This window comes from Streptomyces fungicidicus (genome assembly GCF_003665435.1).
Lineage (GTDB): Bacteria > Actinomycetota > Actinomycetes > Streptomycetales > Streptomycetaceae > Streptomyces > Streptomyces fungicidicus.
On record NZ_CP023408.1, the window covers coordinates 506,384 to 561,669 of the forward strand.

Genomic DNA, 55,286 nt, shown 5'->3' on the forward strand with positions numbered 1-55,286 from the left:
CGTTCCAGCGCCGCTTCGGACTCACCCCCCGGCCCCCGGAGGCCGAGGCACTGCGCGCCACCTGGCTGGCCCGCACCCCCGAACCCTGGACCGTCGAGGGGCACATCGCCTACGACATCACGCACTGCGTGTTCCACCTGACCGACTGGGGGGAGAACCCGGGCGGGCTGCCCCCGGACCTCGCCCGCTACCTCGGCACCTGGCTGCCGGTGTGGATCGACGACTGGCTGGACCTGCGGCGCTGGGACCTGCTCGGCGAACTCCTCGTCGTCGACGCCTGCCTGCCCCGCCCCACCCTGGACGAGCCGGCCTGGGAGGCCTTCGCCGCCGCCCAGCAGCCGGACGGCGCGATGCCCGCGGTCCGCACGATGCCCGAGGGCGACGAGGAAGCGGTGTTCGACGTCGTCTACCACTCCACGCTGGTCGCCGCCTTCGCCTCCGCCCTGGCCACGTCCCACGCCCTGACCGCGCTGGCCCGCGCCTCATGACGACGGCACGCCGCACGCCCTGGCCCGGCGTCCCGGCCGACGAGGCGGCCCCCGCCCGCGGGGCGGCGGACCCCGCCGCCGACGCGCGCCTGCGCCGGCGGCTCGACGAGGCGGTCGCCGCGGCGGACGCCCCCGACACCGTCTTCGCCGTCTCCCGCCACGGCCGCCGCACCGTACGCACCGGAGGGACCGCGCCGCCCCCGCCGCGCCCGCGCGACACCCTCCGCTACGAGATCGGCTCGGCCACCAAGACGTTCACCGGGCTGCTGCTGGCCCGGCTGGCGGACGGCGGCGCGCTGACCGGCGGGGAGTCCGCCGCCGCCCTCCTGGACGGCGGCCGGCCGCCCGGCCCGGCACCGGTCACCCTCGCCCACCTCGTCACCCACACCGGCGGGCTGCCCGCGCTCCCGGCCGGCTTCCACGCCCGGGCCCTGCCCGCCTGGCGCAGCAACCCCTACGCCCGCTGCCCCGACGACCACGTCGTCGACGCCTTCCTGCGCCACCGCCCCCGTCACCGCCCTGGCACCCGCTGGCGGTACTCCAACTTCGGGGTCGCCGTGCTCGGCCACGCCCTGGCCGCGGCGACCGGCACACCGTGGGAGGACCTGATCACCGGCCGGCTGCTCGAACCCCTGGGCCTGCGGGACACCGCCCTGCGGGCGGAGCCCGGCGGGCCCGACGCCACCGGGCACGGCAAGGACGGCAGGACGCCGCTGCCCGCCTTCGACGCGGGTGGCTTCCAGGCGGCCGGCGCCGTCCGGGCCACCCCGCACGACCTGCTCACCTTCCTGGAGGCCCATCTCGACCCCGCCGGGTCGCCCCGGCTGGCCGGCGCGCTGCGCTCCGTACAAACGCCGCTGCTCCGCCGCGGACTCGGGCACCGGCACGTCCACACCGTCGCCTGGTTCCGGCACCCCGCGGACGGCGGCCCGCTGTACTTCCACGGCGGGGCGACCATGGGCCAGCAGGCGTTCCTCGGATTCCGGCCCGACACCGGCACCGCCCTCGCGGCGGTGTGCACCCGCCGCTTCCGGGCCCGCGACCCGTTCGTGGCCGGCGCGTACGCCCTGCTCGCGGAGGAGTGACGGCCCCGGGGAAACGGCGCCGGCGGCGGCCTCCGGGCCACCGCCGGCGCCGTACCGGTCACCGCGTCACAGCCGCTGCCACAGCGCCGGAGTGCCCGCGGGCGCCCACGCGCCCTGGGCCTGGTGGGTCTGCAGGCACTGGTACCGCACCCCGTCACGGGTCACCGTGGCGCCGGCCTCGTAGACCCGGCCCGCGGTCCACGCCTTCGCGCCGTCGTCCTGCGAGTCCGGCGCGGTCTGCGCGGCGGCGGTGGTCAGGGTGAGCCCGAAGTCGCCGAGGATCGGGTTGACCGGCTGGTAGTACGTCGTGCCGCCGCTGCTGCAGTCACCGGAACCGCCGGAGGTCACGCCCTGCGCCTGGGAGCCCGCGAGGAACGGCCCGCCCGAGTCGCCCGGCTCCGCGCACACCGTGGTCCGGGTCAGCCCGTCCACCCTGCCCTCGGCGTAGCTGACGCTGGTGTCGTGCTGCTCGATGGTCCCGCAGTGCCATCCGGTGGTCGAGCCGGAACGGCACACCGACGCCCCGACGAGTGCCTGCGCCGAGCCGGTGACCTGCACCTCCTGACCCGACTGCGCCTTCACGTCCGGCGTCGGCGTCCACTGGGCGTTCGCCGCCACCCACGCCATGTCCTTGCCGGGGAACGTGGAGGCCTGGAAGGTGCCCTGCGCGGTGCGGTCGTACCCGGTCGTGGTCGCGCCCGCCCTGCCGCAGTGACCGGCGGTGGCGAAGCCGCCCTGCTGGCCCTTGGTGACGGAGAATCCGACGGAACAGCGCGCGGAGTCGTCGATGTAGAACGCGTCGCCGCCGGTGATGTCCTGCAGCAGGCGCGGCCGCACCGTCGTCATCCGGATGCCGACGTCCTCGCCCTCGAGCCCCGCGGCCTTGATGAAGGCGGCGCCGGCCTCCTGGCTGGCCGCCTGCACCATGATCCGGTTCTTCGGCACGTCGACGTACCAGACCGGCGTGTCGAGGGTCTTCGTACGCTCGGCCGCCGCGTCCAGCTTCGCCTTGGCCGCCTGCAGACCGGCCAGGGTCCGCCGCACCACCTTCGCCGTGGCGCCCTGCGCCTCGATGGCCTGCACGTCCTCCGTGCCGGTGGTCGCGACCGTGAGCTTCTCGGACGTCCTGCCGTGCACCCAGGCGCCCGCGAACCGCTCGCCGAGCGCGTTGCGCAAGCGTCCCGCGCGGGTGCCCGCCTCCGCCTCGTTGACCAGCCGCTCGGAGGCCTGGGCCTCGTCCAGTTCCAGATCCCGTTCGAGGGCGGCGAGCAGATGGGGCGACGGCCGGTCGGCGCCGAGGGTCTGGGCGGCGCCGGGCGTCGGCCCCCCGACGGGCGCGGCATCGGCCGCCGCGGCGCAGGGGAGCCCGGCGAGGACGAGGGCGCCGAGCGCCGTGAGGGCCGACCGGCGCGCGGTCCGGGCGTGTCTGAGGACCATTCGGACGTCTCCTTCGTTCGTGGTGCGAAGCTGCGGAGGAGACTTAGGCCTTGCCCGGGGCACCCGACGCGATGTCAGGACACGCCGGAATTCCCGCGATAGTGCCTGAAACCGACCCGAGTGCAGTAAGCGCGCCCGCCGCCGGCCACCCGTACGGGTCACACCGGCGTCAGCCCCGGCGAGCCCGCCTTGGTGACGAAGGAGGCGGCCGTGGAGACCGCGGCGCCCGGCGTCGTCACCACCGGGACGACCCGGTAGTCGGCCCGGGCGGTCTCCCGGCCCAGTTCGACGCGCACATAGCCGCGCCGCCCGTCGTAGAACCTCAGGTGGGGGTTGGCCCGCATGTACGTGTCCCAGTTGGCGGGCCGCGCCGACCCGTCGCGGCCGCTGGCCACGGAGGAGCAGGTCAGCTCCGTGCCCAGGGTGGCGGAGCCGGGGTCGTCGAAGTCGTCCTTGATGTCGAAGGCGTACGCGACGTGGACGTCGCCCGTAAGGACCAGCCAGTTGCCGACACCGGCCGCCTTCGCGCCGGCGACCAGGCGGCCGCGGCTCGCCCGGTACCCGTCCCAGGCGTCCATGGAGACCTTGGCCTCGGCGTTCAGGTCCATCCTGCGCTGCGAGAAGCACACCTGCTGGGGCATCACGTTCCACAGCGCCGTCGAGGCGCCCCACCCGTCGAGCAGCCAGCGCTCCTGGGCGTCGCCGGTGAGGGTGCGCGCCGGGTCGTCCGACTCGGGGCCGGGCACGTGCGAGGTGTCGCCGTAGGCCTGGTCGGAGCGGTACTGGCGGGTGTCGAGGAGGTCGAACTGGGCGAGCGTCCCCCAGTGCAGCCGGCGGAACAGCTGGGCGTCGGGGCCCTGGGGGAGCTGGTCGGCGCGCAGCGGCTGGTTCTCCCAGTAGGCGCGGTAGGCGGCGGCGCGGCGGGCCAGGAACTGCGCCGGGTCGCTGCCGTTCTCGTCGGCCGCGCCCGCGTAGTTGTTCTCGGTCTCGTGGTCGTCCCAGGTGACGACGAAGGGGTGCGCGGCGTGGACGTCCCGCAGATCGGGGTCGCTCTTGTAGAGCGAGTACCGCATCCGGTAGTCCGTCAGCGTCGTCGTCTCGCGGTTGAACACGTCCGGCAGGACGACGTCGGTGTAGCCGCGGGCGCCGCCCGCGGAGTCGACGGCGTACTCGTAGAGGTAGTCGCCGAGGTGGAACACCACGTCGACGTCCTCCTGGGCGAGATGCCGGTGCGCCGTGTAGTAGCCGTCGTGGTACGCCTGGCAGGCGACCGCCGCCAGCCGCAGGCTCGATGTGTCGTCGCCGGCCGGGGGAGCGGTCCGGGTGCGGCCGGCCGGGCTGATCCAGGCGCCCGTGCGGAACCGGTAGTGGTAGCGGCTGCCCGGCGCGAGGCCCCGCACGTCGACGCGCACGCTGTGCCCGTACTCCGGAAGGGCCAGGGCGGTGCCCCGCTGCACCACCACGGCGAAGTACTCGTCGAGCGCGACCTCCCAGGAGACCTCCACCCGCTGCTGCCCGAGCCCTCCGTCCGGGGCGAAGGGGACCGGGGCGAGCCGGGTCCACAGGAGCACCGAGTCCGGCAGCGGGTCCCCGGAGGCGACTCCGAGGGTGAACGGGTCGTCGGCGAGGCGGGCCGTGTCGAGCCGGGGCGCGGCGAAGGCGCCGCGCGCGGGCAGGTTGGTGGTGAAGGCGAGGGCGGCGGCCGCGGCGGTGACGGTCAGGAAGCGACGGCGGGCCACATGCCGTGCGGCGGCGCGCAGTTCGGCGTCGTGCGGGGTGAAGGCGGGACCGTGAGGCGGTCCGGTACGGCCCGACAGCGCCATCGGGTGTCCTCTCGTACGGGGTCGGGCGCAGGCCGGGGATGACGCGGGCAGGCGCGCGGAGCTGCATGCTAAGCAGACAAAATGCGCGAAAAGGGTGTGCCGTGCGGGGTGTTCACACGGGAGGCGGTACGCGGACCGGGGTCCGGACGGCGAGAGGCGCCGCCGGCCGGTACCGGCGGCGCCCCGTGACGAAGGGTCAGGCGGTCGGGGTCCGCGCGCCGGCGCCCGCGTGCGCGCGGACCGGCAGGTGGTAGACGTGGAAGGCGCGGCCGATGACCGGCTGCGCGACGTTGCGCACCTTCACGCCTCCCGTGGTCATGCCGTGCTCGGTGCCGGCGTGCGCGTGCCCGTGCACGGCGAGGTCGGCGCCGGCCGTGTCGATCGCCTCGGCCAGCAGATAGCTGCCCAGGAACGGGTAGATCTCCAGCGGCTCCCCGGCCAGGGTCTCCGGAACGGGGGAGTAGTGGGTGAGCGCGACCCGGACGTCGCAGCCCTCGTCGTCCAGCCCCTCCAGGGCGGTCCGCAGGCCGTCGGCGCACCGTCGGGACAGCCGGACGAACTCCTTCATCACCGGCTCGCCGAACTCCCCCGCGCTCGCCCCGACGAAACCGCCGCCGAACCCCTTGGTGCCGGCCACCCCGACCCGCGCGTCCCCGGCCCGCACGACCGTCGACTCCCCCTCCAGGACCTCGGCGCCGGCGTCCCGCAGCACGGCCGTGACCTCGTCCTGCCGGTCGTCGTGGTGGTCGTGGTTGCCGAGCACCGCGACGACCGGGACGCCCAGGCCCCGGATCTCGTCGGCCACCACCCGGGCCTCCTCCACGGTGCCGTGCCGGGTCAGGTCCCCGGCCAGCAGCAGGAGGTCCGCGCACTCGGGCAGGGTGTCGAACGCGGGGCGGAGGGAGCCCCGGGTGTCCGGCCCCATGTGGATGTCGCCGACGGCGGCGATCCGGATCATGACAGCTCCTCCGCGTGGTCGGGCGACGAGGTCTCGGTGACCACCAGGTCGCAGTGCACCTCGAGTCCGGCGAGCTCCTCCCGCACGGTGCTCAGCACGTCCTCGCGGCACCCGGCCGACGGGACGGTCCCGGTGACCAGTACGGCCCCGCCGCGCACCTCGGCCCGCACCCCGAGTTCGCCGAGCTCGCCCGAGGCGAGACGGTCCTGGAGATGGGCGACGCGGTACTCCGTGCTCCGCGCCGCGTCGTGGGTGTCCATGAGGGTTCCTTCCGTGGCCGTTCAGATGACGTTCAGGCGTTCCAGGAGGAAGAAGAAGGCGGCGGGCATGGGCTCGTCACCGCAGTCGCGGCGCACCTGCTCCCAGTCGACCTTCTCGCGCAGGGCGCGGGCGATGGGCAGCACGGCCCCGAAGTCGCAGTGGTGCTCGGAGAAGGCGGCCACCAGGCCCGACAGCAGATCGGTGGGCGCCAGGACCGGCATGCGCACGGACTCCACCGGCAGTTCCCGCGCCCGCCGGAGCATCTCGGCCGAGACCGGCCTGTGCGCCAGTTCGAAGATGAGGTCGACGTCCTGGCCGAAGCAGGTCGCCTTGAGCAGCCAGTCCTCGGGCGGGGCGTACACCGTCAGCCCGGCATCCCGCAGGGTGGCGGCCACCGGTTCCGCGTCCTCCGGGCGGACGGAGAAGTCGACGTCGTGCTGGAGGTTCCCGCTGCCGCCGTGGGCGTGGACGGCGACGCTGCCGGCCAGCGCGAAGAGGTGACCGCCCCGCTTCAGCACCGCGCCGACCTGCTTGGCCGCCTCCAGGATGGCCTGGTTGCGGTCGCGGGGGAGGCCGGGGTCGTCGCCGTCGGCCCGTGCCCCGCCCGGCGGGATGTGCGCGGCAGCCTGCCCGGGGGTGTCCGTGGCCAGACGGAGCTCCCGGGTTCCTCCCGGGGGCCGGGCGAGCGTCGCGTCCTCGCCGTCCTCCGTCATGACCACTCCCTTCGCCGGCCGGACGGTCCGCACGGCCGCCGCCCGGCTCTCCCGTCCGGGGCGGCCGCGTGTGCCTGGATCCAGTACCCCGCGCGACCCTTCCGACACGGGCGGGCGGGGGCGGCCCCAGCCACCGCCGGCGTAGCAGAGGGGCGAACCGCGCGGTAACGGTCGAATATGGGGCAAGAACAGGAAAGTCGATCGGTGCCCCCGAGAGGGACTCGCCCGTGGAGGTCGTCATGGAGCAGGACACGACTCGTCCGCCGGATCTTCCGCGGCCCTTGCGGGCCGTCGCCGCGCGGCTGCGGCATCTGCCGGGAGCGGGGTACGTGGAGAAGGCCGCCGGGGGAGCCCTGGACGCGATCGGCGCGGTCTCCCCGCGCGGGCGCCGCATCGCCGTCTACGCCGGGGCTGGGGTGCTCGGAGTGGCCGGCGTCGTCGAGTGGCCGGTGGCGGTGACCGGCGCGGCCGTCGCCTGGTTCACCCAGCCCCGCCCCGCACAGCGGCCCGGCGGCGAGCCGGGCGCCGAGTCGCCGGACGGCGTCGGCCGGCACCTTCCGGCGGCGCAGGAGGACGCCGCCGGACACCCCGGGACGCCGGCCGGGAACGGCCCGCCCGTCGGCCGGCCGGAGCCCACGGGCCCCGGCGACCGGCTCATCCCCTCCCGCCACCGCAACGGCCACGAGCAGCACGCCGTGCGGGAACAGCCCGCCAAGGTGGGCGACACCGCCACCGCCTCGGCCCTCAAACAGGTCGCCGAGGCCACCTCGCACCACGCCCCGCACGGCGGCCCCCACCCGGACCCGGACGCCGCGCCCGGGCAGCCGCGCGACGCCCGGCACACCGGCTGAGACACGATCACGGGACCCCCACAGATGCTCACACGCTTCGACGTCGCCCCCCTCGCCGGAGCCGTGGCGGGAGCCGCCGCAGGCGCCGCCCGCGGCACCGCGCAGGGCATGACGTCCGTCCACGGCACGACGCGCCGCCTGCGCCACGTCGCCCGCAACGCCCTCGGCGGCGGGCGGCACTGGCGGGCCGGACACCGCGTCCACCTGGCCCTGCGCCACCCGGACGGCCCCACGGCCCCGCTCGCCCGCAAGGTCGCCGCCGAACTGCTCGACCACCCCGACGTGCTCACGGCGTACTGGGACGAGGGACTGTCCCGGCTCGTGGTGACCGCCGTGACGGACGCCGCCGGCGACCGGGTGACCGACCACGCCGTAGAGATCGCCGGCCGCCTCGGCCTCACCGAGGACGCCGACCCCGAGGAGACGGACGACGCGGCCCACCCCGGCGACCCCCGCGAGGTGCGGATCGCCGCCGCCGCGCTGCTGCTGGACGCCGCCGGCACGGCCGGCGCCCTGGCGGGCCGGTCGCTGCGCCTGCCGCGCACGCCCAAGGCCGTCACCGCCGCCGTCACCCTGCTGCGCGAGAACCCCCGCTTCCGCGCCCTGCTGCGGGAGCGGTTCGGCCGGACCGGCATGGAACTCCTCCTCGCCGCGGCCAACGCCGCCGCGCACGGCGCCGGGCAGTCCCCGGTCTCCCTGGTGCTCGACGGACTGCTGCGCACCGGCCAGCTGGCCGAGGCGACGGCACGGGCCGCCGCCTTCGAGGCCCTGCACGACGACATCTGCCACGAACGGCGCACCAGCATCCCCTGCCCCACCGGCGCCCGCCCGCACCTTCGCGTGACACCCGCCCAGGCGTACGCCGGCCACGCCGGCACCGGCAGCGTCGCGGGCGCCGCCGCCACCCTCCTGGTCACCCATGACACCGAGGAAGCGGCCGAGGCCGTCCTCGCCGGGTCCCCCAAGGCGGCGCGCTACGGCCCCGCCGCCTTCGACGTGGTCCTCGGCACCCGTCTCGCCCGCTCGGGCGTCCTGGTGCGCAGCGCCGAACGGCTGCGCCAGCTGGAGTTCGCCGACTCCCTCGTCCTGCACGCCGACGCCCTGCGCGGCCACGCACCGCCCGCCGACGGGGCGCCCCCGCTGTTCGAGGACCCCATCGACCCCCATGCCGAGGCCGTCCTCGACGCGGCCCGCCGGGCCGGGCTGCACGTGGTGGTCACCGGCGGCTCCGACCTCAAGGACATCACCCGCCTCGCCGACGAGGTCGCCCCCGCCGACCTGCCGTTCGGCGACGTCGTACGGGCCCTGCAGATCGACGGGCACATCGTGATCGGCGTCGCCCGCGTGGCCGCGCACGGCGACGCGCAGGTGGCGGACGGACTGCCCGCCGGCGACGTGGCGATCGCCGTCACGGACGGCGACGCGGCGATCCCCTGGGGCGCCGACGCCCTCGCCCCGAACGGACTCGCCGACGTGTGGCGGCTGCTCACGGCCATCCCCCCGGCCCGCCGGGTCGGCCGCCGCTCCCAGACCCTGGCCCGCGCGGGCGCCGCCCTGTCCGGCCTCATGGTGGCCCGCGGCGGCACCCCCGGCGGCCGTCTCTGGCGGCGGCTCACCCGGCACGCCCCGGTGAACATCGCCGCGGCCGGCGCCCTGCTCGCCGGCTGGACCGAGGCCGTACGCGTGGCCAGGGCCACCCCGCCCGAACCCCGGCTGCACGTGCCCTGGCACGCCCTGGAACCGCACGAGGCGCACCGGCTGCTGCACGGCACCCGCGCCGACTCCGTCCCGCACGGACTGGCCCTCCTCGCCGCCCGCGCCCGGCAGCGGGCGGTCCGGCTCGCGCACACGCCCCCGGCCGCCCCCGCCCGCTGGACCTGGCAGGCCGCCGGAGCCGTGCGCCGCGAACTCGACGACCCCCTCACCCCCGTCCTGGCCACCGGAGCGGTCGCCTCCGCACTGCTCGGCTCGGTCGTCGACGCGTTGCTCGTCGTCGGAGCCATGGACCTCAACGCGGTGACCGGAGGCCTCCAGCGGCTGCGCGCCGAACGGGCGCTCGCCCGGCTCGCCGCCCGCCAGCAGCCCAAGGCCCGCCGCCGGGTCGGCCCCGGCCGGACGGTCACCGTCGACGCCGCCCGGCTGCGGCCCGGCGACCGGATCAGCCTCGGCGCCGGCGACGTCGTACCGGCGGACGGGCGGCTTCTGCGGGTGGACGGGCTGGAGGTCGACGAGTCGTCGCTCACCGGCGAGTCGCTGCCCGTCACCAAGACCGTGGACCCCACCCCGGGCGCCCCGGTCGCCCGGCGGACCTGCATGGTCTTCGAGGGGACCACCGTCGTGGCCGGCCGGGCCGACGCGCTCGTGGTCGACACCGGCGACCGCACCGAGGCCGGCCGGGCCGTCGCCCTGGCCGCCCGCGTCCCGCCGCCCGCCGGCGTCCAGGCCCGCCTGCAGGAACTCACCCGCAAGACCCTCCCGGTGACCCTCACCGGCGGTGCGCTGGTGGCCGGGCTGTCCCTGCTGCGCGGCAGCGCGGTACGGCGTGCCGTCAGCGGCGGTGTCGCCGTGGCCGTCGCCGCCGTGCCGGAAGGACTGCCGCTCGTCGCCACCGTCGCCCAGATGGCCGCCGCCCGCCGGCTCTCCCGGCGCGGCGTCCTGGTCCGCACCCCGCGCACCCTGGAGGCGCTCGGCCGGGTCGACACCGTCTGCTTCGACAAGACCGGCACCCTCACCGAGAACCGGCTCCGCCTGGTCCGGGCGGCCACCGCCGACGGCACCGTCCTCGCCCCTGGCGCCCCGGACGCCGTGGAGGTCGTACGGCTCGCCGCGCGGGCCTGTCCGCGGGAGGAGACCGGCGAGGGACGCCGGGTCGCGCACGCCACCGACGAGGCCGTCCTCGACGCCGCCCCGCCCGACCACGGCTGGACCGCCGAGGGCGAGCTGGCCTTCGAGGCCAGCCGCGGCTACGCGGCCGCCGTCGGCCGGGAGACCGGCGCGGACGCCGGACTCCTCGTCGTCAAGGGCGCCCCCGAGACGGTGCTCCCCGCCTGCCGGGACCTCCCCGACGAGGCGGCCGCCACCGCCCACACCCTGGCCGGACAGGGACTGCGCGTCCTCGCCGTCGCCCGGCGCCCGTGCCGGGGCGGCGACGCGGAGGCCGAACTCGACGCCGGTCTCGCCGGCCTGGAGTTCGCCGGGCTGGTCGCGCTCGCGGACGTGCCCCGCGAGACCTCGCAGGAACTGCTCACGGAACTGCGCAGGTCCGGCATCCTGCCCGTGATGCTCACCGGCGACCATCCGGAGACCGCCCGTGCCATCGCCCTCCAACTGGGCTGGCCCGAGGAGACGGAGGTGGTCACCGGGGACGAACTGGTCGCCATGGGCCGGTCCGACCGGGTGCGCGCGCTGCACGGCGCCGGGGTCGTCGCCCGGGTCGCCCCCGAGCAGAAGCTCCACGTCGTGGAGGCCCTGCAGCAGGCCGGCCGGGTGGTCGCGATGGCCGGCGACGGAGCCAACGACGCCGCCGCCATCCGCGCCGCCGACGTGGGCGTCGGCATCGAGTCGCGCGGCTCCGCGGCCGCCCGCAACGCCGCCGACCTGGTCCTCACCACCGGCGACCTGTCGGTCCTGGTGGACGCCGTCGTCGAGGGCCGCGCGCTGTGGCGCAGCGTCGCCGACGCGGTGAGCATCCTCATCGGCGGCAACGCGGGCGAGGTCGGCTTCAGCGTGCTGGGCACCCTGTTCGCCGGGTCCTCACCGCTGTCCACCCGGCAGCTGCTCCTGGTCAACCTGCTCACCGACATGTTCCCGGCCATGGCGGTGGCGGTCACCCCGAGCGGCGACCCCGCGACGGCCGCGCACGCCGCCACCGGCCCGATGGGCCTCGACGTCCTCGGCGCGCCCCTGCTGCGCTCCATCCGCCGCCGGGGCGTGACCACCTGCCTCGGCGCGGTCACGGCGTATCTGATCGGCCGCCTCACTCCCGGCACCGAACGCCGGTCCACCACCATGGCGCTGTGCGGGGTGGTCGGCGCCCAGCTGGTGCAGACCCTGTCCGGGCGCCGCCACAGCCCTCTGGTGTGGGTGACGGCTTTGGGCTCCGCCGCGGTGCTCGCCGCGCTGGTCCAGACACCGGGCGTCAGCCACTTCTTCGGCTGCGTCCCGCTCGGCCCCGTCGCCTGGGCGGGCGTCGCCCTGGCGATCACGCTCTCGGCCTTCGCCCCCCGCCTGGAGCGCCTCACTCCGGTACGGCTCCTCTACGACCTCGCCTCCCGCCTCGCCCTCCACCTCGCCGCGCTCGCCCGCCGGACCCGGCACCTGCCGCTCACCGGCGCCGCCCGCCCGGTGACCTGACGGCGCCCCCGCGGGACCTGCGGTCCCCAGCGGATTCCCGTCCGTGCGCTCAGACTGGAAGAGCAGGGGTGGTCCCGGTACCCGTCCGGGGCCGCCGACGCAGGCGGGTGCGGGCGCGCCCGGCGCGGCAGCCCGCCGCCGAGCGAGAAGGGTGTGGATCGGCATGAAGGGATACGTCTTCCACGGTCCCGGGCAGTCCGCCTGGGAGGAGGTGCCCGACCCGGCCGTCAAGGAACCCGGCGACGTCATCGTGCGGGTGGACGCCGTCACCATCTGCGGGACGGATCTGCACATCCTCAAGGGCGACGTGCCCGAGGTCCGTCCCGGCACCGTCCTCGGCCACGAGGCGGTCGGCGAGATCGTCGAGATCGGCGGCGACGTCCGCACCGTCCGCCCCGGTGACCGCGTCCTGGTCTCCTGCATCTCCGCGTGCGGCCGCTGCGGCTACTGCCGCGAGGGCATGTACGGCCAGTGCAGGGGCGGCGGGGGCTGGATACTCGGCCACCGCATCGACGGCACCCAGGCCGAGTACGTCCGCGTCCCGTACGCCGACCTCTCGGTGCACCCGCTGCCCGGCGCCGTCGACAACCAGGACGCCGTGCTGCTGGCCGACATCTTCCCCACCGGCTACGAGGTGGGCGTGCTCAACGGGCGGGTGCGTCCCGGTGACACGGTCGTCGTGGTCGGCGCCGGGCCCGTCGGGCTCGCCGCGATCGCCACCGCCCGGCTGTTCGCGCCGGAGCGCGTCGTCGCCGTCGACCTGGCCGCCTCCCGGCTGGGGGCCGCGAAGGAGTTCGGCGCCGATGCCGTGGCCGACGCGAACGAGGCTCCCGAGCAGCTGATCGACGACCTCACCGGCGGGCTCGGCGCGGACGTGGTCATGGAGGCGGTGGGCGTCCCGGAGACCTTCGAGCTGTGCGCCCGCGTGGTGCGGCCCGGCGGGCACCTGGCCAACATCGGCGTGCACGGCAGTCCCGCCATGCTGCACCTCGAGGACCTGTGGATCAGGAACGTCACCATCACCACGGGACTCGTCGACACCCACTCCACCCCCACCCTGCTGCGGATGGCGGCCGCCGGCCGGCTGCCCACCCGCCGGATGGTCAGCCACACCTTCCCGCTCGACCACATGCAGGAGGCGTACGAGATCTTCGGCAACGCCGCCGAGACCGGGGCGCTGAAGATCGTCCTCGGTGTTCCGCAGCACGAGGTGGTCCCCGTCCCGCCGGCCGTCTGACGCGTCCGGCGCGGCGGGGCCCTTCGGCCCATGCGGGACCGGCGCGGCCGGGTCACCCTGGAGGAGGGACGCCGTCCGGTACCCGCGCGAGGAGGTGACCTCCCATGGCGAGGACGCGTGGTGCGAGGCCCCGCAGGGTGAGGCTGTGGAGGTGGCGGAGGAACCCGCTGCGCCGCCGCAGTGATCTGGCCGAGGCATGGCTGCTGCTCGGCGCGCTCGTGCTCGCCCTGCTGCTGGGGGTGCTGTCCGGCCTCGCGGCGGCGGGCGCCGTGGACGGGTCGCTCGCCGAGCGGCGGGAGCGGAGCAGTCCCGTCGCCGCCGTGCTGACCGAGGACGCCGCCGGCGCGGCCGCCTCGGTGACCGAGAACGGGGACGGCGGAGTCTGGGCGAAGGTGCGCTGGACCGCCCCCGACGGCACCCTCCACACGGGCCGGGCGGAGGTCTCCCCCCGGAGCCCTGCGGGCACCGAGGTCACCGTGTGGACGGACCCGGCGGGCCGGCTGGTCGCCGCACCGCCCGAGGGCGCGGAGGCACGGTTCCAGACCGTCATGGCCGGTGTCACGGTCGCCGTGGCCACCGGGGGACTGGTGCTGCTCGGCGGGCGGCTCGGCCGCCGCCGGCTGGAACTGCGTCGCCTGGGCGCGTGGGAGGCCGAGTGGAGGCGGGTCGAGCCGTCCTGGCGGCGGCGGATGACGGGCTGAACGGACGGGAGCGCCCTGGTGCGGAGCGCGCCTCGTGCCGGGAGGTTTCCGCTTTCGCCATGACTAGCTGGTGACATGCTGAATTGCAAAAGTTCGCAATTGGCTACATGATGACCTCGTCGTCCAGTCGCGAGCGAAGTCGAGGGGGCCGTGTCCGTACCGCAGCCGCAGGCCGGAGCCCGGTCCCGGATCGCCGCCCTGCTGCCCACCCGCGCCGATGTGGAGGAAGCGCGGCACCATCCCCGCCGGGACCTGCTCGCCGGGCTGACCGTCGCGGTCGTGGCGCTGCCGCTCGCGCTCGGGTTCGGCGTCTCCTCCGGGCTCGGCGCCGCGGCGGGGCTGGCCACCGCCGTGGTCGCCGGGGCACTGGCAGCCGTGTTCGGCGGCTCCAATCTGCAGGTGTCGGGGCCGACCGGGGCCATGACGGTGGTGCTTGTGCCGATCGTCGCCGACCACGGCGCGGCGGGCGTGCTCACCGTCGGTCTGATGGCGGGCGTGATCCTGGTCGTGCTGGCGCTGCTGCGGGCCGGGGGTGCCATGCGGTACGTGCCCGCGCCGGTGGTGGAGGGTTTCACCCTCGGCATCGCGTTCGTGATCGGACTGCAGCAGATTCCGAACGCGCTGGGGGTGCCCGTGCCGGAAGGCGAGCGGGTTCTGGTGACGGCCTGGCGGGCGGGCCAGGAGTTCGTCCGCGACCCCGGCTGGACCGCGCCGGCGCTGGCACTGGCGGTGGCGGCCGCGATGCTGCTCGGGGCGCGCTGGAAGCCCACCGTTCCCTTCTCCGTCCTCGCGGTGATCGCGGCCACGGTCGTGGCGCAGGTCGCCGGCCTGGACGGGGCGCGGCCGATCGGGGACCTGCCCCCCGGTCTGCCCGCCCCCTCGCTCTCCTTCGTCGACACCGCCGCCCTGGGCAGCCTGCTGGCGCCGGCCCTGGCCGTGGCGGCGCTCGCCGCCCTGGAGTCGCTGCTGTCCGCCTCCGTCGCCGACGGCATGACCGTGGGACAGCGCCACGACCCGGACCGCGAACTGTTCGGCCAGGGCATCGCCAACATCGCCGCCCCGCTGTTCGGGGGCGTCCCCGCGACCGGCGCCATCGCCCGCACGGCCGTCAACGTCCGCACCGGCGCGTCCTCCCGGCTGGCCGCGCTCGTCCACGCCGCCGTCCTCGCCGTGATCGTCTTCGCGGCCGCCCCGCTGGTCTCGCGGATCCCGCTCGCCGCCCTCGCCGGCGTGCTGCTGGCGACCGCGGTCCGCATGGTCGAGGTCGGCTCGCTGCGCGCGATGGCCCGCGCCACCCGCTCCGACGCGCTGATCCTCGGCCTGACCGCCGTGGCCACGCTCGTCCTCGACCTCGTCCAGGCGGTGATCATCGGTCTGGCCGTCGCCGGGGTGCTCGCGCTGGGCGCGGTCGCCCGCCAGGCCCGGCTGGCCCCGCTGCCGCTGGACCGGGGCGACCACACGGACGAGGAGCACGAACTGCTGTCCGACCACATCGTCGCCTACCGCGTCGACGGCCCCCTGTTCTTCGCCGCCGCCCACCGTTTCCTGCTGGAACTCACCGAACTGGCGGACGTGCGCGTGGTCATCCTGCGGATGTCCCACGTGAGCGTCGTCGACGCCACCGGCGCCCTGGTCCTCAAGGACGCGGTGACGAGACTGAGGCGGCGCGGCATCGTCGTCCTGGCGTCCGGTGTCCGCCCGGCGCACCACCGGGCCCTCGCCTCCGTGGGCGTCCTGGAGCTGCTGCGCCCCGAGGGCCGGGAGTACGCCACGACCCCCGAGGCGATCCGCGCGGCCCGCGACCACCTGGAACGCGACGGTGTCCTGCGGGCGGCGAGACGATCCGTCGCCGTGCCTCCACCCGCCCGGGAGGCACCGTGACCGCCCTGGGCGCGCTGCCGCACCGCCATGTGCTCACCCTGCCCACCGGGCCGGGCGCCGTGCGGCTGGCCCGGGAAACGGCCGAGCGGGCCCTGGCCGAGTGGGGCGTCGACGCCCGTCACCCGGCGGTGGGCCCGGCCTTGCTGATCCTGAGCGAGCTGGTGGCCAACAGCGTCCGGCACGCGGCCGGGGTCTCCCCGCAGACGACGGTGGTCTACGCGGCGGGTCCCGACTGCCTGGTGCTGGCCGTGCACGACCGGCATCCCCACCGGCCGAGGCTGTTCGGGCCGGACGGCGCCCGACCCCCCGGCGGACTGGCCACCGTCGTCGAACTGACCCACGGTCTCGGGGGCACCGCCGTGGTCCGGGGCGACGCCGACGGCCCGGGGAAGAGCGTCTGGATCACGCTCCCCCTGTGAGTCCCCCGGGGCACGCCCGCCGGGTCACGGGGATGTGCTGACTTGCTAATGTCAGAAAGCGTCGAGGCGGACGCCGACGAGACAGAACGAGGCGATGGACCGCGGGCCGGCCGCCCGGGCCGTACCGCCGCGCCGGAAGGGACGGCACGATGACCACGCCGCTGTACCAGATGAAGGCCGAGTTCTTCAAAACGCTGGGCCACCCCGCCCGCATCCGCGTGCTGGAACTGCTCAGCGAGCGCGAGCACGCGGTCGGGGAGATGCTTCCCGAGGTGGGCATCGAGCCGGCGCACCTCTCACAGCAGCTGGCGGTGCTGCGGCGGGCCAACCTGGTGGTCGGCCGCAAGGAGGGCTCCACCGTGTACTACTCGCTGACCAGCCCGCACGTGGCCGAGCTGCTGCGGGTGGCGCGCACCATCCTGTCCGGCGTGCTCGCCGGACAGGCCGAACTGCTGGCCGACCTCCGGGCCGCGCAGGGCGGGCCGGAAGCGCCGCCGTAGACGACGACGGCCCCGGCCCGAAGGCCGGGACCGCGGAGGCGGCCGTTGCCGGGGCGGGGCCGGTGCCCCGCCCCGGCCCACGGTCAGACCTCGCCGCGCCAGGCGCCCGTCTCCAGGCCCCGCCGCTCGATGAACTCCTTGAACCGCTTCAGGTCACCGCTGACCTGCCGCTTGACGACGCCGAGCCGGTCGCCCGCCTGCTCGGTCATTCCCTGCGGTTCGAAGTCCATCTGCAGCATCACCTTGGTGGTGGTGTCCCGCACGCGGTGGAAGGTGACGACGCCGGCCTGCCGCGCCTCGCCGTCGACCGTGGTCCAGGCGACGCGCTCGTCCGGGATCTGCTCGGTGATCTCGGCGTCGAACTCCCGCTTCACGCCCCCGACCTTGGTCACCCAGTGGGTCAGCGCGTCGCCGCGCTGCTCGATGCGTTCGACGCCGGCCATGAACTCCGGGAAGCTCTCGAACTGGGTCCACTGGTTGTAGGCGGTGCGGACGGGGACGTCGACCTCGATCGATTCCTCTACCTGCGACATGCGTCGGCTACCTCGCTTTCCGATGGGGAACGCAAGGCGGGTACCTGATTCCGCGCCGGTCAGTCGTGGTGATTCCGGCGGACCGGTCCGGCGAGGGGTCAGGCCTCCTCGCGGCGGCAGAGCAGGAACAGCTGCGGCTCCGGCCGGGCGTCGGGGTGGGTCGGGGTGAACATCACGCTGTCCTGCGACTCCACCGTCAGGCCCGCCTCCCGTACGACGGCGACGACGCCCTCGGCCGCGAAACTGGTGACGCGCACCTCCTGCCCCATGAACACCCCGTCGAACTCCTCGACGTCCAGCGGCACGGTGGCCAGCGCCAGCAGGCCGCCCGGCCGCAGCGCCCGCGCCAGCCGGCGCAGCACGTCCGACTGTTCCGCCCGGGTCATCTGCAGCAGCGCGAAGTACAGGCAGACCGCGTCGAACGAACCGTCCTCCAGCGGTATCCGGCGGATGTCGGCGCACCGGAACTCGGCCCCGGGCACCTGCCGGGAGGCGATCTCCACCATCACCGGGGACACGTCGACGCCCAGTACCCGGTGGCCGGCGGCGCTGAGCGCGGCGGCCGTGGGGCGGCCCGTGCCGCTGCCCACGTCCAGCACCCTGCTGCCGGGCGCCAACCGTCCGAGCAGCCGGGCCAGCGACGCCCGGTGTGGCTGCGAGGAGGCGAACGCCTTCTCGTACTCGCTGCCCAGCGCGTCGAACACCGCCGCCGCCGGTGACCCGTCATCCCTGCCGACCAAGACACACCCCGTCTCCGCGTACCGATGCGGGGCATGGTGTCATCCCCGCCCCGCCGTCACAACGGGACGGCGCCCCGGCTTGCGGTCGCGTGGACCGGCACGGCAGGGTCGGGGGCGTGCCGACTCTGCTGATCGTCCATCACACGCCCTCGCCGCACTGCCAGGCGATGTTCGAGGCCGTCCTCGAAGGCGCCACCGACCCGGAGATCGAGGGGGTCCGGGTGGTGCGGCGGGCGGCGCTGTCCGCGACCGCCGCCGACGTCCTGGACGCCGACGGCTATCTGCTCGGCACCCCGGCGAACCTCGGTTACATGTCGGGGGCGCTCAAGCACTTCTTCGACCAGGTGTACTACCCGTGCCTGGACAGCACCCGGGGCCGGCCCTTCGGCTACTACGTGCACGGCGGCAACGACGTCACGGGCGCCGTGCGGGCGCTCGAGACGGTCACGACGGGCCTCGGCTGGCGGCGCGCCGCGGAGCCGGTGACCGTGACCGGTGAGCCCGGCAGGGGCGCCGTCGAGCAGTGCCGGGAGCTGGGCGCGACGGTCGCGGCGGGGCTGATGGAGTGAGGCCGGCGGCCCGCCCGGTCAGGTCTCGTCCATCCGCCGCCGGTCCTGCTCGTCCCAGGCGCGGGTGTCCCGCGGCTCCGTGTACGGCTCCGCCTCCGGCGGATGGCCTCCGGCGATGGCCCGCTGCCGGGCGATCTCCGCGTCGAACTCCAGCCCCAGCAGAATGGCCAGATTGGTGATCCACAGCCAGATCAGGAACACGATGACACCGGCCATCGTGCCGTAGGTCTTGTTGTACGAGCCGAAGTTGGCGACGTAGAAGGCGAACCCCGCGGACGCGACGAGCCAGATCGCCAGCGCCAGGAAGCTGCCCGGGGTGATCCACCGGAACCCCCGGACCTTGGCGTTCGGGGCCGCCCAGTACAGCAGCGCGATCATGACGACGACCAGCAGCACCAGCACCGGCCACTTGGCGATCGACCACACGGTCAGCGCGGTGTCGCCCAGGCCGAGCGCGTCGCCCGCGCGCCGGGCCAGCCCGCCGGTGAAGACCACGATCAGCGCGCTGAGCACGGCCAGCACCAGGAGCGCGACGGTCACCCCGAACCGCACCGGCAGCACCTTCCAGACCGGGCGTCCCTCGGGCACGTCGTAGACCGCGTTCGCCGAACGGATGAACGCCGCCACGTAGCCCGAGGCGGACCAGACCGCCAGCAGGAGGCCGACGACGGCCATGAGCGAGCCGACGCCCGCGTTGTCCTGCAACTGGCGTACCGCCTGGGTGATGATGTCCCGGGCCGAGCCGGGGGCGAGATCCTGCAGGTTCTCCAGCACCTTGTCCGTGGTGGACCTGCCGGTGAGGCCGAGCACCGACACCAGGGCCAGCAGCGCCGGGAAGAGCGACAGCACGCCGTAGTACGTCAGGGCGGCGGCCCGGTCGGTGAGCTCGTCGTCCTTGAACTCGCGCAGGCTGCCCTTCAGCGCCGCCCGCCACGCGCCCTTCGGGAGCCGGGCCAGGGTGTCCGGCGCCGCCCGCTCCACCTCCTCGCCGGGTCCCGGCTTGTCGGCCGCCGCGTCGCTCCCGTGTCCCGTCCCGTGCCCGGAGGGGGTCTCGTCCGGGCCGCTCTCGTGGGCCTGCCCGCTGTTCCGTCCCGGATTATGCAGCCTCATGGCCCGACGGGTATCCCCGGACCGTCGTACCAACCCACCGCCCGGTGCCGCCGCCGCCGGCAAGAGGGTTGTGGGAGCGCTCCCAAGCGATGCAGGATGCCGGACATGACCGAGTCCCCCAGGATCCGCCCGTACCGCCGCGAGGACCGGCCGGCCCTCGACGACATCTGCGTCCGCACCGCGCACAACGGCGAGGACAGCCGCCCCCACTACACCGACCCCGGCGTCTTCCCGGACACCTTCGCCGCCCCCTACGTCCATCTGGAGCCGGAGCTGGCCTTCGTGCTGGACGACGGCCGGGGCCGGGCGGTCGGCTACATCGTCGGCACCGCCGACACCGTCCGCTTCGCCAAGGACTTCCGGGCCGCGTGGCTGCCCCTGGTCGGCGACCGGCACCCCGATCCGTCCGGCCCCCCGGCCACCCCCGACGAGACGATCGCCCGGCTCCTGCACCACCCCGAGCGGATGATCGTCCCGGAGCTGGCCCCCTGGCCCGCCCATCTGCACATCGACCTGCTGCCCGGCTGGCAGGGCCGCGGATACGGCCGGCGGCTCATGCTGACCTTCCTCGAGGCGCTGCGGGACGCCGGGGTGCCGGCCGTCCATCTCGTCATGGCGAAGGCCAACAAGCCCGCCCGCGGCTTCTACGACCGCATGGGCTTCGAGGAGATCGAGGTGCCGATGGACGACTCGGTGGTCTGCCTCGGCCGTACGACGCACGACCTCGACGGCGTCTGAGGAGCCGGCGCCCGCGCCGTCGAACGTGTCGAACGCGCCACGACCGGGGCGGGAGTGGCGCGAATGCGCGTGGCCGCTCCGCTCCGGCGGGCGCAGCCTGGGCACTGGGAGCGCTGCCACCCGTTTCCTGTGCAGTGACGTGAACTTCGGCTGACGTCCGCGCACTTCGCCGCTCCCGTCCCCATGTCCCCGCCGGACCGCGAGGCCCGGCGGGGACCGGCGGGTGCGGAGGCCGCGGTTTCTGAGATTCCGCGAAGAAATCGCGAGTCGCTTGAACACGCTGTGCGCCGCCTGCGTATGGGGCGTGGGAATCCTCTGCCCACCCCCCGCAACAGAAGCGTAGGAGTACCGCCTTGGCACGCAACACACGCAGACGCCCCAAACAGCGCGCGACCCTTGCCGCGTTCGCCCTGATCCTCGGCGGAGGCGGCATGATGGCGGCCAACGTCTACGCGTCCGCGACCGAGGACGCGGGGGCGGGCGACGGCCGGGCACGGGTCCTCGCGGGCGCGACGATCGACTGTCCGGACGTGGCCACCGAGCTGACCGACGTGCCCGGGGAGGCGCGGGCGGAGGTCGACAGGGAACTCGCCGGGCTGGACGCGCAGATCGCCGACGCCTACAAGCGGCTGGGGGAGTCGGCCGACGCACTCCGCCAGGACCCCGGGTTCGCGGAGAACACGATAGCCAAGCCGCTCCGGGAGAAGCGTTCCGCGGCCCTCGCCCGCATCGCGACCGCCATCGACCGGGTGGGCGACCGGCCCGAGGGCCTGGAGGAACTCGCCGCCTGCGCCGTGCGCGAGTCCGGCAACGCCCCCGCGCAGCCGGACGCCGGCCAGGGGAGCGACGGCGGTGAGGACGCCGGCGACGCGGGCGAGCAGACGGGCGCCGGGGGCGACGGCCAGGACCAGCAGGAACAGCAGGAACAGGGCCAGGAGCAGGGCGGCAACGGCGGCCAGGCCGGCAACGGACCCGTCGCCGGCGACTACGTCGACATCAAGAGCGTCCAGCCCGACGTCGCCGAGCCGGAGCAGTCGAAGGACGCCTCCCGAGGCACCTTCACCAGCGAGTGCGGCGGCAACGAGAACGGTCTGTTCAACTCGGACAACGTGATCGCCGCCCCGGGCGTCGGCAACGGCGCCCACCACTTCCACGACTACATCGGCAACCAGTCCACCAACGCCTTCTCCAGCGACGAGGAACTGGCGCGGGCGGAGACCAGCTGCGCGGACCAGGGTGACAAGTCGTCGTACTACTGGCCGGTGCTGCGGCTGCAGAACGGCACCCAGGAACGGGACGCCGACTCCCCGGGCGGCGGCATCGAGGGCAACGCCGGTGAGATCGTCACGCCCAAGGCGGTCACGCTGACCTTCGCCGGCAACCCGCGGGGCGAGGTCACGGCCATGCCCCGGCTGCTGCGCATCATCACCGGTGACGCCAAGTCGTTCGTCAACGGCCCCGCCAACGCCAACGCGTCCTGGAGCTGCACCGGCTTCGAGGACCGGCAGCTCGAGGACAAGTACCCGCTGTGCCCGCAGGGCAGTGACGTGGTGCGCACGTTCGACTTCCAGAGCTGCTGGGACGGCCGCAACACCGACAGCGCCAACCACCGTACGCACATGGCGTTCACGGACGCGGCGGGCAACTGCCCGTCTGGCTTCCGGCCCGTGCCGCAGCTGGTCCAGCGCATCGTCTACGACGTCGACGCGCCCAGCCTGGACGACGGCGGGAAGACCACCCCGCTGTTCGCGGTGGACTCCTTCCCCGAGCAGCTGCACAAGCCGATCACGGACCACGGCGACTTCATCAACATCTTCGACGAGGACCTGATGAACGAGATGGTCGACTGCATCAACGAGGGCCGCACCTGCGGCGCCGGTGACGGCGGCGACGGCAACGGCAACGGTGACGGCGGCAACGGCGGCGAACCGGGCGAGGAGCCCCAGCAGCCGGAGGAGCCGCAGCAGCCGGAGGAGCCCACGGCCACGCCCGACGACCCGGGCCGTGGCGACGGCGGCGGGAAGGGCGACGGCGGACAGGAGCAGCCGTCGGAGGCCCCGGCCACCGAGGCCCCGGCCACCGAGGAGCCCGCGGACGACGGCGCCACCCCGTCCGGGAAGCCCGACGTCAAGATCTCCTCCCCGGCCGGTGACGGCAAGGACGCCGGCGCCGGAGACGGGGGCGGCGACGAGGGCGGCAAGGACGGCGGCGGCCAGGCGGCTCAGGCCGCCGATGTGCCCGGCAGCCTCCCCGAACTCGAGGCGGAGGAGCAGACCCAGGCGCAGGGAGGGTCCGGCAGTCTGGCCGAGACCGGGGCGCAGCTCTGGCCGGCCGCGCTGGGCGGAGTGCTGGTGATCTTCGGGTTCTTCGTGCTGCGGAGCGTGCGGCGGGGCGCCTGACCCCTGTGCGGCAGGGCGGCCCCCGCGTGAGGTGAACGGCGGCAGGACCCCTCAGGGGGCCTGCCGCCTCGCGTTCCCCCAGCCCTCGGCGTCGCTCTGCGGCAGGATCCTGTCCAGCCGTCGCGGCGTCCACCAGGCCCGCGCCCCGAGCAGCGTCATCACGGCGGGCACCGGCAGCAGCCGCACGACGGTGGCGTCTGCCCGGCCGGGCGCTTCCCGGCTCTTCCTCCCCATCAGAGAGGCAGGAGATCATCCCGGCATCCCGGTCCGGGCGGCGGCTCCGGCAGCGCGCGGCGCCGGCGCGGTCGTAGGGCCGTCCCCAGAGCCCCGGAGCCCAGGGCGACCCCGGCCCCGACCAGGACGCTGCCCACGGCCTGCGCCGCGCCGTAGGAGCCGGTGCCGACGAGCGGCGCGGTGCACGCGGCCGCCACCGGGATCAGACCGGAGAACAGGGTGGCCCGCTCGGCGCCGATCCGCTGCATGCCCATGTACCAGCACACGAACCCGACGACGGTGACCACGACCGCCTGCCACAGCAGCGCCGTCGCCTCCACGCCGTCCGGGCGGCGCAGCCACGCCGTCCCGTCGGCCAGCAGCCCGGCCGCCGCCGACTGCGCCGCGGCGACCGCGCACACCGTGGCGGAGAGCAGCCGGGGGCCCAGGGGCCGCAGCACGGGCACGGCCAGTACGGCGAAACCGACCTCCCCGACCAGCGCGCACAGCGAGAAGGCGAGCCCCGCCCCGTCCGTACGCCCCCAGCCCTGCACGGTGAAGGCGCCGACGGCCACCGCCGACGCCCCGTACAGGACCTGCCGTCTCGGCCGGCGGCCGTCCAGCAGGGGGACGAGGACGGCGACGACGACCGGTGCGCAGCCCACGAGGACGCCAGGCACCGCCGGTTCCGCGGTCCGTTCCGCGGCCAGCACGGCCAGGTTGAACCCGACCATGCCGACCGCGGCGAGCAGCGCCAGCCGGCCCCACAGACGGGGCGGGAGCGCCCGCAGGGCGGCGGCCGCGCCCCTGCCCGCGAGGGGGAACAGCAGCAGACAGGCCAGCCCGTACCGCAGGAACTGACCGCCCGCGTACGGGTAGTCGCCGAGGAGGCTGTTGGCGGTGAAGGACCCTCCGACGAGGACACAGGCGAGCGCGGCGAGCAGGGCCCCGCGCGTGGTGGCGGCGTTCATGGCACCGACGCTAGAAGCCCCGGCGGTCCGCCAAGGGGTCCACTTCAGCCCCGTCATCGGGGACCAATCCTGGCGGTAGGACCGTGTGCGCGGCCGCGGGTCAGCGGCCGCGCCGCCAGTCGTACGCCGCGAGGAGCAGCGCCACGTCGTCCGGGCGGTCCTCGGTGCGGCGTGCCGTTCTGACCAGCTGGTCGGCGAGTTCCTCGACCGAGTCGGTGCGGCTGCGGGCCAGAGTGCGGCGTACCACCTCGATGCCCGTCCCGATGTCGCCGCCGGGCGTCTCCACCAGCCCGTCCGTGTACAGCGCGAGGAGGCTGCCGGGCGCCAGGGTCAGCGTCGTCACCGGGTAGACGGCGTCCGGCTGCACCCCGAGCAGCACGCCGCCGGGCAGGTCCAGGCTCTCCGTGTGCCCGTCCGGGTGGCGCAGCAGCGGCGGGGGATGGCCGGCCCGTACCGCCCGCGCGCGGCCGGTGGCCGCTTCGAGGTCGATGTAGCAGCAGGTGGCGAAGAGGTCCGTCTCCAGCTCGGCCAGCAGCCGGTTGGTGTGGGTGATGACCTCCTGCGGCGGCCGGCCGCTGGCGGCGAAGGCGTGCACCGCGCTGCGCAGCTGCCCCATCACCGCCGCGGCGCCGACGCTGTGCCCCTCGACGTCGCCGATGACCAGCGCCGCCCCGTTCTCCGTCCTGATCACGTCGTACCAGTCGCCGCCGATCTGCATGCCCTGGGTGCCGGGCAGGTAGCGGCCGGTGGTGACCATCCTGTCGAGGGCGGGCAGCCGGTGCGGCAGCAGGCCCTCCTGCAGGCCGCGCGCCACGGCGGACTCCGCGTCGTAGAGCCGGGCCCGCTCCATCGCCTGCGCGGTCAGACCGCCCAGCGCGGTCAGCGCGGTGCGCTCCTCGGAGGTGAACCGGTGCGGCTCCGTCCAGCCGAGGATGCAGGAGCCGACCGGATGGCCGGAGGCGATCAGCGGCAGGAACGCCCAGGCGTTCATCGGGTCCAGGAGGAGATTGGGATAGGCGTTGACCAGAGCCTCCGGCGACTCGAAGAAGAGCGGGAGCCGGGTGGTCAGGGCGTGCACGCCGGGCAGGTTGGCGTTGAGCGGGACCCCCTCGAAGCTGTCGAGGAAGTGCTCCGGATAGCCGGACTCCCACAGCAGGTACATCCGGTTGTCGCGGACCGTGTACAGGGCGATCTCCCGCGCGCCGAAGGCGGGCAGCAGCTGCTCGGCGACGGCATGGCAGACGTCCCTGACGGTCACGGCCTCGGTCAGCACGCTGGCCATCTGCACGACGTGGTAGAGGGCTCCCGCGCGGGCCGGGGCGACCGGCTCGGCGGACGCGGCCCCGCCCGCCGGCGTCTGGCCGGGGCCCTGCTCGGTCCCGGCGGGAGCGCCGGTGCGGAAGACGCGGCCGGTCAGCCCGTGCACCCCGGGATAGAGCACGAACCCCAGCCAGCCTCCCCCCGGGGTGTGCACCAGGTACGACACCGGCTCCTGCGACAGCATCGCCGCCCGGTAGCGGTCCTCGTACGCCGGATCGCGCAGCCAGGCGAGCGCGTCCCACGGGTAGTGGCCCAGCATCCGTTCCAGGTCGCAGTCGAGCAGTTGCTGGCAGCGCCGGTTGGCGTAGACGACCCGGCCGTCCTGGTCCAGCGAGAACACGCCGTCGGGCAGCCGCTCGGCGGCCTCGGCGGCGACGATTCCGACGGCCGCGTCGACGAGGGCGCCCACCAGGAGCCGGGTCGCGCCCTCCGTCCGTACGACGTGCCCCCACAGTTCGACCGGCCGGTAGCGGATGTGCCCGTCGGTGCCGGGCTCGTCCAGCACCCTGAAGTGCCGGGACCTGACCTGCCCGGTCTCCGCCGCGTCCCGCCGGCTCGCCCGCAGCTCGTACAGGTCGTCGGGGCTCACCCGGTGCTCGACCTCCGCCATGGTGCCGCCGAACTCCGTCCGGGTGACGCCCAGGAGGGACAGCGCGTCGTCGTCCCCGGACCACCGGTCGGTGTCCAGGTCCCACTCGATCATGCCGACCGACACGGACCGGGAGGGCGGCGTGGGAAGCCGCACACTGACCGGCTGGTCGTCGTAGTCGATGCCGTACGCGACGGCGTCCGGGCCCTCCCTGCCGGGCACCCGACGGGCGAACTCGGTGAGCCGCTCCTCCATGTCCCGCCCGGCGTCGCGCAGCGCCGCCCGCACCTCCCGCTCGCCGATCGGCTCCCGGGCGGCCGACCGCAGCACGGAGATGACGCCCACGGGTTCGCCGCCGACGTGCACCGGGTGGAAGGCGGAGCTGAACGAGTACGGCAGCGCCGCGGTGAACTGCGGGAAGCGCAGCATCGTGGCCCGCTCGTCCGGCAGCCACAGGCTCTCGCTCCTGCGATACGCCTCGGACATCGGCAGCGTGCCGCCCACCGGCACCCGCCACCAGGACATCAGCAGCGACCGGGGGACTCCGGCCACCACGCACAGCACCAGCGAGCGGCGGTCCCGCGAGCGCAGGTACACCAGCCCGCCGTACCCGCCGATGCCCTGGACCGCCGCGACCACCGGCCCCGCCAGCGCGTCCTCGATCCGGGCGGCCGGGTGCACGGTCCGCAGTTCCTCGCCGCTCCGCCCGTCGCCGCGGCCGGGCGCGCCGCCGGGCCGCTCCCCGCGCGGTCCGGCGGCGGCAGTGTCGTCCATGTCGCGCCCTCCCGGTGCGGACGCACGTGACTTCCGTCCGTTCCCACCAGGATGTGCCATGCCGGAAGGTCCGGCGCGGCGGGGCCGCAACCTTCCGGTCATCCCGGTCGTCTCACCCGATACCAGAAGGATGCGAGCCCAGGGGGCCGAAAATGCTTCAAAGAGGAACGATTCGCACGCGCGCCGTCTGCGCGACCCTCGCACTCGTCGGCGCCACGCTGGCGACGGCGACCGTCCCGGCCGTCGCCGCCCCCGCGGCGGCGCCCCGGGCCACGGCGTGCCCGACCGGCTGGGGCAGTCTGCCCGAGGCCGACTCCACCGACAGCACGGCCACGCCGGTGCGGAACGTCAGGACCGGGCGGCACGCCTGCTACGACCGGATGGTCGTCGACGTGCCCGGCGCCCCGGGCGCCGACCTCGGCTACTCCGTCCGGTACGTCGACCGGCTCCTCCAGGACGGATCGGGCCGGCACATCCCCGTCGCCGGCGGAGCCGTCCTGGAGGTGCGGGTGGCCGCGCCCGCCTACGACCCCGAGACCGGCGAGCCCACCTACCCGGCCCGTGCCGGAAGCCTTCTGCCGGGCGTGAACCTCACCGGGTACCGCACGTTCCGGGACGCGCGCTACGCCGGCAGCTTCGAGGGCGAGACCCAGATCGGGCTCGGCGTGCGGTCGCGGCTCCCGTTCCGGGTGCTGCGGCTCGAGGGACACCTCGTGATCGACGTCGCCCACAACTGGACCGGCAGCCGCTGAGTGCGGCCCCGGGCGTCGGTCACTGCTCCACCGTGCCCGTCTCGACGACCCGGCGCGCCACGTCACGCAGCTTGGTGTTGGTGCGCTGGGACCGGGTGCGCAGGATGTCGAAGGCATGATCCTCCGTCACCTGGTGCCGGCCCATCAGGATGCCCATCGCCTCGCCGATCAGATGCCGCGTGGCGATGGCCTCCTGCAGCTGGGCGTCCGTCTTGGCGGTGGAGAAGGCGACCGCGGCGTGGGAGGCCAGCAGCCAGCCCGCGGTCTCGCTGTCCTCGGTGAACATCCCCGGCTTGCGGGAGTACATGTTGAGGGCCCCCAGCTCCTCCTCCCGCGTGTACAGCAGGAAGCCCATCATGCTGCCCACCCCGAGTTCCCGGCAGCGGGGCACGAAGGACGTCCAGCGGCCGGGGTCCTCCGTGAAGTCGGGGATGCGGAAGACCCGTTCGGCGCGGTCGGGCCGCGCGGCGTCGAAGCAGGGGCCCTCCTTCAGCTGCTCCTGGAGGCGGTCGCTGTCGGTCACCAGCTGCTCGGTGGGCGCCAGCGAACTCACCCGGTCCCCGCGCAGCACCAGGATCCCGGAGGCGTCGCAGCCGTCGACCAGTTCCACCGCGGAACTCGAGATCTGCCGCAGCGTCGAGTCGAGGGTGTGCTCGGCCAGGAGATCCCGGGCCATCGAAGCCATGTGCTGCGCGAAGACCCGCCAGTCCACCTGCCGCCTCCCTGGTTGCCGCCGTCGGCCCTGCGCCCATCGTGGCACGCCTGCCCCGGCGGCACTCCTCCATGCCGCGGCCGGGACCGATTGTCAGTGGGGGATGTCACGCTGCCCGGTATGGACGAACTGGAGTTCATGCGCGGCAGGGTCTACGGCGCGGACCACGACGACCCCGGCCCGCGCGACGGGCGGACGTACGTGGAGCTGGCCGGCGGGCCGCTGGACGGTCTGCTGCTGGACGTCACCGACCACGGCGAGACGGAACTGAGGCACGGCGTCGGCCTGCCCACCGAGATAGGCCGCTACGGCGCCGGCGGGCGCGCGCTCTACATGCCCCGCGGCCCCGGCGGCCGGGTGTACGACTGGAGGGGCGACGTCCCTTAGGGCTTCGGTGCCGTCCGGGGATACGGGGCGGGGGAGCGGGGCACGCGTAGCAGGGGAAGCCGACCGGTCGTCGCGGGCGTGAGGAGGCGGAGCGAACCATGGGACTGCTGACCGAAGGCGGCTCGGCGCTGCGCGACCGGATCGGCCACGCGATCTTCTCCCGGGTGGCGGGACCGGACGGCCCGGACAACCGGGCACGCATCCACGGCACGCCCGGCCCGCGCTGGTTCGGCCCCGAGCGGCCGGTCAGGACGGTGCACGGGGACGCCTCGATGTTCATCGGCGGGCTGTCCGCGCTGCTCCTCCAGTCGCTCCACCCGCTGGCCATGGCCGCGGTCGCCGGGCACTCCGGGTTCCGCGGCGACCCCTGGGGACGCCTCCAGCGGACCAGCACCTTCCTCGCCGTCACCACCTACGGCACCGCCGACAGCGCCCAGCGGGCCGTCGACCGGGTGCGGGCCGTCCACGAGACGGTGCGCGGCACCACCCCCGACGGCGAGGAGTACCGGGCGGCCGACCCCCGGCTGCTGTGCTGGGTGCACGTCGCCGAGGTCGACTGCTTCCTGCGCGCCCACCAGCGCTACGGCGCCCACCCCCTGGACGCGGCGGGCTGCGACGGGTACGTCGCCGACATGGCGCGCATCGCCACCGCCCTCGGCGTCCCCGACCCGCCGGTCGACCGCGCAGGGCTCGCCGAACGGCTGGAGGCCTACCGGGGCGAGCTGCGCGCCACCCCCGAGGCACGCGGCACCGCACGCTTCCTGCTGCTCAACCCGCCCGTCCCGCTGCTCGCCCGGGTGCCGTACGGCGTGCTCGCCGCCAACGCCGTGTCCCTGCTGCCCGTGTGGGCCTCCCGTGCCCTGTGGCTGCCCCGCATCCCCCCGGCCGAGGGCGTCTGCGTCCGCCCCCTGGGCACCGCAGTCACCGCGGGCATCCGCTGGGCCCTCACCCCGACCCGCCCCGCCCCCTGACCCCGCTTGCGTTCCCGCGGGCAGTCGTGTCTCCCCCAGTGCCCGAAGGGCCTGGGTGGTACCCCCCGGGGCGGCACGGGTGGGCGCGACGGCACCCCGCGAACCGGTACGGCACCGCCGTGTCGGTTGACGCGCCGCAGAGAGGGCACTCAGTGCTGACTGGCGTCACCCTCGGACACGGGAGGTCGAAGTGGCGGTTCGCCATCGTCTGATCCGTACGAGCCCACGGTCCGTATGGGCCGTCCTCGCGGACGGCACCCGTTACGCCGAATGGGTCGTAGGAACCGCGTCGTCGCGACCGGTGCGCGGCCACTGGCCCGAGCTGGGCTCCGCGATCGGCTTCGAGGTGCGCCTCGGCCCCGTGAGCCTGTCCAACGAGACCGTCGTCCGACGCTGCGAACCAGGCGAGGCGCTGGAGCTGGAGGCCAAGGCCGGCCCGCTCGGCACCGCCCGCATCTCCATCGAGCTGCGCCCCTGGGGCGACCAGTGCCTGGTCCTCGTCGACGAGCACCCCTTGCGGGGAGCGGGCGGCACGTTGCACAACGTGGCCGTGGAGGCACTGATCCAGATCCGCCACCGCACCATGCTCGCCCGGCTGGCGAAGATCTGTGAGACCGAGGCGGCCGAGGCGGAACAGCGCCGCCCCCTCGGCCAGGTGGTGTCACCGCATCCCGACGAGGGAGGCCCCCGTGCCTGACGCCGTGGTGATCGGGGCCGGCCCCAACGGACTGGTCGCGGCGAACCTGCTGGCCGACGCCGGCTGGAGCGTCGAGGTGCTGGAGGAGCAGCCGGAGCCCGGCGGGGCGGTACGCCACGACCGGGGTGTCGAGCCGGACTTCGTCAGCGACCTCTGCAGCTCCTTCTACCCGCTCGCCGCCGCCTCCCCGGTGCTCGCCGGCCTCCGCCTGGAGCAGCACGGGCTGCGCTGGAGCCACGCCCCGCAGGTCCTCGCCCACCCGCTGACCGACGGCAGGTGCGCGGTGCTCGACCGCAGTGTCGACGCCACCGCCGACTCCCTGGACGCCTTCGCGCCCGGCGACGGAGCCGCCTGGCGGCGGCTGCACGAGGTGTGGGAGAACCTCCGCCCGGCACTCCTCGACGCGCTGTTCACCCCCTTCCCGCCGGTACGGCCCGCGGCCCGGCTGGCCGTCCGGCTGCGCGGCGCCGGCGGACTGCGCATGGCACGCACCCTGGTCCTGCCGGTGCGCCGGCTGGGGGAGGAGGAGTTCCGCGGCGAAGGGGGAGGGCTGCTGCTGGCGGGGAACGCGCTCCACGCCGACCTGGCGCCGGAGGCCGCGGGCAGCGGCGGCTTCGGCTGGCTGATGTCGATGCTCGCGCAGACCTACGGCTTCCCCGTGCCGGCCGGCGGCGCGGGGGAACTCGTCCGGGCGCTGGTGAGCCGCCTGGAGTCGCTCGGCGGGACGGTCTCCTGCGGCAGGCACGTCGACCGCGTCGTCGTGCGCGACGGCCGGGCGACGGGGGTCCGCACGGCCGACGGCGAGACGGTCGCGGCGGGCCGCGCCGTCCTCGCGGACGTGGCCGTGCCCGCCCTGTACGGCGAACTCCTCGCACCCGAGGACCTACCCGCCCAGGTGCTGTCCGACCTGCGGCGCTTCCAGTGGGACTTCGCCACCTTCAAGGTCGACTGGGCGCTGGACGGCCCCGTGCCCTGGGCGTGCCGGCAGGCCGCGGGCGCCGGGACAGTCCACCTCGCGGACGGCCTCGACGAGCTCACCCGCTTCGCCGCCCAGCTGGCCGCCGGCAGCATCCCGGACCGCCCCTTCTGCCTGTTCGGCCAGATGACGACGTCCGACCCGTCCCGCTCCCCCCGCGGCACCGAGTCCGCGTGGGCCTACACCCATGTGCCCCACGACGTCGCCGGCGACGCGGGCGCCGAGTCGCTCACCGGCGCCTGGGACGCCGGGGAGCAGGAGCGCATGGCCGACCGCGTCGAACGCCAGGTGGAACGCTTCGCGCCCGGCTTCCGCGGCCGGATCAGGGCCCGGCGCGTCCTCGCCCCGCCCACCCTCCAGTCCCTCGACCGGAACCTGTACGGGGGCGCCATCAACGGCGGTACCGCGGCCATGCACCAGCAGCTGTTCTTCCGCCCGGTCCCCGGCACCGGGCGGCCCGAGACCCCCGTGAGGGGGCTGTACCTGGCGTCCGCCGGCGCCCATCCGGGCGGCGGGGTGCACGGGGCGCCGGGCGCCAACGCCGCCCGTGCCGCGCTGCGCCGGCCCCTCGCGCCGGGCCTGGCCGGCGCCCAGCGGCTGCTGGCCCGCCGCGACCGCGCCGGCCGCAGCCGGCCGGCCTCGGGCGGCGGGTGACGGACGACCGGTGAGCAGGAGCAATCGACCACGGGCGAAGGACGAGCACAGGTGAGGGAAGAGACGATGACCGGACAGGACGACGGCCCCGACCCCGCCCACCGGCGACCCGAGGGCGTCAGCGACGAGACCGTGGAGGCGCTCGGGTCGCTGTCGAAGGCGCTGGAGACGACCGAGCGCGCCCGCGGCCACCTCTACAGCTTCCACCAGCTCACCGGCACCGCAGACCTCGAACTCGACCGGGCGGTCGAACTGCTGCGCGAGGCCGGGCATCCGGAGTGGGCCGAGACGGTGCGGACCCAGGTGCTCGGCCGCAACGTGATCCCCGGGCACTGGACGTTCCAGATCGTCGAGGCCTACGACGCCACGTACTACCAGCCGTTCCGGGAGACCGAGCGGGCCGCCGTGGAGGAACTGGCGGAGGGCCGCGACCACCTCCACGAGGCCGAGATGAAGGAGGCCCGCCGCACCGCGGGCCACCCCGACCACACGGCCCGCCCCGGCACCGGCCCGTCGCCCGGCGCGGAATCCGCCCGATGAGGGGATCCCGGCCGTGCGCCCCGTCCGGTCACCCGGCCGGGGCGCTGAGATGCTCCGGCACGCCGGTCCGGCGCGGCCGCCGGTCGAGGACACCGGGCCGGTCGTACAGCCGCAGCGGGACCCGTGCCGCACCGGTGTGACGGTGGGTCATCCGCAGCGCGGATGGGACCAGTGGGCGGGCACCGCTCACGCGGCGGTGCCGGGGACGAGGGGGCCGGACAGGCCGGCGAGGTGTGCCGCGCCGTCACGGACCATGCGCAGACCGCGGGGGAAGTCGCGCACCTGTCCGGCCAGGATGTCCAGGCCGGCGACCAGCGAGTGCGCCGGGACACCGCGGGCCGACAGAACCCCGGCCGTCCAGTCCAGGAAGTCGGTGAAGACGGCCGCGTCGTCCATGTACAGGGCCGTGGCCAGGAAGTCGACCAAGTGGGCCAGGTCCTCCGCAGTGCGCTCCCGCCGCGCTTCGTCGCCACCGCACGTGGCCGGGAAACGGCCCTCCAGCTCCGTCAGCGTCTGCCCGATCAGGCGCCGCCGCGACTGGACCACCATGGTGTACTCCTGGTCGACCAGATGCGGCAGGTCGTCGACCGCCTGCCGGATCACCGTCGGCCTCGGCAGGCCCGCCTCCAGCACGGCGGCGGCGCCGCGGGCGTCCGCCGCCCACGCGTCGGCGCCGAGGGCCCGCGCGTACCTGCCGTCCCGGCCGAACGCCCGGCCCCCGGCCAGGACCGGCACCCCGACGGACCGGCAGGCGGTGATGGCCGCGTGCGCCGTCGGAAGCTGGGTGGGGAGGGACCCGGAGAGCAGGACGGCGTCGGAGTCGGTCCGGTGCTGATGGGCGACCAGGTACGGCGTGGGCGTCTGGGCGCCCAGATAGTCGACCTGCCACCCCCGCAGCCGCAGGACCTCGGCGACGAGGCGGGCCGGGAACGCGTGCCACTCGCCGTCGACGCAGCTGACCGTCACCCGTCCGCGGCGCGGCTCGGACGGTCCACGCGTGTCGGGACGGGGCACCAGGGCGGTGATGACCCGCTCGTTGATCGCCGTGGCGGCGTGCTCCTGGGCGACGGTGATCCGGTCGGCGGCCCACTCGGCACCGATCCGTGCCTGCACCGCCGCGACCGCGTCGAGCAGCAGGCTCTCCTCGTCCCAGCCCGCGCCGAGAGCGGAACGGACCAGGTCGACGGCGTGGTGTTCGTCCCCGTCGAGCACCGCCCGCCACAGCGCGTCGCACAGGCCGTCGTCCGGCGCACGGGTCTCGCTCACGCGTTACCTCCCCGGCCGGCCCGCGACGGCGTTCCGCCCGCCCGTGCCGCCCGGCGCGCCCCTTCGCGGCGCGCCGATGGCGACGGCGGCCATGTCGTCGTGGCGGCCGGACCCCAGCCACTGCGCGGCCAGCATCTGCACCCGCTCGACGATCGCCTCGCCCGGCATCCCCGCGCACTCCGCCAGCGCCTTCCGCAGACGGTGTTCCCCGAACAGTTCGTCGCCCAGCGGCCCGCCGCGGGCCTCGGTGATGCCGTCGGTGTAGAGCAGACAGGTCTCCCCGGGAGCGAGTTCGGTCTCGGCCGTCCGCCCCGGCGTGGTGGGCAGCGCTCCTACGAGGGTGCCCCGCGTGTCCACCTCCTCCACCGTGCCGTCCGCGCGGACCACGAGCGGCGGCAGGTGCCCGGCGCTGGTCAGACGCAGCCGCACGGTGTCGCCGTGCCGCTTCACCGAGGCCAGCACCAGGGTGGCGAACCGCGCGTGGTGCGAGTTGAGCAGGGCCCCGTTGAGCAGGCTGAGGACCTGCTGGTGGTCGGAGGCCAGCGGCAGCAGGGCCTGCAGCGTGTTGCGGATCTTGCCGGTCAGCACCGCGGCGTCCAGGCCCTTGCCGGCCACGTCGCCCAGTACGACGAACGTCTCCTCGGAGGCGTCGGCGCCGGGGTGGACGTCGTAGAAGTCCCCGCCGACCCGTTCGTGGTCGGCGGCGGCGCGGTAGCGGCCCGCGTACTCCACCCCGTGCACGCTGTGCAGGGCGGGGGGCAGCAGGTCCCGCATCAGGGTGGCGGTGATCGCGGTCTGCTCGCTGTACAGGCGCGCCGCCGACAGCGCGGTGCCCGCGCGCGCCGCGAAGAGCCGGGCGAACCTCTCCTCGTCGGGGGTGAACGCCTGCTCGGTGCCGGACCGCAGCAGGATCAGCGCGCCCGCGGGCACTCCGTGACCCGGCAGCGGGGTGACGATCACGGAACCGACCGGCCCGGCGAAGCCGTCCGGGACGACCCAGCCGGGGATGTCGTCGGGATTGATCCAGCGGGCCGGCACCGGAGGGAAGCCGCGGAGGGCCTCGGCCAGCCCCGGGACGCCGTGCGGATCGACCTGGCGGGTCTCCTGGACCACCGGCTCGCCGCGCCGGGCGTGGGTCACGGCGTACCCGCGGCCGACGGGCGGGGTGACGAGCACGGCGGCGTCGGCGAGATGGTCCGCGGCCATCCGGGCCGCTATCTCGGCGCAGCGCGGCACGTTCAGCGACGACAGCAGGGTGCTGAAGAGCAGGGAGGCGGTGTCCGTCCGGTCCTGGGCGCGCAGCAGGGCCGCCTCGGCCAGGCGGCGGTCCGTGTCGTCGACCAGCCACCAGGCGACGCCGTCGGCCGTGGGGGTGGGACGGGCCTCGAAGACGCGGTCACCGATCGTTCCGGACGGCGTGCCCTCCGCGGTGCCGCCGGTGTGCCGCCGGTGCGCGTCCGACAGCCAGCCGGGCGGCTCCCACGACGAACCGTCGTCGGAGGGCAGGCCCGGCACCAGCAGGCGGGCGGCCCGGTTCCGGCCGACGACACGGCCGTGCGCGTCGAGCACCAGAACGGGGCAGGGGGCGTCGTCCCAGGTCGGAACGGAACCGACCCGCGCGTCGCCCGGGTGGGTGGGGGAGCCGGGGGAAGGAATCACGAGCTGAGGCACGCGTCGTGCGCACCCCACCCCCTCTCTGTCGCAGAAACCAGGTCCGACGGCCACGGTCCCCCATTCGTGCCGACGAAGCAACCTGCCCCGGACCGGCGTGGCCCGCCGGCCGACGCCATGGCCGGGCGGCCGTGTACCCTCGGCGGATCCCTCCATGCCGCGCGGCTGGTGACGCCCGGTGTCAGGGTGCGGTCACGGCCTCGCGCACGGCGTGGTGTACGGCGCGTGCCAGCCGAGCTCCCCACAGGGAACGGGGGCCGGCGAAGGCGTGCGCCCGCTGGTCAGGGCCCGGTGCGAGGGCGGCGACGCACACCGCGTCCGTGGGCGTTCCCGAGCAGTCCAGACCGGCCTCCACGAGCGCCTGCACCTTCGCCTCCGTGGCCGTGGTCACCGCGTTGACCAGGGCGGCGTCGCTCAGCGGCGCGGGCACGGCGACGACGATGTTGATCGTTCCCGGCTCCCGGTGCCCGTCGGTGCCCCCGCCGGGCCGTGCGGCCCAGCCGCGCACGTCGACGCCCGCCGTGACATAGGCCTCCACGCCCGCGTCCTGCGCGCGGGTGTACGCCGCGACGTCCGCCGCCGTCATCAGCCCCACCCCCGGCCCCCGCGCACCCGCCCCGGCGGCGAGAGCGGCGAGGTGCCGGTCGGGGTCGGTGCGCCGGTAGCCGTGCGCGACCTGGGCGTTGAGGACCCAGGCACGCTCGCCGATGCCCCCGCCCAGCACCGCGCTGCTGATCATCCGCCGGCCGGGTCCCGCGGTCCACAGCAGCGACGTCAGCCGTTCGCCGTCCTCCACACGGGTCAGCAGGCGCGGGGGCACCAGGGCGGGGGCGGTGCTGGTCAGGGGAAGGACGGCGGTCACCGTACGGAAACTCCTCGCGGGGTCGGGGCGACCGATCCTAGGCCGGACCGGCGGCGCTCCCCGCAGGAGGGGGTGGGTCAGCTCCCCGCGCCCGCCGGCAGCCGGAAGCAGGCCGTGACGGTCTTGCCGTGCGGGCAGGGCCTGGCCTCCCAGGTGTCGGCGAGGGCGTCGACCAGCAGCATGCCCCGGCCGCCGAGGCCCTCGGTGCTCGGCACGCGCGGCGCCGGCAGGTCGGCGGACCTGTCGTGCACCGAGACGTGCAGACAACTGCCGTCCCACGACATGACCAGCTGCGCGGAACTGCCCGCGTGGACGTGCGCGTTGGTGACCAGTTCCGAAACGGTCAGCAGCACGTCGTCCGCCGTGTCGGGAGCGGTGCTGTCCCAGCCCAGTGAGACGAGGTGCTCCCGGGCCCAGTCGCGGGCCTCCTTCACCCCGCGGTCCATCGGCAGTGAGCGTGCCCAGCCCACCGTCCGGACCGACTGTTCCTTCATGGGTCCTCTCCGGTCGGGGGGAAGCGGTCCGGCCAGGTGCCCGCCGGACCGCACGGAAGCGGACGAGGAGGGGCTCAACGGTGACCGCCGCGGAACCGGCCGAGCAGCCGCTGCGCCTGGGCCCGGCGCCGGGGGTCGGCCGCCGCCCGCCGCACCTGCTCGGCCGTACGCCGGCCCTGAGGGCTCCTGGCGAACTGTTTGATGCGTTCCATCATGCTCGGCATGGTGGTTCCTTCCCGCGATGTCCGCTGTGTCCTTGCCGTCACTCCGCCTACCCCCGGCGGGCGAACTCAGCCCCGCGGGCGCCCGGACGGGTTCAGGTCTCCTTCAACGGCTCGTACCCCTCCGCCCCCAGACCGAACGTCCACGCCACTCCCTCACGGGCCGTCCGGGTGGCCGGCGGCACGCGCAGCCAGTACGTGCGGTGGGTGCCGTCCGGTTCGGGCGTGGAGTTGAGCACCTCGACCATGACGACCGGTTCGTCGCCGGCCAGGTCGATGCGCCAGAGCGTGCCCGTGCCGTCCCGGTGCAGCGGCCGCGCCCCGGAGTCGGCCAGGTAGCGGTCGTAGCCGTAGTACTCGAGCATCACCCGCCGCAGTTCGGCGTTCTCCTCCTCCCGTATCCGCTCCGGCGTCAGGGTGCGCAGCTCCGCCAGGAAGGCGCGCGTCACCGGCATGCCGCGCCAGGCGCACAGGGCGAAGCCGTCGGGGAACTCCAGGGCGGGCCCGTCGCCGTGGTCGAGCCGGCCGGCCTCGTCCCGGTGCAGCGCCACGGGGCGTTCGCACACCACGGCCACCTTCTCGAACGGCCACCACCAGCCGGCGCTCCGGCACACCTGGGCCGGCCCGGCCAGCGCGGAGCCCTCGGTGCGCAGGGCGGCCAGCCACGGCGCGTCGTGCTGCCCGAGCAGCGCGTCCAGCAGCACCAGCCGTATCTCCCCGCGGACGGCGGCGTCGTCGCCGGCCAGGTCGTCGAGGACCCCGGCGCGGATCCGGTCGACCAGCGCCTGCGTGGTGTCCCACAGGGCGCCGCCGGTCGCCGACCAGTGCCGTGACCAGCCCACCGCACCCAACTCCGCGTACATCCGGCCGCGTTCCGCCGCCCACGGCGCGGTGCGCAGCGCCTCCCGCACGCTCGCCCCGAAGTCCGTCCCGCGCCGGACCAGCGTCACGCCCTCGCGCGGCGATCCGGCCCAGATCACCCGCTCCGGCCCGGCCAGACCGGCGCTCCGGTAGGCCAGCCGGACGCCCTCCTCCGCCGCGGCCCGGTCCGCGGGCACGGCGGCGGCGGCCCACGCACGCCAGCGTGCCGTCCCGTCCACCCCGCCCCCGGCGCCGTCCGGCGCGACGGCCGTCCCGCTCTCCTGCTGCTGCGCGCTCGTCATCGTCGGCGTCCCCTGTCCCTTGTTCCCTGTTCCCGCCGTGTCCCTGTGTCCCATGCCGCCGCCGTGCCCGTCAGTCGGCCACCAGCCGCACCGAGCCGGGGACGTACTCCCGCTGCCGGATCACACGGAACCACCCCTGGGGCAGCGTGATCGCGGCATGCTCCTCGTGGACCACCCGGCCGCCGTCGGGCAGGTGCAGCAGGAACGGCCCGTACGGGCCGGGCTCGCGGACGAGTTCGCCCCGGCCGACCACCGCGTGCGCGTGTCCGGTGACCTCCCCCAGAGCCAGCACCAGCCGGCCCCTGCCGTCACGCGGCTCCCTGGGCGCGTCCGGTACGTGGGACGGCACCGCCCCGTCCGCGACGGGCACGATCAGCACGTCTCCCTGCCGGTACATGGCTCTCCCCTCCGCTCCGGCGCACGGCGCTCCGGAGTCCATGCGCAGACCGTACGAGCCGGCACTGACAACGGACCGTCACCAGCCCCGCCGCCGGACGCTGTCAGTCCCTGTTGGTAGAACTGCTGCACGCACCGCCGGCCGGCTCGCACCCCGCGCGCCCCCACGGCGCTGCCCAGGCACCGCCTTCCTTCCCGTGTCGCACGACAGGAGCAGCCCGTATGACCATCGGTGGCCACCTCGAGGAGCTGTACGGCCTTCCCGCCTTCACCTTTCCGGGGCCGGGCGAGACACCGCGGGAGCTGCCCGAACCCGACGCCGTGGCCTGGCGGATCACCGCCGACAGCTACGACGCCGAGGAACAGTGGACCGAAGCCTTCGCCCGCTTCTGCTCCGCCGTCGACACCACCCGGGTCCGCGCCCTGGCCGTCGGCGCCTGGGAGGACGCGTACGACAGGGGTCCCGGCGACATCATCGAGGCGCTGGTGACGGCGCGTGACCGGCTGCCCGGACTGCGGTCGCTGTTCCTCGGGGACATGCACTCCGAGGAGTGCGAGATCTCCTGGATCAACCAGACCGACGTCACCCCCCTGCTGTCGGCCTACCCGGCCCTCGAGGAGTTCGGTGTGCGCGGGGGACAGGGGCTGCGGTTCCCCGCCCTGCGCCACGACGCGCTGCGCACGCTGATCGTGGAGACCGGCGGCCTCCCGGTGGAGGTCGTCCGCGGGATCGGGGCCAGCGAACTGCCCGCGCTGGAGAACCTCGACCTGTGGCTCGGCACCTCGTGGTACGGCGCCGACAGCGAGGCCGCCGACCTGGAGCCGGTCCTGTCCGGCGCCCGGCTGCCCCGGCTGCGGTACCTGGCCCTGCGCAACAGCGAGATACAGGACGAGATCGCCGCCGCCGTCGCGTCGGCGCCGGTGGTCGCCCGGCTCGAGGTGCTCGACCTGTCGATGGGCACCCTGGGCGACGACGGGGCCGCGGCCCTCCTCGGCGGCCAGCCGCTGACGCACCTCAGGAAGCTGGACCTGCACCACAACTACCTGAGCGAGCCGCTCCTGCGGCGCCTGCGGGAGACCCTCGGGTCCGCGGGCGTCGAACTGGACCTCGACCGGGACGACGCGGACTGGGACGAGGACGACGACGGCACCGTCCACCGCTACGTCGCCGTCGGGGAGTGAGCGCGCCGTGGCCTACTACCCCTCGCACCTGACCCACTTCCACGGCCTGCCCGTGCACCACTTCGACGGCGGCGGGCAGCAGGAGGACCCCGGCCCGGACCTCCCGCCCCCCGCCTCCGTCGCGTGGCGGCTGGCGGCCGACTGGGAGGTGCCGTTCGAGGACCGCTGGAGCTCCTTCCTGGACCGGGTGACCACCGAAGAGGTCGTGGCCCTCGTCGTCGGCGCCTGGTGGCAGGAGTGGGACGAGCACGGCATCAATCCCGCGCTCGACCTGCTCACGGCCGAGGCGCACCGGTTCCCGAGGCTGCGGGCGGTCTTCCTCGGGGACGTCGAGTCCGAGGAGTCGGAGATCTCCTGGATCAAGCAGGGCGAGGTCAGCCGGGTGCTGCGCGCCTGGCCCGGCCTGCGCGAACTCGGCCTGCGCGGAGCCGGCGAACTGGTGATCGAACCGATGCGGCACGACGGGCTGCGCAGGCTGCGCATCGAGTCCGGCGGCCTGCCCCCCGAACCGGTCCGCGGCCTCGCCGCCTGCGACCTCCCGGCCCTGCATCACCTGGAACTGTGGCTGGGCACCAGCTGGTACGGGGGCGACTGCACCCCGGCCGACGTCCGGGCGCTCCTCGCCATGCTGGAGCGCAGCCCCGAACTCGCCCATCTGGGGCTGTGCAACAGCGACATCCAGGACCATGTCGCCGCCGCGGTGGCCGCCGCGCCCGTCGTCGCGGGGCTGGACTCCCTCGACCTGAGCATGGGCGAACTCGGCGACGACGGAGCCACCGCGCTGCTCTCCGGGCAGCCGCTGACCCATCTGCGGGCGCTCGACCTCGGGCACCACTTCATGAGCGAGGAGATGACCCGCCGCGTCCGCGAGGTCCTCGGACCGCACATCCCGGACCTCGCGCTCGGTCCCGCGCGCCGCAGCGCCCACCGCCCGGAGACCCGTTATGTCGCGGTCGGGGAGTGACCCGGTGCCGGCCGGACCGGCCCGGCGCTTCGCCGTCGTCGGCAACCCGGAGAACCGCAGGGTGACCCTGTTCGCCGACGCCGTCCGCGCGGCCGGACTGCCCGCACCGCGCACGGTGCCCTGGACGGAGGTGCTGCGCTCGGGCGGAGCCGACTTCGCCCCGGACGAGATCGTCAGGCTCGACTCCCCCGGGGAGAACCCCGAGGTCGACCGGCTGCTGCGGGACGTACGGGACCCCACCGCGGTCGAGGGCTCGGCACGCTGGTACACGCGGTTCATCGGGGCGTCGCGCGCGCTGCGGGGCGGCGTCCGGCTCGACGACGCCGGTGAACTGGCCGTCCTGTTCGACAAACGGCGCTGCCATGCCGTCCTCGACGCGGCCGGCGTGCCCGTGCCGTGGTCACCCACCTCGGGCCCGGACGCCGTACCGGTGACCGGCTGGGACGACGTGCGCGCCGCCATGCGCGAGCACCGCATGCCGAGACTCTTCGTCAAGCTCGCCCACGGCTCCTCGGCCTCCGGGGTGCTCGCCGTCGAGGCGTCGGGCGGCGGCCGCGTCCGGGCCACCACCTCCGTCGAACTCACCCCGGAGGGCGCGCTGTTCAACTCCCTGAAGGTGCGCCGCTACGAACAGGAGCGGGACATCGCCGCCGTCGTGGACGCCCTCGCCCCCGACGGCCTGCACCTGGAGCGCTGGCTGCCCAAGGCCTCCCAGCGGGGCCGCGCCGCCGATCTGCGGGTCGTGGTGGTGGCCGGCCGCGCCACCCACGCCGTCGTGCGCACCAGCACCACACCGCTGACCAACCTCCACCTCGGCGGCAGCCGCGGCGACCTCGACGCCGTCCGCGAGGCCGTCGCGGCGGCCGGCGGACGCTGGGCGGACGTGCTCGCCGTGTGCGAGCGCGCGGCGGCCTGCTTCCCGCGCACCCTCTGCGTCGGCGTCGACCTGCTCCCGGCCGTCGGCTGGCGCCGGTTCGCCGTCGGCGAGGTCAACGCCTTCGGCGACCTGCTGCCCCGCCTCACCGGACTGCCCGGCAGCGGAGCGGAGGGCCTCGACACCTACGCGGCCCAGGTCGCGGCGGCCCTGCGCCACGCCGCCGGCCCGGCCCGCCCGCACCACCGGCACCACTCGCACAGAACGGGAACCGTCCATGTCAGCGCCTGAACCGACACCCGCGCCCCCGGCGCGCACCCCGCGGGGAGCCGCCCCTGAGGGCGACCCGGACATGAACGAGATCGTCGGCAGCCACGACATCCTGCTCGTCACCCTCGACACACTGCGCTTCGACGTCGCCGCCGAACTCGCCGCCGCCGGGCGCATCCCGAACCTGGCCCGTCATCTGCCCGGCGGCCGCTGGGAGCGGCGGCACGCCCCCGGCAGCTTCACCTACGCCTCCCACCAGGCGATCTTCGCCGGATTCCTGCCGACGCCCGCCGCCCCCGGCCCGCATCCGAGGCTGTTCGCGGCCCGCTTCGCCGGCAGCGAGACCACGGCAGGGCGCACCTTCGTGTACGACACCCCGGACCTGGTGTCCGGGCTCGCCGGGGAGGGCTACCGCACGGTGTGCGTCGGCGGGGTCGGCTTCTTCAACAAACAGGGCCCGCTTGGCTCGGTGCTGCCCGGCATGTTCCAGGAGTCCCACTGGGAGCCGGAGTTCGGCGTCGCCTCGCCCACCTCGTTCGAGGCGCAGGTCACCCGCGCCGAACACGTCGTACGCGAACTGCCCCGCGAGCAGCGTCTGTTCCTCTTCCTCAACGTCGCCGCGCTGCACCAGCCCAACTGGTTCCACCGGCCGGGCGCGACCCGCGACGACGGCGACACCCGTGCCACCCACGCCGCCGCCCTGGAGTACGTGGACCGGCACATCGGCCGGCTGTTCGCCGCCGCGAGCAGCCGGCGCCGCTGCTTCGCCGTCGTCTGCTCCGACCACGGAACCGCCTACGGCGACGACGGCTACACCGGACACCGCATCGGCCACGAGTCCGTGTGGACCGTGCCCTACGCCCACTTCTTCCTTGACCACACAGCCGAGGCCGCCCGATGACCACCGCCCCCGCCGCCACGGACGCCCCGGAGAGCCCGTACCGGAGCTACGTCTACGCCTACCCGCACAAGACCGCCTACCGCCGGCTCGCCGACCGCCCCCGCCTGGACGCCCTCTGGGCCGGCGAAGCCAAGGACGCCCTCTCCCTCTATCTGCACATCCCGTTCTGCGAGGTCCGCTGCGGGTTCTGCAACCTGTTCACCCGCATCGGCGCCCCCGACGGCCTGACCGGCGCCTATCTCGACGCCCTCGACCGGCAGGCGACGGCGGTGCGGGAGGCGCTGGGGGAGCGGACACCGGTGCGGTTCGCGACCGCGGCCTTCGGCGGCGGCACCCCCACCTTCCTCACCGCCGCCGAACTGGAACGGCTGTGCGACATTGCGGAGCGCCGGATGGGCGCCGACCTGCGCGCGGTCCCGCTGTCCGTGGAGGCCTCACCGGCCACGGCCACCGCCGACCGCCTCGGCGTCCTGGCCGAGCGGGGCACCACCCGCCTGAGCCTGGGCGTGCAGAGCTTCGACGACACCGAGGCCCGGGCCGCCGTACGGCCGCAGCGCCGCGCCGACGTCGAGGCGGCCCTCGGCCGGGTCCGCGACGCCCGGATCCCCGTCCTCAACATCGACCTGATCTACGGCATCGACGGGCAGACCGAGCACACCTGGCTGCGCTCCCTGGACGCGGCCCTCGCCTGGCGCCCCGAGGAGCTCTACCTCTACCCCCTCTACATCCGCCCCCTCACCGGCCTCGGCCGCCGCGCGGGCGACCCCGACCCGGCCTGGGACGCACAGCGGCTGCGCCTGTACCGCGCGGGCCGCGACCACCTCCTCGCCCACGGCTACGAGCAGCGGTCCATGCGCATGTTCCGCCGCGCGGACGCCCCGCCGCAGGGCGCGGACGACTACGCCTGCCAGACCGACGGCATGATCGGGCTGGGCTGCGGCGCCCGCTCGTACACCGCGGAGCTGCACTACTCCTTCGACTACGCCGTAGACATGCACGAGATCCGCGGCATCGTCGACGACTACGTCGCCCGCCCGGCCGCCGACTTCGCCCACGCCGAGTACGGCCGCCGCGTCGACGCCGGCGAGGCCCGCCGCCGGCACCTGCTGCAGTCCCTGCTCCAGGCGGACGGCCTCGAAGTCGCCGACTACCGCGCCCGGTTCGACGGCCGCACCCCCCTGGAGGACTTCCCGGCCGAACTGGCCCGCTTCGCCGGCCGCGGCTGGCTGCACGACGCTGGCCCGGACGCCGCGCTGCTGCGGCTGACCCCCGAGGGCCTGGCCCACTCCGACGCCATCGGCCCGGAGCTGTTCTCCCCGGCGGTGCGGGCCGCCATGGCCGCCTACGAGCGCAAGTGAGACCACCGCCGATGGACCTGACCCTCCTGTACCGGGGCCCGCTGGCCTCCTGCGACTACGACTGCCCCTACTGCCCGTTCGCCAAGCGCCGTGACAGCGGCGCTCAGCTGCGCGCGGACCGCGCCTGCCTGGAGCGGTTCGCGGACTGGGCCTGCGCGGGGACCGCCGACCGGCTCTCCCTCCTCTTCACCCCGTGGGGCGAGGGCCTCGTCCGCTCCTGGTATCGCGACACCCTGACGCGGCTGTCCCACCAGCCGCACATCCGCCGCGTCGCCGTCCAGACCAACCTCAGCTGCCGCACCGGCTGGCTCGCCGACGCCGACCCGGACACCCTCGCCCTGTGGTGCACGTACCACCCGGGCCAGACCCCCTACGACCGCTTCCTCGCCAAGTGCCGCGAACTGGACCACCTCGGCGTCCGGTTCAGCGTGGGCGTCGTCGGACTGCCCGCGCACCTCGAGGCGGCCCGGCGGCTGCGCGCCGACCTGCCCGAGAAGGTGTACCTGTGGGTCAACGCGGCGGAGGGCCACACCTACGACGACGCCGAGGCCGGTGTGTGGACCGCGCTGGACCCGCTCTTCCCCTACAGCCGCCACCCCCACGCCAGCGCGGGCCTGCCCTGCCGCACGGGGGAGTCCGTGATCTCCGTCGACGGCGAGGGGACGGTCCGCCGCTGCCACTTCGTCCGCGCCGAACTCGGCAACCTCTACGACGGCAGCTACCGGCGGGCGCTGCGGCCCCGCCCCTGCCCCCTCACCACCTGCGACTGCCACATCGGCTACGTCCACCTCGAGACGCTGCCGCTGTACGACGTGTTCGCGGGCGGCGTGCTGGAACGGATACCGGCACCGGCGGGGTAGCGGCCCGCGCCACACGATGTGTTTGCCGCCGGAGCAAGCGGCAAGTCGGTGTCCATGAGTGAACAGAGCAAGAACACCAATCAGAAGACCGCCTCCGCCCGCAACGCCGCGTCCAAGGCCCAGGAGACCACCGGCAAGGCGACCGCCCCCGCCGCGCGGGCGGCGGGCACCGCGGCGGACAAGACGGGTGACGCGGCGTCAGCGGCCGCGTCCGGCGCCGGACGTGCGGCGCAGGCCGCGAGCGGCGCGGCGCAGTCCGCGGCCAAGGGCGTCGAGGCGGGCCGCCGCGCGGTCGTCGCCACTTCGGGTCAGGTCGCCGCGGGCGCCAAGACCGCCTGGACCGTCATCGCCAACCGCAGGCTGGTCGCCGCCGGGGCGGCAGCCGGTATCACCGCGCTCACCGCCGCCTCCTACGCGGTGGGCCGGCGCGCGGAACGCCATGCGCACGGGCCCCTCACCCGGATGACCGGCGGCCGGATCTGACACCGGGCGACCGGGCGGAGCCGGGCCCCACTCGCGCGGTGCGGCCCCGAAGAGGAAAGATGTCTCCGCAGGCGAAGAACCAACCCATGCGGAGGAGCGGGCTCATGCAGCACGAGCGAGCGGGCGGTCCGGCCGGTCCCGAGGATCTCGTCGACGTCGCCCGGCTGGTCACGGCGTACTACGCGCTGCGCCCCGACCCCGAGGACCCGGGGCAGCGCGTCGCCTTCGGGACGTCCGGACACCGCGGCTCGTCCCTGGCGGCCGCGTTCAACGAGGACCACATCGCCGCGACCAGCCAGGCCATCTGCGAGTACCGGGCCCGGCAGGGCACCGACGGCCCACTCTTCCTCGGCGCCGACACCCACGCGCTGTCCGAGCCCGCCCGGGTCACCGCCCTGGAGGTGTTCGCCGCCAACGGGGTGGCCGTGCTCATCGACAGCGCCGACGGCTACACGCCGACGCCCGCCGTCTCGCACGCCGTCCTCACCCACAACCGGGGCCGCGCCACGGGCCTCGCCGACGGCGTGGTCGTCACCCCGTCGCATAACCCGCCCGCCGACGGCGGGTTCAAGTACAACCCGCCGAGCGGCGGCCCCGCGGGTTCCGAGGCGACCGGCTGGATCCAGGACCGCGCCAACGACATCATCCGGGGCTGCCTTGAGGACGTCCGCCGCATCCCGTACGCCCGTGCCCTCGCCGCGCCCGGCACCGGCCGCCACGACTTCCTCGGCAGCTATGTCGCGGACCTGCCGAACGTGCTGGACCTGGACGCGATCCGCGCGGCGGGCGTACGGATCGGCGCCGACCCGCTGGGCGGGGCGTCCGTCGCGTACTGGGGCAGGATCGCCGAACAGCACCGACTGGACCTCACCGTGGTCAACCCGCTCACCGACCCCACCTGGCGGTTCATGACGCTGGACTGGGACGGGAAGATCCGCATGGACTGCTCCTCGCCGCACGCCATGGCGTCCCTCATCCGGCAGCGCGACCGCTTCGACATCGCCACCGGCAACGACGCGGACGCCGACCGGCACGGCATCGTCACCCCGGACGCCGGGCTGATGAACCCCAACCACTACCTCGCCACGGCGATCGGCTACCTCTACGCCCACCGCGACCGGTGGCCGGCCGGGGCCGGTGTCGGCAAGACCCTGGTGTCCTCCGCGATGATCGACCGGGTCGCCGCCGACCTGAAGCGCGAACTCGTCGAGGTGCCCGTCGGTTTCAAGTGGTTCGTGGATGGTCTGGCGGGCGGCACCCTCGGCTTCGGCGGTGAGGAGTCGGCCGGCGCCTCCTTCCTGCGCCGGGACGGCTCGGTGTGGACCACCGACAAGGACGGCATCATCCTGGCGCTGCTCGCCTCCGAGATCACCGCCGTCACCGGGAAGACGCCCTCCGCGCACTACGCCGCGCTCACCTCCCGCTTCGGCGAGCCCGCCTACGAGCGGATCGACGCGCCGGCGACCCGGGAGGAGAAGGCGCGCCTCGCGAAGCTGTCCCCCGCCCAGGTCACCGCGGACACCCTCGCCGGGGAGGCGGTCACCGCGGTGCTCACCGAGGCGCCGGGCAACGGCGCGTCCATCGGCGGCATCAAGGTCACCACGGACAGCGCCTGGTTCGCCGCCCGTCCCTCCGGCACCGAGGACGTGTACAAGATCTACGCCGAGTCGTTCCAGGGACCCGACCACCTGCGCCGGGTGCAGGAGGAGGCGAAGGGCGTGGTCCTCGCGGCCCTCGGCGGCTGAACCGCTACCCCCATGCGGGGGCCCCGGTCACCCGCGCGGTGACCGGGGTGCGTCAGCCCGCCCGCACGGCGGGGTCGGACGGGGACGGGGAGACGAGCTCCGCCGGGACGGACGTCGCCGTGGGCACATCCGCGGGCACGTCCTCAGACTGCTGCAGCACGGTGTCGGCCGGCCCCTCCTCCGAGGTGCCCGCACCGGTGGACAGCTGCGCCCACGCCCCCAGCGCGAGGGCGATCGCGGCGGCCGTGCCCGCCACCCGGCCGACGCGGCGCAGCCGCGCGCGGCCGTCCAGCTCCCGCCAGGACGGGCCCTCCCACGGGTCGTCCGGATGCCACAGATCACCGACCGGCTCGACGGCGGCGGCGTCCTCCCGCCGCGTGCCGCCGGCGCGCGTCCGCGTCCGCTGCAGCGCGGAGGGTTCCCGGGGGGCGGTGGCCCGGATGGCCTGCTCGTTGTCGGTGAGGAACCGCTGCCAGACGTCCTCGGGCAGCGACGGCGCACCGTCCCGCTCTCCCGGCGTTCCGCCGTCGTCCGGCCCCTGCGCGGTCACGTCTGTTCGATCCTTTCGACAATCCCGCCAGGATCATTGCACAGCGGGCGCGGCCCGTGACACGGCACCGCCCAAATGTGCATGCTAGGTTCGCATTTGAAGGCGACGGCGGACGGCCCGCCGTCCGCACATCAGGGACGGTGACCTCTCATGACGTCGGACGACGGCGACTTCCCGGGCGGTGACGCCCCGCTCCCGCGGATCCTGTGCGACACGTCCGCCCTGGCCGCCCTCGACGACGGATCCACCGGCGCCCTGTGGCGGCTCGCCGAGTCCGGCAGGCAACTCGACGCCAACGTCGTGCGGGTCCCGCCGGGACACCGGGTCGGCACCCACCGCGAACCCGAACTCGACGTCCTCCTGCTGGTCCTGGCCGGTGACGGCACCCTCACCGCCCCCGACGGCCCGCACCCCCTCGCCGCCGGCGCCCTCACCTGGCTCCCGCACGGCTCCACCCGCAGCCTCGACGCCGGTCCCGACGGCCTGACCTACCTCACGGTCCACCGCCGGCGGCCCGGCATGCGCATCGGGCGCGGAAGTCCGGAAGGACAACAACAGTGATCATCGCGGCCACGAACCGGTAACAACGGACAACGCCCGAACGCCCTTTGCGGTCTAGACCGCTATGAAGATCTCATTTCTGATCCACAACGCCTACGGGATCGGAGGCACGATCACCACCACGTTCAACCTGGCGGCCGCACTGGCCGAACGGCACGAGGTGGAGATCGTCTCGGTGTTACGGCACCGCGAGCACCCCAATCTCACTCCGCACCCACGCGTGCGGCTGCGGGCGCTGGTGGACCTGCGGCACGAGAAGGACCACCCCCTGTTCGGCAGACCGGCCAAGGTGTTCCCCTCCGCCGAGTACCGCCACCACCAGTACAGCGAGCTGACGGACCGGCGGATCGCCGAGTGCCTCGCGGACATCGACGCCGACGCCGTCATCGGCACCCGGCCGGGACTCAACGTGCACCTCGCCCTCCAGGCCCCGGAGCACGTCGCACGCATCGGCCAGGAACACCTCACCCTGGACAACCACCCGCCCGCGCTGCGCACCGCGCTGCGCCGCGCCTACCGCCGGCTCGACGTGCTCACCACCGTCACGGACGCCGACGCCGCCTCCTACCGGCGCAAGATGCGCCTGCCCGGAGTCCGGGTGGAGGCACTCCCGAACAGTGTCCCCGACCCCGTGCTGCCCGCCGCCGACAGCACCGCCAGGGTCGTGGTCGCGGCGGGCCGCCTGGTCCCGGTGAAGCGGTTCGACCTGATCATCGAGGCGTTCGCGCGGGTCGCCGCGGAGTTCCCCGACTGGCAGCTGCGCATCTACGGCAAGGGCGAGGAACAGGAGCGGCTGCGCGCGCAGATCGAGACGCTCGGCCTCTGGAACAACGTCTTCCTGATGGGCGCCGCGACCCCCATGGAAGCGGAGTGGGTCAAGGGCTCGATCGGCGCGGCCGCGTCCAACTTCGAGCCGTTCGGCATGACCCTGGTCGAGGCCATGCGCTGCGGACTGCCCGTGGTGAGCACCGACTGCCCCTACGGCCCCGGCGAGATCATCGAGGACGGCGAGGACGGCCGGCTGGTGCCGGTCGGGGACGGCGCGGCCTTCGGCGCGGCCCTCCTCGACCTGGTACGCGACGACGAGCTCCGCCGCCGCATGGGCCGGGCGGCCGTGGCCAACGCCGAACGGTTCGCCCCCGGACCGGTCGTGGCCCGGGCCGAACGCCTGCTCCAGGACGCGGTCGGGGCCAGGAGCGGCGGACGGCGCGGCGCACCGGCGGACGCCGGCGGCATGCACCACACCCTCGTCAGCCAGGGCCACGCCGCCCGTGACCTCGCCCGCGCCGCCGCCTCCAGCGCGCTGCGCACCGTACGGAAGGGACGCCGATGAGCACGGTCCGCACCCACTGTTCCATCGACGCCGACGGCCGGATCACCTTCCGCCTCCGGCCGCCGGCGGCCACGGAGCCCCGGCTGGTGCTGGCGCTCAGACCCCGGAAGGGCCGGCCCGAGGAGACCACGCACACCCTCGGTCTCGCACCCCACGGCGACGACGGCGAGTTCCGCGCCGTGCTGGAACCGGAGCCCCGGCTCGCGGAGGGCCGCTGGGACGTGTACCTGCTGGCGGGTCCCGACGACGCCGGACGGGAGCGGCTGCGCCCCGGGCTGCGGGACGTGGGCGCGCTCGTCGACGGCGGCCGGCGCGACCGGCCGTCACCGGTGGCCGTCAGGGTGCCGTACGCCACCAAGGACGGCTTCCTCGCGATACGGGCCTGGCTGCGCACCGCCCACGCGGAGGCGGGCCCCGTCACGGTCGCCGACGGGGGGACGACGGTCCGGGCCCGCCTGCACGGCGCCCCGCTCTCCGACGGGGCCGAGGCGGTGCTGCGGCTGCGGGGCGGCAAGGACACGCTGCTCGGCGTCCCGGTGCGGCCCGCGGAGGACGGCTGCTTCTCCTTCACCGTCGCCCACGAGGACCTCGTCGGTGACGGCGGCCGGGTCTGGGACGTGTTCCTCCGGCCCGCCGCGGGCGCCCCGCTGACCAGGGTCGGCCGCCTCCTCGACGACGTGGCGGACCGCAAGGACGTGTTCGTGTACCCGCGGGTCACCGAGGGCGGGTCCGCGGTGCGCCCCTACTACACGGTCGACAACGACCTCGCCGTCGAGGTGACCGCCCTCGGCTGAACGGCCCGCGAAGCAGGGCGCCGGGCGGGTGCGCGACGGATCGTTCCGCGGTCTTCGACGATCGTTATGATGGCCCATATCGTTCAAACGAACATCCGGTGCGGGGAGGGGCTTCATGCGGGAGCCGGTCGAACTCAGGAGACAGCGGATCCTGGCCGCCGTCGAGTCGCGGGGTTCGGCCCGGGTGAGCGACCTGGCCGCCGAACTCGAGGTGTCCGTGGTGACGGTCCGGCGGGACGTGGAGGAACTCGCCCGCGAGGGCCGGCTGCGGCGCGGCCACGGCCTGGTCCGCTCCGCCCTGGCCGCCCGGGACCTGCCGGCCGCGCCGCCGGTGCCCGACGGTGAGTCGGTGGCCGTCGTGGTCCCGGAGCGGCACAGCTATCTGTACGAGTCGCTGCACGGCGCCCGCTCGGTGCTCGAGGCGGCCGGCAAGCGGATCGCGCTGCACATCGCGCCGCAGGTGGGCGGCGCCGAGCGGCCGCTGGTGGAACGTGCCCTCGCGGACGGCGCGGCGGGCCTGCTGCTGGCCCCGCGCTGGCGCACCCGGGCCGACGAGGAGGACGACTACGGCTGGCTGGCGGCGCTGGACGTGCCCGCGGTGCTGATGGAGCGGCGGCCCCGGCCGGGCAGCGCGCTGCACGCGATGGACTCGGTCTGCTCCGACCACGCCCACGGCATCCATCTCGCCGTGCAGCACCTGGTGGGGCTCGGACACCGGCGGATCGTGTTCGCCACCCGCCACGACAGCCCCACCGCGCGCACCCTGCGCTCCGCGTGCGCGCGGATCGCCGGCGAGCACCCGCTGGTAGAGGACTGGGCGTGGACGCTGAGCGCCCCGGAGGCGGGCCCCGACGGGCCGTACCCGGCGGAGGCGACGGCGGAGCTGTCCGCGCTGCTGCGCAAGGTGGGGGCCACCGCGGCGGTGCTGCACGGCGACGTGGACGCGCTGATGCTCGTCCAGCAGCTGGCGGACAACGGCGTACGGGTGCCGGAGGACTGCTCGGTCGTGGCGTACGACGACGTGGTGGCCGGGCTCGGGACCACGCCGCTGACGGCCGTCGCCCCGCCCAAGGCGGACGTCGGACGGGCCGCGGCGGAGCTGCTGCTCCGTCGGCTCGACGCACCCCGGGGCGCCGGGGGGCCGGTGCGGCGGACCGAGCTGCTGCCGTCGCTGATCGTGCGTGGATCCACGCGCGCACGGGCCGGCTGCACGGACCCATCGGAGTGAGCGTTTGAACGTTTCATTTTCTTCTGATCGATCTATTGACCGTTTGCGGGTCGAGCGCTGAGTATTCCCGTGTCCCGAACAGTCGTGTCCCCCCGACACGCAGGAGCCGCGGGAGGCGCCATGCCCGGACGACCCAGCCGTCGCTCCGTGCTCGCCGCGATGGCCGCCGTACCCCTGACAGGTGCCGTGAGCGCCTGCAGCGGGGGAGACGGAGCCTCGTCGGCGCGCACGGGCGGCACCACGCGCATCACCTTCTGGTCCGCGCTGCGCGGCAGCCAGGAAGTGGTCGACGCGTTCAACCGCACCCACCGCACCGTCCAGGTGGAGTTCCAGCAGATCCCCTCCGGCGGACAGGGCGGCTACGCCAAGCTCAGCAACGCCGCCCGGGCCGGCAACGCGCCCGACGTCGCCACCATCGAATACCCGCAGGTCCCCGGCTACGCCATCGACGGCGTCGCCCGCGACATCACCGACCTCGTCAGTGACGGCCTGCGCCGCAAGCTGCTGCCCCGGGCGCTCGGGCTGACCACCTTCGAGGACCGGGTGTTCAGCGTGCCGCTGGACGTCGAGCCGATGGTGATGCACTACCGCGCCGACCTGTTCGACCGCCACGGCCTGACGCCCGCCCGTACCTGGGACGAGTTCGCGGAGCAGGCCGCGACCGTACGCCGAGCGGCCCCCGGCCGGCGGCTGGTGCTCTTCCCCACCGACGGCATGACCCAGTTCGCCGCCTACGCCTGGCAGGCCGGCGCCCGCTGGTTCGACACCTCGCGCGGCGCCTGGAACGTCTCCCTCGCGGACGCGCCGTCCCGGCGGGTCGCGGAGTACTGGCAGGGACTCATCGACCGCGACGACGTCTTCGTGAACGCCGTCGAGAGCCGGCAGTCCGACGCGCAGATCGGCGACGGCCTGGTCCTCACCCGGCTCAGCGGCGCCTGGGACGCCGGCGCGCAGATGAACGCGCGCCCCGGGCAGAAGGGCCAGTGGCGGATCGCGCCGCTGCCGCAGTGGGACACCGGCAGCCCCTCCGTCGGCACCCACGGCGGCTCCACCTTCGCGGTCACCAGGGACAGCAGGCATCCCGAGGCCGCCATGGAGTTCATCGAGTGGCAGGTCTCCCACCCCGACGCCCTGCGCGCCCGCCTCTCCAGCGGCACCAGCAGCCAGTACCCGGCCGCCCCCGGCCTGGTCCCGGTGGGCCGGGAGGCGTTCGACCGCTCGTACTACGGCGGACAGGACATCTACACCCTGTTCGAGCAGGAGGCCGGCAAGATCGGCGCGGACTGGCTCTGGGGACCGCGGATGAGCGCGACGCAGAAGGTCATGCAGGACTCCTTCGCCCGCGTCGGCGGCGGCCAGGGCACCCTCGCCGAGTCCCTGCGCACCGCCCAGGAGGGCACCATGCCCGACCTCAAGGCCCTGGGCCTGTCCACCACCCAGCACAGCACCTGAGCCGACGAAAGGCAGGTGACACCCCATGACCACGACCACCCCGCCGCGGGTGCCGGCCGGCGCCCCCGGCACCACCGCACCGGCGCCCGCGAACCCGCGCGCCCGCAGGGCCGCCCGGCGCCGCCGGCTGACCGCCTGCGGCGTCCTCATGACCCCCTTCTTCGCCCTGCTGGTCACCGTCTTCCTGATCCCCGTCGGCACCGCCGTCCGCCTCAGCTTCTACAGCGACGACCAGCCCGGACTCGGCTTCGGGCCCGAGCGCACCGTCTTCGTCGGACTGCGCTCCTACGCCGCCGTGCTGACCGACCCCACCTTCCTCGGCGGACTCGGCACCGTCGCCCTGTACTGCCTGGTCTACATCCCCCTGCTGGTGCTCGGCGCGCTCGCACTCGCCCTGCTGCTGGACTCCGGCGCGGTCCGGCTGCGCGCCTTCGCCCAGCTCGGCCTGTTCCTGCCGCACGCGGTGCCCGGCATCATCGCGGCCCTGATCTGGCTGTACCTCTACACGCCCGGGATCAGCCCGGTGATCGAACTGTTCGCCAAGGCCGACCTCACCATCGACTTCCTCGGCATCCACACCGTGATCCCGTCCATCGTGAACATCGCCCTGTGGAGCAACCTCGGCTACAACACGGTGGTCTTCTACGCCGCCCTGCGGGCCGTTCCCCGCGAGGTGATCGAGGCGTCCGTCGTCGACGGCGCGGGCCCGGTGCGCACGGCGCTCCAGGTCAAGACGCCCCTGGTGCGCGCCTCGATCGTCATGGTCGCGATCTTCACCCTGATCTGGGCGCTCCAGCTCTTCACCGAGCCGATGCTGCTCAGCCAGTCCTCACCCATGATCAGCTCCCGGTTCTCGCCGAGCATGTACATCTACGACGCGGCCTTCACCCGCAACAACTACAGCCTCGCGGCGGCCGCCTCGGTCGTCCTGCTCGTCTGCACCATCGCCCTGTCCTACGGCGTCACCCGCTTCACCAGCCGCGCCGGCAACGCCGAGGAGGCCCGATGAGCGTCACCGACAGCTCCCTGTCCCGCCCCGGGCTGCTGGGCCGCACGACGGTCAACGCGGTCGTCGCGATCTCCGTCCTCTACACCCTGCTGCCCGTGCTGTGGCTGGTGCTCGCCGCCTCGAAGGGCCGGGACTCCCTGTTCGGCAGCGACCTGCTGTCGCTCGGCGACTTCTCGTTCCTGCAGAACCTGGGGGACCTGTTCGCCATGGACGGCGGCCTGTACGGCCGCTGGTACGTCAACAGCCTGCTGTACGCCGTGGCCGGCGCCGCGATCGGCTCCCTGGTCAGCGTCGCCTGCGGCTACGCCTTCGACAAATACCGCTTCCGGCACAAGGAGAAGCTGTTCGGCCTGGTGCTGGCGGCGGTCATGGTGCCGCAGACGGTGCTCGCGCTGCCGCTGTACCTGATGGCCTCCGGGGCCGGCCTGGTCAACACCTTCTGGGCGGTCTTCGTCCCCGTGCTCTTCAACCCGTTCGGGGTCTACCTCGGCCGCGTCTTCAGCCAGGGCTACGTGCCCGACGAGGTGCTGGAGGCCGCGCGCATCGACGGCGCGGGGGAGCTGACCACCTACGTCAGGGTGGCGCTGCGGATGCTCGGCCCCGGCCTGGTCACCGTCTTCCTGTTCCAGCTCACCGCCATCTGGAACAACTTCTTCCTGCCGATGGTGATGCTGTCCGACCAGGACCTCTATCCCGTCAGCCTCGGCCTGTACCAGTGGAACAGCTCCGCCTCGGTCTCCCCGGAGTACTACCCCGTCGTCATCATGGGCTCGCTCCTCGCCGTGCTGCCGCTCATCCTCGCCTTCACCCTGCTCCAGCGTTTCTGGCGCAGCGGTCTGACCGCCGGCGCCGTCAAGTGACCCCGTCCGCACAAGGAGTTCCCCCACCGCCATGACCGAGCCCACGCCCGGCCACCGCCCCCGCGCCGCACTGGCCATGTCCCCGGACGCCGCCGCGGCCGTCCTCGACGCCGAGTCGCTCACCGACCTCGCGGCGCTCTGCGACCTCGCGCCGCTCCCGGTGCTGGACGACCTGACCACGTCCCGCGCCCGCACCGTGCTCGCCGACGTCGACCTGCTGGTCACCGGCTGGGGCTGTCCGCCGCTGGACGCGGACGTGCTGCGGGCGGCGCCGCGGCTGCGGGCCGTCGTGCACACCGCGGGCAGCGTGCGCGGCCATGTCACCGACGCCTGCTGGGAACGCGGCATCGAGGTGTCCTCCGCCGCCGCGGCCAACGCCGTCCCGGTCGCCGAGTACACCCTCGCCATGATCCTGCTCACCGGGAAGCGGGTGCTGG

General features: G+C 74.8%; 55 protein-coding genes (2 of these 55 running past the window's edge). 34 read left to right on the forward strand and 21 right to left on the reverse strand.

Translation table 11 applies throughout. The features are described from left to right. Together CNQ36_RS32565 and CNQ36_RS32570 are read left to right on the forward strand one after the other, a co-directional pair. A protein-coding gene (locus CNQ36_RS32565; RefSeq protein WP_121549263.1) for a DUF6895 family protein crosses the window boundary here: on the forward strand, positions 1-488 show its 3' portion. Its footprint begins 430 nt before the window's first position; the window shows 488 of its 918 coding nt (coding positions 431-918); the start codon falls outside the window, past its left edge; the stop codon is at positions 486-488. Further along, a complete protein-coding gene (locus CNQ36_RS32570) occupies positions 485-1,573 on the forward strand; it encodes a serine hydrolase domain-containing protein (protein ID WP_121549265.1) in 1,089 nt (362 codons plus the stop codon). The genes CNQ36_RS32565 and CNQ36_RS32570 overlap by 4 nt, the downstream gene beginning before the upstream one ends. 66 nt (positions 1,574-1,639) lie before the next feature. Here the strand turns inward: CNQ36_RS32570 and CNQ36_RS32575 are convergent, their stop codons facing one another. The 5 genes from CNQ36_RS32575 to CNQ36_RS32595 all read right to left on the reverse strand — a co-directional run bounded on the left by CNQ36_RS32575 (position 1,640) and on the right by CNQ36_RS32595 (position 6,765). Next, complete coding sequence (locus CNQ36_RS32575) at positions 1,640-3,010, reverse strand: alpha-lytic protease prodomain-containing protein (protein WP_121549267.1); 1,371 nt, start codon at positions 3,008-3,010, stop codon at positions 1,640-1,642. A 158-nt stretch (positions 3,011-3,168) separates the two neighbouring features. Beyond that, entirely contained in the window at positions 3,169-4,833 is a 1,665-nt protein-coding gene (locus CNQ36_RS32580) for an alkaline phosphatase D family protein (protein ID WP_121549269.1), read from the reverse strand. Between the two features lie 196 nt (positions 4,834-5,029). Continuing rightward, positions 5,030-5,791: a metallophosphoesterase family protein gene (locus CNQ36_RS32585; protein WP_004921731.1), complete on the reverse strand. Its 762-nt coding sequence runs from the start codon at positions 5,789-5,791 to the stop codon at positions 5,030-5,032. Further along, the gene (locus CNQ36_RS32590) at positions 5,788-6,051 is read right to left on the reverse strand and encodes a BON domain-containing protein (RefSeq protein WP_040905373.1); all 264 of its coding nucleotides are present in this window, start codon (positions 6,049-6,051) and stop codon (positions 5,788-5,790) included. Before CNQ36_RS32590 ends, CNQ36_RS32585 begins: the two co-directional genes overlap by 4 nt. Positions 6,052-6,072: 21 nt before the next feature. After that, the gene (locus CNQ36_RS32595) at positions 6,073-6,765 is read right to left on the reverse strand and encodes a nucleotidyltransferase family protein (protein WP_121549271.1); all 693 of its coding nucleotides are present in this window, start codon (positions 6,763-6,765) and stop codon (positions 6,073-6,075) included. A gap of 239 nt (positions 6,766-7,004) precedes the next feature. On the opposite strand from CNQ36_RS32595, the gene CNQ36_RS34885 reads away from it, so the two are divergent. The 7 genes from CNQ36_RS34885 to CNQ36_RS32630 all read left to right on the forward strand — a co-directional run bounded on the left by CNQ36_RS34885 (position 7,005) and on the right by CNQ36_RS32630 (position 16,707). Continuing rightward, positions 7,005-7,616, forward strand: a complete 612-nt coding sequence (locus CNQ36_RS34885) for a hypothetical protein (RefSeq protein WP_163013458.1) — start codon at positions 7,005-7,007, stop codon at positions 7,614-7,616. A 24-nt stretch (positions 7,617-7,640) separates the two neighbouring features. After that, complete coding sequence (locus CNQ36_RS32605; protein ID WP_121549275.1) at positions 7,641-11,969, forward strand: cation-translocating P-type ATPase; 4,329 nt, start codon at positions 7,641-7,643, stop codon at positions 11,967-11,969. 163 nt (positions 11,970-12,132) lie between these two features. Beyond that, positions 12,133-13,206 (forward strand): alcohol dehydrogenase catalytic domain-containing protein, encoded by a 1,074-nt coding sequence (locus CNQ36_RS32610; protein WP_004921726.1) that lies wholly within the window; start codon positions 12,133-12,135, stop codon positions 13,204-13,206. A gap of 104 nt (positions 13,207-13,310) precedes the next feature. Beyond that, positions 13,311-13,907 (forward strand): Rv1733c family protein, encoded by a 597-nt coding sequence (locus tag CNQ36_RS32615; RefSeq protein WP_121549276.1) that lies wholly within the window; start codon positions 13,311-13,313, stop codon positions 13,905-13,907. Between the two features lie 150 nt (positions 13,908-14,057). Continuing rightward, positions 14,058-15,788 (forward strand): SulP family inorganic anion transporter, encoded by a 1,731-nt coding sequence (locus CNQ36_RS32620; protein WP_121549278.1) that lies wholly within the window; start codon positions 14,058-14,060, stop codon positions 15,786-15,788. Next, positions 15,785-16,207, forward strand: coding sequence for an ATP-binding protein (locus CNQ36_RS32625; RefSeq protein ID WP_121549280.1), 423 nt, complete (start codon positions 15,785-15,787; stop codon positions 16,205-16,207). The genes CNQ36_RS32620 and CNQ36_RS32625 overlap by 4 nt, the downstream gene beginning before the upstream one ends. 149 nt (positions 16,208-16,356) lie before the next feature. Next, positions 16,357-16,707, forward strand: coding sequence for an ArsR/SmtB family transcription factor (locus tag CNQ36_RS32630; RefSeq protein ID WP_121549282.1), 351 nt, complete (start codon positions 16,357-16,359; stop codon positions 16,705-16,707). Between the two features lie 83 nt (positions 16,708-16,790). Here the strand turns inward: CNQ36_RS32630 and CNQ36_RS32635 are convergent, their stop codons facing one another. Next, positions 16,791-17,240, reverse strand: coding sequence for an SRPBCC family protein (locus CNQ36_RS32635; RefSeq protein WP_004921718.1), 450 nt, complete (start codon positions 17,238-17,240; stop codon positions 16,791-16,793). A 98-nt stretch (positions 17,241-17,338) separates the two neighbouring features. Beyond that, positions 17,339-17,980: a class I SAM-dependent methyltransferase gene (locus CNQ36_RS32640; protein WP_121549284.1), complete on the reverse strand. Its 642-nt coding sequence runs from the start codon at positions 17,978-17,980 to the stop codon at positions 17,339-17,341. Positions 17,981-18,096: 116 nt separating this feature from the next. Between CNQ36_RS32640 and CNQ36_RS32645 the strand changes: the two genes are divergently transcribed. Next, positions 18,097-18,549 carry a flavodoxin family protein gene (locus tag CNQ36_RS32645; RefSeq protein WP_040908300.1) on the forward strand — a complete coding sequence of 151 codons (453 nt, stop codon included), beginning with the start codon at positions 18,097-18,099 and terminating at the stop codon, positions 18,547-18,549. An 18-nt stretch (positions 18,550-18,567) separates the two neighbouring features. Here CNQ36_RS32645 and CNQ36_RS32650 read toward each other — a convergent pair whose 3' ends face one another. Continuing rightward, entirely contained in the window at positions 18,568-19,659 is a 1,092-nt protein-coding gene (locus CNQ36_RS32650; protein ID WP_240659500.1) for a YihY/virulence factor BrkB family protein, read from the reverse strand. Positions 19,660-19,764: 105 nt separating this feature from the next. Between CNQ36_RS32650 and CNQ36_RS32655 the strand changes: the two genes are divergently transcribed. Both CNQ36_RS32655 and CNQ36_RS32660 read left to right on the forward strand, forming a co-directional pair. After that, positions 19,765-20,397 (forward strand): GNAT family N-acetyltransferase, encoded by a 633-nt coding sequence (locus tag CNQ36_RS32655; RefSeq protein WP_121549286.1) that lies wholly within the window; start codon positions 19,765-19,767, stop codon positions 20,395-20,397. A 431-nt stretch (positions 20,398-20,828) separates the two neighbouring features. Further along, positions 20,829-22,796, forward strand: coding sequence for a DUF1996 domain-containing protein (locus tag CNQ36_RS32660; RefSeq protein ID WP_121549288.1), 1,968 nt, complete (start codon positions 20,829-20,831; stop codon positions 22,794-22,796). Between the two features lie 51 nt (positions 22,797-22,847). Here CNQ36_RS32660 and CNQ36_RS32665 read toward each other — a convergent pair whose 3' ends face one another. The 3 genes from CNQ36_RS32665 to CNQ36_RS32675 form a co-directional block, all read right to left on the reverse strand. Continuing rightward, complete coding sequence (locus tag CNQ36_RS32665; RefSeq protein ID WP_121549290.1) at positions 22,848-23,030, reverse strand: hypothetical protein; 183 nt, start codon at positions 23,028-23,030, stop codon at positions 22,848-22,850. Further along, positions 23,030-23,980: an EamA family transporter gene (locus tag CNQ36_RS32670; RefSeq protein ID WP_240659502.1), complete on the reverse strand. Its 951-nt coding sequence runs from the start codon at positions 23,978-23,980 to the stop codon at positions 23,030-23,032. The genes CNQ36_RS32665 and CNQ36_RS32670 overlap by 1 nt, the downstream gene beginning before the upstream one ends. A gap of 100 nt (positions 23,981-24,080) precedes the next feature. Further along, positions 24,081-26,663, reverse strand: coding sequence for a SpoIIE family protein phosphatase (locus tag CNQ36_RS32675; protein WP_240659504.1), 2,583 nt, complete (start codon positions 26,661-26,663; stop codon positions 24,081-24,083). A 152-nt stretch (positions 26,664-26,815) separates the two neighbouring features. Here CNQ36_RS32675 and CNQ36_RS32680 point away from each other — a divergent pair, with 152 nt between their 5' ends. Beyond that, positions 26,816-27,415 carry an AMIN-like domain-containing (lipo)protein gene (locus CNQ36_RS32680; RefSeq protein WP_121549294.1) on the forward strand — a complete coding sequence of 200 codons (600 nt, stop codon included), beginning with the start codon at positions 26,816-26,818 and terminating at the stop codon, positions 27,413-27,415. 19 nt (positions 27,416-27,434) lie between these two features. Here the strand turns inward: CNQ36_RS32680 and CNQ36_RS32685 are convergent, their stop codons facing one another. After that, positions 27,435-28,127, reverse strand: coding sequence for a GAF and ANTAR domain-containing protein (locus CNQ36_RS32685; protein ID WP_121549296.1), 693 nt, complete (start codon positions 28,125-28,127; stop codon positions 27,435-27,437). Between the two features lie 120 nt (positions 28,128-28,247). On the opposite strand from CNQ36_RS32685, the gene CNQ36_RS32690 reads away from it, so the two are divergent. The 5 genes from CNQ36_RS32690 to CNQ36_RS32710 all read left to right on the forward strand — a co-directional run bounded on the left by CNQ36_RS32690 (position 28,248) and on the right by CNQ36_RS32710 (position 32,352). Then, a complete protein-coding gene (locus CNQ36_RS32690; RefSeq protein WP_040905365.1) occupies positions 28,248-28,514 on the forward strand; it encodes a hypothetical protein in 267 nt (88 codons plus the stop codon). 98 nt (positions 28,515-28,612) lie between these two features. Continuing rightward, on the forward strand, positions 28,613-29,485 hold the full coding sequence (locus CNQ36_RS32695) for an oxygenase MpaB family protein (protein ID WP_121549298.1): 873 nt from the start codon (positions 28,613-28,615) through the stop codon (positions 29,483-29,485). Positions 29,486-29,675: 190 nt separating this feature from the next. Continuing rightward, positions 29,676-30,182, forward strand: coding sequence for an SRPBCC family protein (locus CNQ36_RS32700; protein ID WP_121549300.1), 507 nt, complete (start codon positions 29,676-29,678; stop codon positions 30,180-30,182). Beyond that, the gene (locus CNQ36_RS32705) at positions 30,175-31,812 is read left to right on the forward strand and encodes a phytoene desaturase family protein (protein WP_121549307.1); all 1,638 of its coding nucleotides are present in this window, start codon (positions 30,175-30,177) and stop codon (positions 31,810-31,812) included. The genes CNQ36_RS32700 and CNQ36_RS32705 overlap by 8 nt, the downstream gene beginning before the upstream one ends. Before the next feature lie 66 nt (positions 31,813-31,878). Continuing rightward, on the forward strand, positions 31,879-32,352 hold the full coding sequence (locus CNQ36_RS32710) for a hypothetical protein (RefSeq protein WP_121549309.1): 474 nt from the start codon (positions 31,879-31,881) through the stop codon (positions 32,350-32,352). 28 nt (positions 32,353-32,380) lie between these two features. On the opposite strand, the gene CNQ36_RS35660 is transcribed toward CNQ36_RS32710, so the two are convergent. From CNQ36_RS35660 to CNQ36_RS32740, 8 genes are all read right to left on the reverse strand, one after another. Continuing rightward, a complete protein-coding gene (locus tag CNQ36_RS35660; protein WP_276315081.1) occupies positions 32,381-32,503 on the reverse strand; it encodes a hypothetical protein in 123 nt (40 codons plus the stop codon). Positions 32,504-32,538: 35 nt separating this feature from the next. After that, on the reverse strand, positions 32,539-33,618 hold the full coding sequence (locus tag CNQ36_RS32715) for a cobalamin B12-binding domain-containing protein (protein ID WP_121549311.1): 1,080 nt from the start codon (positions 33,616-33,618) through the stop codon (positions 32,539-32,541). A 3-nt stretch (positions 33,619-33,621) separates the two neighbouring features. Further along, positions 33,622-35,289, reverse strand: coding sequence for a PP2C family protein-serine/threonine phosphatase (locus CNQ36_RS32720; protein WP_254895726.1), 1,668 nt, complete (start codon positions 35,287-35,289; stop codon positions 33,622-33,624). Positions 35,290-35,470: 181 nt separating this feature from the next. Next, entirely contained in the window at positions 35,471-36,151 is a 681-nt protein-coding gene (locus CNQ36_RS32725; protein ID WP_121549315.1) for an adenosylcobinamide amidohydrolase, read from the reverse strand. A gap of 77 nt (positions 36,152-36,228) precedes the next feature. Next, the gene (locus CNQ36_RS32730; RefSeq protein WP_121549317.1) at positions 36,229-36,645 is read right to left on the reverse strand and encodes an ATP-binding protein; all 417 of its coding nucleotides are present in this window, start codon (positions 36,643-36,645) and stop codon (positions 36,229-36,231) included. 74 nt (positions 36,646-36,719) lie between these two features. Continuing rightward, positions 36,720-36,869, reverse strand: coding sequence for a hypothetical protein (locus tag CNQ36_RS34890; protein ID WP_163013459.1), 150 nt, complete (start codon positions 36,867-36,869; stop codon positions 36,720-36,722). A gap of 92 nt (positions 36,870-36,961) precedes the next feature. Continuing rightward, the gene (locus tag CNQ36_RS32735) at positions 36,962-38,029 is read right to left on the reverse strand and encodes a DUF6745 domain-containing protein (protein ID WP_121549319.1); all 1,068 of its coding nucleotides are present in this window, start codon (positions 38,027-38,029) and stop codon (positions 36,962-36,964) included. 70 nt (positions 38,030-38,099) lie between these two features. Next, a complete protein-coding gene (locus CNQ36_RS32740; RefSeq protein ID WP_121549321.1) occupies positions 38,100-38,426 on the reverse strand; it encodes a hypothetical protein in 327 nt (108 codons plus the stop codon). A gap of 221 nt (positions 38,427-38,647) precedes the next feature. Here CNQ36_RS32740 and CNQ36_RS32745 point away from each other — a divergent pair, with 221 nt between their 5' ends. From CNQ36_RS32745 to pgm, 8 genes are all read left to right on the forward strand, one after another. After that, a complete protein-coding gene (locus CNQ36_RS32745; protein ID WP_121549323.1) occupies positions 38,648-39,607 on the forward strand; it encodes an STM4015 family protein in 960 nt (319 codons plus the stop codon). 7 nt (positions 39,608-39,614) lie between these two features. Beyond that, a complete protein-coding gene (locus CNQ36_RS32750; protein WP_121549325.1) occupies positions 39,615-40,571 on the forward strand; it encodes an STM4015 family protein in 957 nt (318 codons plus the stop codon). Then, a complete protein-coding gene (locus CNQ36_RS32755; RefSeq protein ID WP_121549327.1) occupies positions 40,552-41,736 on the forward strand; it encodes an STM4014 family protein in 1,185 nt (394 codons plus the stop codon). Before CNQ36_RS32750 ends, CNQ36_RS32755 begins: the two co-directional genes overlap by 20 nt. Before the next feature lie 61 nt (positions 41,737-41,797). Beyond that, the gene (locus CNQ36_RS32760) at positions 41,798-42,616 is read left to right on the forward strand and encodes an STM4013/SEN3800 family hydrolase (RefSeq protein ID WP_121549329.1); all 819 of its coding nucleotides are present in this window, start codon (positions 41,798-41,800) and stop codon (positions 42,614-42,616) included. Beyond that, positions 42,613-43,974 carry an STM4012 family radical SAM protein gene (locus tag CNQ36_RS32765; RefSeq protein WP_121549331.1) on the forward strand — a complete coding sequence of 454 codons (1,362 nt, stop codon included), beginning with the start codon at positions 42,613-42,615 and terminating at the stop codon, positions 43,972-43,974. The genes CNQ36_RS32760 and CNQ36_RS32765 overlap by 4 nt, the downstream gene beginning before the upstream one ends. 11 nt (positions 43,975-43,985) lie before the next feature. Beyond that, positions 43,986-44,834 (forward strand): STM4011 family radical SAM protein, encoded by an 849-nt coding sequence (locus CNQ36_RS32770; RefSeq protein ID WP_121549333.1) that lies wholly within the window; start codon positions 43,986-43,988, stop codon positions 44,832-44,834. Positions 44,835-44,888: 54 nt separating this feature from the next. After that, complete coding sequence (locus CNQ36_RS32775; protein WP_121549334.1) at positions 44,889-45,317, forward strand: hypothetical protein; 429 nt, start codon at positions 44,889-44,891, stop codon at positions 45,315-45,317. Positions 45,318-45,421: 104 nt separating this feature from the next. Continuing rightward, complete coding sequence (pgm, locus tag CNQ36_RS32780) at positions 45,422-47,062, forward strand: phosphoglucomutase (alpha-D-glucose-1,6-bisphosphate-dependent) (protein ID WP_121549336.1); 1,641 nt, start codon at positions 45,422-45,424, stop codon at positions 47,060-47,062. A gap of 52 nt (positions 47,063-47,114) precedes the next feature. Here the strand turns inward: pgm and CNQ36_RS32785 are convergent, their stop codons facing one another. Beyond that, the gene (locus CNQ36_RS32785) at positions 47,115-47,612 is read right to left on the reverse strand and encodes a hypothetical protein (protein ID WP_121549338.1); all 498 of its coding nucleotides are present in this window, start codon (positions 47,610-47,612) and stop codon (positions 47,115-47,117) included. A gap of 150 nt (positions 47,613-47,762) precedes the next feature. Between CNQ36_RS32785 and CNQ36_RS32790 the strand changes: the two genes are divergently transcribed. From CNQ36_RS32790 to CNQ36_RS32825, 8 genes are all read left to right on the forward strand, one after another. Continuing rightward, a complete protein-coding gene (locus tag CNQ36_RS32790; protein ID WP_004921634.1) occupies positions 47,763-48,173 on the forward strand; it encodes a cupin domain-containing protein in 411 nt (136 codons plus the stop codon). Between the two features lie 64 nt (positions 48,174-48,237). Beyond that, positions 48,238-49,506, forward strand: a complete 1,269-nt coding sequence (locus CNQ36_RS32795) for a glycosyltransferase family 4 protein (protein ID WP_121549340.1) — start codon at positions 48,238-48,240, stop codon at positions 49,504-49,506. Beyond that, complete coding sequence (locus CNQ36_RS32800; RefSeq protein ID WP_121549342.1) at positions 49,503-50,300, forward strand: transferase; 798 nt, start codon at positions 49,503-49,505, stop codon at positions 50,298-50,300. The genes CNQ36_RS32795 and CNQ36_RS32800 overlap by 4 nt, the downstream gene beginning before the upstream one ends. A 115-nt stretch (positions 50,301-50,415) precedes the next feature. Continuing rightward, positions 50,416-51,528, forward strand: a complete 1,113-nt coding sequence (locus CNQ36_RS32805) for a substrate-binding domain-containing protein (protein WP_121549344.1) — start codon at positions 50,416-50,418, stop codon at positions 51,526-51,528. 120 nt (positions 51,529-51,648) lie between these two features. Beyond that, a complete protein-coding gene (locus tag CNQ36_RS32810) occupies positions 51,649-52,980 on the forward strand; it encodes an ABC transporter substrate-binding protein (protein WP_121549346.1) in 1,332 nt (443 codons plus the stop codon). A 25-nt stretch (positions 52,981-53,005) separates the two neighbouring features. After that, a complete protein-coding gene (locus CNQ36_RS32815; RefSeq protein ID WP_121549348.1) occupies positions 53,006-53,989 on the forward strand; it encodes a carbohydrate ABC transporter permease in 984 nt (327 codons plus the stop codon). Then, positions 53,986-54,849, forward strand: coding sequence for a carbohydrate ABC transporter permease (locus CNQ36_RS32820; protein WP_121549350.1), 864 nt, complete (start codon positions 53,986-53,988; stop codon positions 54,847-54,849). Before CNQ36_RS32815 ends, CNQ36_RS32820 begins: the two co-directional genes overlap by 4 nt. A 31-nt stretch (positions 54,850-54,880) precedes the next feature. Then, positions 54,881-55,286, forward strand: partial view of a hydroxyacid dehydrogenase gene (locus CNQ36_RS32825; protein WP_121549352.1) — the 5' portion only. Its footprint extends 620 nt past the window's final position; only the first 406 of its 1,026 coding nucleotides appear in the window; it begins with the start codon at positions 54,881-54,883; its stop codon lies off the right edge, out of view.

Excerpts from the sequence above, each read along its gene's own strand:
- CNQ36_RS32610 (WP_004921726.1), top strand. The coding sequence starts at position 12,133 with ATGAAGGGATACGTCTTCCACGGTCCCGGGCAGTCCGCCTGGGAGGAG.
- CNQ36_RS35660 (WP_276315081.1), bottom strand. The coding sequence starts at position 32,503 with ATGACCCACCGTCACACCGGTGCGGCACGGGTCCCGCTGCGGCTGTAC.
- CNQ36_RS32670 (WP_240659502.1), bottom strand. The coding sequence starts at position 23,980 with ATGAACGCCGCCACCACGCGCGGGGCCCTGCTCGCCGCGCTCGCCTGT.
- CNQ36_RS32795 (WP_121549340.1), top strand. The coding sequence starts at position 48,238 with ATGAAGATCTCATTTCTGATCCACAACGCCTACGGGATCGGAGGCACG.
- CNQ36_RS32605 (WP_121549275.1), top strand. The coding sequence starts at position 7,641 with ATGCTCACACGCTTCGACGTCGCCCCCCTCGCCGGAGCCGTGGCGGGA.
- CNQ36_RS32575 (WP_121549267.1), bottom strand. The coding sequence starts at position 3,010 with ATGGTCCTCAGACACGCCCGGACCGCGCGCCGGTCGGCCCTCACGGCG.
- CNQ36_RS32815 (WP_121549348.1), top strand. The coding sequence starts at position 53,006 with ATGACCACGACCACCCCGCCGCGGGTGCCGGCCGGCGCCCCCGGCACC.
- CNQ36_RS32585 (WP_004921731.1), bottom strand. The coding sequence starts at position 5,791 with ATGATCCGGATCGCCGCCGTCGGCGACATCCACATGGGGCCGGACACC.
- CNQ36_RS32805 (WP_121549344.1), top strand. The coding sequence starts at position 50,416 with ATGCGGGAGCCGGTCGAACTCAGGAGACAGCGGATCCTGGCCGCCGTC.
- CNQ36_RS32730 (WP_121549317.1), bottom strand. The coding sequence starts at position 36,645 with ATGAAGGAACAGTCGGTCCGGACGGTGGGCTGGGCACGCTCACTGCCG.
- pgm (WP_121549336.1), top strand. The coding sequence starts at position 45,422 with ATGCAGCACGAGCGAGCGGGCGGTCCGGCCGGTCCCGAGGATCTCGTC.
- CNQ36_RS32675 (WP_240659504.1), bottom strand. The coding sequence starts at position 26,663 with ATGGACGACACTGCCGCCGCCGGACCGCGCGGGGAGCGGCCCGGCGGC.
- CNQ36_RS32820 (WP_121549350.1), top strand. The coding sequence starts at position 53,986 with ATGAGCGTCACCGACAGCTCCCTGTCCCGCCCCGGGCTGCTGGGCCGC.
- CNQ36_RS32755 (WP_121549327.1), top strand. The coding sequence starts at position 40,552 with ATGTCGCGGTCGGGGAGTGACCCGGTGCCGGCCGGACCGGCCCGGCGC.
- CNQ36_RS32655 (WP_121549286.1), top strand. The coding sequence starts at position 19,765 with ATGACCGAGTCCCCCAGGATCCGCCCGTACCGCCGCGAGGACCGGCCG.
- CNQ36_RS32690 (WP_040905365.1), top strand. The coding sequence starts at position 28,248 with ATGGACGAACTGGAGTTCATGCGCGGCAGGGTCTACGGCGCGGACCAC.
- CNQ36_RS32790 (WP_004921634.1), top strand. The coding sequence starts at position 47,763 with ATGACGTCGGACGACGGCGACTTCCCGGGCGGTGACGCCCCGCTCCCG.
- CNQ36_RS32650 (WP_240659500.1), bottom strand. The coding sequence starts at position 19,659 with ATGAGGCTGCATAATCCGGGACGGAACAGCGGGCAGGCCCACGAGAGC.
- CNQ36_RS32660 (WP_121549288.1), top strand. The coding sequence starts at position 20,829 with ATGATGGCGGCCAACGTCTACGCGTCCGCGACCGAGGACGCGGGGGCG.
- CNQ36_RS32800 (WP_121549342.1), top strand. The coding sequence starts at position 49,503 with ATGAGCACGGTCCGCACCCACTGTTCCATCGACGCCGACGGCCGGATC.
- CNQ36_RS32745 (WP_121549323.1), top strand. The coding sequence starts at position 38,648 with ATGACCATCGGTGGCCACCTCGAGGAGCTGTACGGCCTTCCCGCCTTC.
- CNQ36_RS32630 (WP_121549282.1), top strand. The coding sequence starts at position 16,357 with ATGACCACGCCGCTGTACCAGATGAAGGCCGAGTTCTTCAAAACGCTG.
- CNQ36_RS32710 (WP_121549309.1), top strand. The coding sequence starts at position 31,879 with ATGACCGGACAGGACGACGGCCCCGACCCCGCCCACCGGCGACCCGAG.
- CNQ36_RS32695 (WP_121549298.1), top strand. The coding sequence starts at position 28,613 with ATGGGACTGCTGACCGAAGGCGGCTCGGCGCTGCGCGACCGGATCGGC.
- CNQ36_RS32775 (WP_121549334.1), top strand. The coding sequence starts at position 44,889 with ATGAGTGAACAGAGCAAGAACACCAATCAGAAGACCGCCTCCGCCCGC.
- CNQ36_RS32810 (WP_121549346.1), top strand. The coding sequence starts at position 51,649 with ATGCCCGGACGACCCAGCCGTCGCTCCGTGCTCGCCGCGATGGCCGCC.
- CNQ36_RS32770 (WP_121549333.1), top strand. The coding sequence starts at position 43,986 with ATGGACCTGACCCTCCTGTACCGGGGCCCGCTGGCCTCCTGCGACTAC.
- CNQ36_RS32570 (WP_121549265.1), top strand. The coding sequence starts at position 485 with ATGACGACGGCACGCCGCACGCCCTGGCCCGGCGTCCCGGCCGACGAG.
- CNQ36_RS34890 (WP_163013459.1), bottom strand. The coding sequence starts at position 36,869 with ATGCCGAGCATGATGGAACGCATCAAACAGTTCGCCAGGAGCCCTCAG.
- CNQ36_RS32740 (WP_121549321.1), bottom strand. The coding sequence starts at position 38,426 with ATGTACCGGCAGGGAGACGTGCTGATCGTGCCCGTCGCGGACGGGGCG.
- CNQ36_RS32760 (WP_121549329.1), top strand. The coding sequence starts at position 41,798 with ATGAACGAGATCGTCGGCAGCCACGACATCCTGCTCGTCACCCTCGAC.
- CNQ36_RS34885 (WP_163013458.1), top strand. The coding sequence starts at position 7,005 with ATGGAGCAGGACACGACTCGTCCGCCGGATCTTCCGCGGCCCTTGCGG.
- CNQ36_RS32680 (WP_121549294.1), top strand. The coding sequence starts at position 26,816 with ATGCTTCAAAGAGGAACGATTCGCACGCGCGCCGTCTGCGCGACCCTC.
- CNQ36_RS32590 (WP_040905373.1), bottom strand. The coding sequence starts at position 6,051 with ATGGACACCCACGACGCGGCGCGGAGCACGGAGTACCGCGTCGCCCAT.
- CNQ36_RS32735 (WP_121549319.1), bottom strand. The coding sequence starts at position 38,029 with ATGACGAGCGCGCAGCAGCAGGAGAGCGGGACGGCCGTCGCGCCGGAC.
- CNQ36_RS32580 (WP_121549269.1), bottom strand. The coding sequence starts at position 4,833 with ATGGCGCTGTCGGGCCGTACCGGACCGCCTCACGGTCCCGCCTTCACC.
- CNQ36_RS32665 (WP_121549290.1), bottom strand. The coding sequence starts at position 23,030 with ATGGGGAGGAAGAGCCGGGAAGCGCCCGGCCGGGCAGACGCCACCGTC.
- CNQ36_RS32595 (WP_121549271.1), bottom strand. The coding sequence starts at position 6,765 with ATGACGGAGGACGGCGAGGACGCGACGCTCGCCCGGCCCCCGGGAGGA.
- CNQ36_RS32635 (WP_004921718.1), bottom strand. The coding sequence starts at position 17,240 with ATGTCGCAGGTAGAGGAATCGATCGAGGTCGACGTCCCCGTCCGCACC.
- CNQ36_RS32615 (WP_121549276.1), top strand. The coding sequence starts at position 13,311 with ATGGCGAGGACGCGTGGTGCGAGGCCCCGCAGGGTGAGGCTGTGGAGG.
- CNQ36_RS32765 (WP_121549331.1), top strand. The coding sequence starts at position 42,613 with ATGACCACCGCCCCCGCCGCCACGGACGCCCCGGAGAGCCCGTACCGG.